Annotated in this window: 44 protein-coding genes and 2 pseudogenes (2 of these 46 only partly in view); 25 read left to right on the top strand and 21 right to left on the bottom strand. The window is 71.5% G+C overall.

Going from position 1 to position 57,671, the window contains the following annotated elements:
* The 5 genes from BKD26_RS08055 to BKD26_RS08075 form a co-directional block, all read left to right on the top strand.
* Positions 1-2,930, top strand: the 3' portion of a protein-coding gene (locus tag BKD26_RS08055) for a DNRLRE domain-containing protein (RefSeq protein WP_084897135.1). Its footprint begins 1,399 nt before the window's first position; the window shows 2,930 of its 4,329 coding nt (coding positions 1,400-4,329); its start codon lies off the left edge, out of view; it ends in the stop codon at positions 2,928-2,930.
* 26 nt (positions 2,931-2,956) lie between these two features.
* Positions 2,957-3,376 (top strand): hypothetical protein, encoded by a 420-nt coding sequence (locus BKD26_RS08060; protein WP_143662622.1) that lies wholly within the window; start codon positions 2,957-2,959, stop codon positions 3,374-3,376.
* A gap of 480 nt (positions 3,377-3,856) precedes the next feature.
* The gene (cutA, locus tag BKD26_RS08065; protein ID WP_084897137.1) at positions 3,857-4,174 is read left to right on the top strand and encodes a divalent-cation tolerance protein CutA; all 318 of its coding nucleotides are present in this window, start codon (positions 3,857-3,859) and stop codon (positions 4,172-4,174) included.
* Positions 4,175-4,235: 61 nt separating this feature from the next.
* The gene (locus BKD26_RS08070; RefSeq protein WP_179166460.1) at positions 4,236-4,685 is read left to right on the top strand and encodes a hypothetical protein; all 450 of its coding nucleotides are present in this window, start codon (positions 4,236-4,238) and stop codon (positions 4,683-4,685) included.
* A complete protein-coding gene (locus tag BKD26_RS08075; RefSeq protein WP_084897138.1) occupies positions 4,666-5,526 on the top strand; it encodes a hypothetical protein in 861 nt (286 codons plus the stop codon). The genes BKD26_RS08070 and BKD26_RS08075 overlap by 20 nt, the downstream gene beginning before the upstream one ends.
* A gap of 149 nt (positions 5,527-5,675) precedes the next feature.
* Here BKD26_RS08075 and BKD26_RS39725 read toward each other — a convergent pair whose 3' ends face one another.
* The 3 genes from BKD26_RS39725 to BKD26_RS08095 all read right to left on the bottom strand — a co-directional run bounded on the left by BKD26_RS39725 (position 5,676) and on the right by BKD26_RS08095 (position 8,035).
* Complete coding sequence (locus tag BKD26_RS39725) at positions 5,676-6,116, bottom strand: hypothetical protein (protein WP_143662623.1); 441 nt, start codon at positions 6,114-6,116, stop codon at positions 5,676-5,678.
* 194 nt (positions 6,117-6,310) lie between these two features.
* Complete coding sequence (locus BKD26_RS08090; RefSeq protein ID WP_179166461.1) at positions 6,311-7,276, bottom strand: amidase domain-containing protein; 966 nt, start codon at positions 7,274-7,276, stop codon at positions 6,311-6,313.
* Positions 7,277-7,618: 342 nt separating this feature from the next.
* The gene (locus BKD26_RS08095; RefSeq protein ID WP_084897142.1) at positions 7,619-8,035 is read right to left on the bottom strand and encodes a nuclear transport factor 2 family protein; all 417 of its coding nucleotides are present in this window, start codon (positions 8,033-8,035) and stop codon (positions 7,619-7,621) included.
* 75 nt (positions 8,036-8,110) lie between these two features.
* Between BKD26_RS08095 and BKD26_RS08100 the strand changes: the two genes are divergently transcribed.
* Entirely contained in the window at positions 8,111-9,061 is a 951-nt protein-coding gene (locus BKD26_RS08100) for a helix-turn-helix domain-containing protein (protein WP_084897143.1), read from the top strand.
* A 523-nt stretch (positions 9,062-9,584) separates the two neighbouring features.
* On the opposite strand, the gene BKD26_RS08110 is transcribed toward BKD26_RS08100, so the two are convergent.
* Positions 9,585-10,769: a winged helix DNA-binding domain-containing protein gene (locus BKD26_RS08110; protein ID WP_084897145.1), complete on the bottom strand. Its 1,185-nt coding sequence runs from the start codon at positions 10,767-10,769 to the stop codon at positions 9,585-9,587.
* A 16-nt stretch (positions 10,770-10,785) separates the two neighbouring features.
* Between BKD26_RS08110 and BKD26_RS08115 the strand changes: the two genes are divergently transcribed.
* A complete protein-coding gene (locus tag BKD26_RS08115; RefSeq protein ID WP_084897146.1) occupies positions 10,786-12,408 on the top strand; it encodes an alpha/beta fold hydrolase in 1,623 nt (540 codons plus the stop codon).
* 56 nt (positions 12,409-12,464) lie between these two features.
* Here BKD26_RS08115 and BKD26_RS08120 read toward each other — a convergent pair whose 3' ends face one another.
* Positions 12,465-12,740 (bottom strand): hypothetical protein, encoded by a 276-nt coding sequence (locus tag BKD26_RS08120; protein WP_084897147.1) that lies wholly within the window; start codon positions 12,738-12,740, stop codon positions 12,465-12,467.
* Between the two features lie 144 nt (positions 12,741-12,884).
* On the opposite strand from BKD26_RS08120, the gene BKD26_RS08125 reads away from it, so the two are divergent.
* Positions 12,885-13,247 (top strand): arsenate reductase family protein, encoded by a 363-nt coding sequence (locus BKD26_RS08125; RefSeq protein WP_084897148.1) that lies wholly within the window; start codon positions 12,885-12,887, stop codon positions 13,245-13,247.
* Between the two features lie 64 nt (positions 13,248-13,311).
* Here BKD26_RS08125 and BKD26_RS08130 read toward each other — a convergent pair.
* A pseudogene (locus BKD26_RS08130) lies at positions 13,312-14,161 on the bottom strand (alpha/beta hydrolase).
* An 80-nt stretch (positions 14,162-14,241) separates the two neighbouring features.
* Here BKD26_RS08130 and BKD26_RS08135 point away from each other — a divergent pair.
* Both BKD26_RS08135 and BKD26_RS08140 read left to right on the top strand, forming a co-directional pair.
* Positions 14,242-14,694: a MarR family transcriptional regulator gene (locus tag BKD26_RS08135; RefSeq protein WP_107417806.1), complete on the top strand. Its 453-nt coding sequence runs from the start codon at positions 14,242-14,244 to the stop codon at positions 14,692-14,694.
* A gap of 86 nt (positions 14,695-14,780) precedes the next feature.
* Positions 14,781-15,575, top strand: coding sequence for a hypothetical protein (locus BKD26_RS08140; RefSeq protein WP_084897149.1), 795 nt, complete (start codon positions 14,781-14,783; stop codon positions 15,573-15,575).
* A gap of 35 nt (positions 15,576-15,610) precedes the next feature.
* Here the strand turns inward: BKD26_RS08140 and BKD26_RS08145 are convergent, their stop codons facing one another.
* Positions 15,611-16,504 carry a Gfo/Idh/MocA family oxidoreductase gene (locus tag BKD26_RS08145; protein ID WP_084897383.1) on the bottom strand — a complete coding sequence of 298 codons (894 nt, stop codon included), beginning with the start codon at positions 16,502-16,504 and terminating at the stop codon, positions 15,611-15,613.
* Positions 16,505-16,710: 206 nt separating this feature from the next.
* On the opposite strand from BKD26_RS08145, the gene glnII reads away from it, so the two are divergent.
* The 3 genes from glnII (at position 16,711) to BKD26_RS08160 (ending at position 19,669) form a co-directional block, all read left to right on the top strand.
* On the top strand, positions 16,711-17,748 hold the full coding sequence (glnII, locus tag BKD26_RS08150; protein WP_084897150.1) for a glutamine synthetase: 1,038 nt from the start codon (positions 16,711-16,713) through the stop codon (positions 17,746-17,748).
* A gap of 105 nt (positions 17,749-17,853) precedes the next feature.
* Positions 17,854-18,777: a hypothetical protein gene (locus BKD26_RS08155; RefSeq protein ID WP_084897151.1), complete on the top strand. Its 924-nt coding sequence runs from the start codon at positions 17,854-17,856 to the stop codon at positions 18,775-18,777.
* Positions 18,778-19,078: 301 nt separating this feature from the next.
* Positions 19,079-19,669 (top strand): winged helix-turn-helix domain-containing protein, encoded by a 591-nt coding sequence (locus BKD26_RS08160; protein WP_084897152.1) that lies wholly within the window; start codon positions 19,079-19,081, stop codon positions 19,667-19,669.
* A 4-nt stretch (positions 19,670-19,673) separates the two neighbouring features.
* On the opposite strand, the gene BKD26_RS08165 is transcribed toward BKD26_RS08160, so the two are convergent.
* Positions 19,674-21,119, bottom strand: a complete 1,446-nt coding sequence (locus BKD26_RS08165) for a PepSY domain-containing protein (RefSeq protein WP_084897153.1) — start codon at positions 21,117-21,119, stop codon at positions 19,674-19,676.
* A 56-nt stretch (positions 21,120-21,175) separates the two neighbouring features.
* Positions 21,176-21,787, bottom strand: a complete 612-nt coding sequence (locus BKD26_RS08170) for a hypothetical protein (RefSeq protein WP_241518578.1) — start codon at positions 21,785-21,787, stop codon at positions 21,176-21,178.
* 216 nt (positions 21,788-22,003) lie between these two features.
* Here BKD26_RS08170 and BKD26_RS08175 point away from each other — a divergent pair, with 216 nt between their 5' ends.
* Together BKD26_RS08175 and BKD26_RS08180 are read left to right on the top strand one after the other, a co-directional pair.
* Positions 22,004-22,999 carry an NAD-dependent epimerase/dehydratase family protein gene (locus BKD26_RS08175; RefSeq protein ID WP_084897155.1) on the top strand — a complete coding sequence of 332 codons (996 nt, stop codon included), beginning with the start codon at positions 22,004-22,006 and terminating at the stop codon, positions 22,997-22,999.
* Between the two features lie 114 nt (positions 23,000-23,113).
* Complete coding sequence (locus tag BKD26_RS08180) at positions 23,114-24,616, top strand: DUF1996 domain-containing protein (RefSeq protein WP_084897156.1); 1,503 nt, start codon at positions 23,114-23,116, stop codon at positions 24,614-24,616.
* 76 nt (positions 24,617-24,692) lie between these two features.
* Here the strand turns inward: BKD26_RS08180 and BKD26_RS08185 are convergent, their stop codons facing one another.
* Positions 24,693-25,106: a hypothetical protein gene (locus BKD26_RS08185; RefSeq protein ID WP_241518589.1), complete on the bottom strand. Its 414-nt coding sequence runs from the start codon at positions 25,104-25,106 to the stop codon at positions 24,693-24,695.
* Between the two features lie 146 nt (positions 25,107-25,252).
* Between BKD26_RS08185 and BKD26_RS08190 the strand changes: the two genes are divergently transcribed.
* From BKD26_RS08190 to BKD26_RS08205, 4 genes are all read left to right on the top strand, one after another.
* A complete protein-coding gene (locus BKD26_RS08190) occupies positions 25,253-28,327 on the top strand; it encodes an alpha-N-acetylglucosaminidase (RefSeq protein ID WP_084897158.1) in 3,075 nt (1,024 codons plus the stop codon).
* Between the two features lie 30 nt (positions 28,328-28,357).
* Positions 28,358-30,280 (top strand): hypothetical protein, encoded by a 1,923-nt coding sequence (locus BKD26_RS08195; RefSeq protein ID WP_084897159.1) that lies wholly within the window; start codon positions 28,358-28,360, stop codon positions 30,278-30,280.
* 69 nt (positions 30,281-30,349) lie between these two features.
* Positions 30,350-31,234, top strand: coding sequence for a metal-dependent hydrolase (locus BKD26_RS08200; RefSeq protein WP_084897160.1), 885 nt, complete (start codon positions 30,350-30,352; stop codon positions 31,232-31,234).
* A gap of 3 nt (positions 31,235-31,237) precedes the next feature.
* Positions 31,238-32,287 carry a PDR/VanB family oxidoreductase gene (locus BKD26_RS08205; protein ID WP_084897161.1) on the top strand — a complete coding sequence of 350 codons (1,050 nt, stop codon included), beginning with the start codon at positions 31,238-31,240 and terminating at the stop codon, positions 32,285-32,287.
* A gap of 48 nt (positions 32,288-32,335) precedes the next feature.
* Here the strand turns inward: BKD26_RS08205 and BKD26_RS08210 are convergent, their stop codons facing one another.
* A complete protein-coding gene (locus BKD26_RS08210) occupies positions 32,336-32,629 on the bottom strand; it encodes a hypothetical protein (protein WP_084897162.1) in 294 nt (97 codons plus the stop codon).
* A 73-nt stretch (positions 32,630-32,702) separates the two neighbouring features.
* Between BKD26_RS08210 and BKD26_RS08215 the strand changes: the two genes are divergently transcribed.
* Positions 32,703-33,425, top strand: coding sequence for a TetR/AcrR family transcriptional regulator (locus BKD26_RS08215; RefSeq protein WP_084897163.1), 723 nt, complete (start codon positions 32,703-32,705; stop codon positions 33,423-33,425).
* On the opposite strand, the gene BKD26_RS08220 is transcribed toward BKD26_RS08215, so the two are convergent.
* Positions 33,410-33,994 (bottom strand): TetR/AcrR family transcriptional regulator, encoded by a 585-nt coding sequence (locus BKD26_RS08220; RefSeq protein ID WP_084897164.1) that lies wholly within the window; start codon positions 33,992-33,994, stop codon positions 33,410-33,412. The genes BKD26_RS08215 and BKD26_RS08220 overlap by 16 nt on opposite strands.
* Positions 33,995-34,064: 70 nt before the next feature.
* Between BKD26_RS08220 and BKD26_RS08225 the strand changes: the two genes are divergently transcribed.
* Complete coding sequence (locus tag BKD26_RS08225) at positions 34,065-35,180, top strand: agmatine deiminase family protein (RefSeq protein WP_084897384.1); 1,116 nt, start codon at positions 34,065-34,067, stop codon at positions 35,178-35,180.
* On the opposite strand, the gene BKD26_RS08230 is transcribed toward BKD26_RS08225, so the two are convergent.
* The 8 genes from BKD26_RS08230 to BKD26_RS08265 form a co-directional block, all read right to left on the bottom strand.
* A complete protein-coding gene (locus BKD26_RS08230) occupies positions 35,165-35,515 on the bottom strand; it encodes a 5-carboxymethyl-2-hydroxymuconate Delta-isomerase (protein WP_084897165.1) in 351 nt (116 codons plus the stop codon). The two genes, BKD26_RS08225 and BKD26_RS08230, sit on opposite strands and share 16 nt — an antisense overlap.
* 95 nt (positions 35,516-35,610) lie before the next feature.
* Positions 35,611-41,004, bottom strand: a complete 5,394-nt coding sequence (gene pulA / locus BKD26_RS08235; RefSeq protein ID WP_084897166.1) for a pullulanase-type alpha-1,6-glucosidase — start codon at positions 41,002-41,004, stop codon at positions 35,611-35,613.
* 413 nt (positions 41,005-41,417) lie between these two features.
* The gene (locus tag BKD26_RS08240) at positions 41,418-43,100 is read right to left on the bottom strand and encodes a carbohydrate-binding module family 20 domain-containing protein (protein WP_084897167.1); all 1,683 of its coding nucleotides are present in this window, start codon (positions 43,098-43,100) and stop codon (positions 41,418-41,420) included.
* 413 nt (positions 43,101-43,513) lie between these two features.
* Complete coding sequence (locus BKD26_RS08245) at positions 43,514-44,581, bottom strand: LacI family DNA-binding transcriptional regulator (protein ID WP_241518590.1); 1,068 nt, start codon at positions 44,579-44,581, stop codon at positions 43,514-43,516.
* A gap of 5 nt (positions 44,582-44,586) precedes the next feature.
* Positions 44,587-46,248 (bottom strand): glycoside hydrolase family 13 protein, encoded by a 1,662-nt coding sequence (locus tag BKD26_RS08250; protein ID WP_084897169.1) that lies wholly within the window; start codon positions 46,246-46,248, stop codon positions 44,587-44,589.
* Positions 46,249-46,339: 91 nt separating this feature from the next.
* The gene (locus BKD26_RS08255; protein ID WP_084897170.1) at positions 46,340-47,203 is read right to left on the bottom strand and encodes a carbohydrate ABC transporter permease; all 864 of its coding nucleotides are present in this window, start codon (positions 47,201-47,203) and stop codon (positions 46,340-46,342) included.
* Positions 47,197-48,222: a sugar ABC transporter permease gene (locus tag BKD26_RS08260; RefSeq protein ID WP_084897171.1), complete on the bottom strand. Its 1,026-nt coding sequence runs from the start codon at positions 48,220-48,222 to the stop codon at positions 47,197-47,199. The genes BKD26_RS08255 and BKD26_RS08260 overlap by 7 nt, the downstream gene beginning before the upstream one ends.
* A gap of 24 nt (positions 48,223-48,246) precedes the next feature.
* Positions 48,247-49,521, bottom strand: a complete 1,275-nt coding sequence (locus BKD26_RS08265; RefSeq protein WP_084897172.1) for an extracellular solute-binding protein — start codon at positions 49,519-49,521, stop codon at positions 48,247-48,249.
* A gap of 350 nt (positions 49,522-49,871) precedes the next feature.
* Here BKD26_RS08265 and BKD26_RS08270 point away from each other — a divergent pair.
* From BKD26_RS08270 to BKD26_RS08280, 3 genes and pseudogenes are all read left to right on the top strand, one after another.
* Positions 49,872-51,473: pseudogene (locus BKD26_RS08270) on the top strand (alpha-amylase family glycosyl hydrolase); the annotation flags it as partial.
* Positions 51,474-52,020: 547 nt separating this feature from the next.
* Positions 52,021-53,106 (top strand): LacI family DNA-binding transcriptional regulator, encoded by a 1,086-nt coding sequence (locus BKD26_RS08275; protein WP_084897173.1) that lies wholly within the window; start codon positions 52,021-52,023, stop codon positions 53,104-53,106.
* Between the two features lie 36 nt (positions 53,107-53,142).
* A complete protein-coding gene (locus tag BKD26_RS08280; RefSeq protein WP_084897174.1) occupies positions 53,143-54,042 on the top strand; it encodes a phosphatase PAP2 family protein in 900 nt (299 codons plus the stop codon).
* Here BKD26_RS08280 and BKD26_RS08285 read toward each other — a convergent pair.
* Positions 54,030-57,014 carry a bifunctional [glutamine synthetase] adenylyltransferase/[glutamine synthetase]-adenylyl-L-tyrosine phosphorylase gene (locus tag BKD26_RS08285; protein WP_084897175.1) on the bottom strand — a complete coding sequence of 995 codons (2,985 nt, stop codon included), beginning with the start codon at positions 57,012-57,014 and terminating at the stop codon, positions 54,030-54,032. The two genes, BKD26_RS08280 and BKD26_RS08285, sit on opposite strands and share 13 nt — an antisense overlap.
* Before the next feature lie 530 nt (positions 57,015-57,544).
* Between BKD26_RS08285 and BKD26_RS08290 the strand changes: the two genes are divergently transcribed.
* Positions 57,545-57,671, top strand: partial view of a PIG-L family deacetylase gene (locus BKD26_RS08290; protein WP_084897176.1) — the start only. The gene runs 1,880 nt beyond the window's last position; 127 of the gene's 2,007 nt are visible here — the first part of the coding sequence; its start codon is at positions 57,545-57,547; its stop codon lies off the right edge, out of view.

Genomic DNA, 57,671 nt, shown 5'->3' on the forward strand with positions numbered 1-57,671 from the left:
ACTCGCGCAACGCGGCGACCAACGTGCCGGTCCTGTCGGTGACGTACAACAACCCGCCCGCTGCGCCGGTGTCGACGGCGCTCTCGCCGTCCTCATACAACCCCTTCAACAAGCGCACCTACGCCACCTCGGTGACTCCCACGTTCTCGGCGAAGGCGGCGGATCCCGACGGTGGCACCGTACGGGCCCAGTTCGAGGTCACGCCCGATCCGGCGTTCAACGACGCCGGCACCTACATCTGGAGCGGCACCAGTGGCGCTGTCGCCTCCGGCTCCACCGCCATGCTGACGCTTCCGGCGGACAAGAAGCTCGGCGCGTTCGGTTACCGGGTCCGCTCGCGCGCCCACGACGGCTCCGTATACGGCCCCTGGAGCGACTACACCACCTTCCGGGTGAACACGGGCAGGCCCTCCGCACCGCAGATCGATTGCACCGGCGTCCCGCGCGACGCGTGGACCGAAACCAGCGGTGAGATCGGCTGCACCTTCACCACGACGTCCACCGACGGCCGCGGCTTCCTGTGGGGGCTGGACGACCCCAACACCCCGCAGCAGGTGAACGACCCCGCCGGCACCGGCGGCAAACCGCAGATTATCAAGATCACCCCCGCCAAGGGCTGGCACATCCTGCACGCACGCACCGTCGACTCCGCGGGTCTCCTCTCCGGCGTTACCGCCTACCAGTTCGGCATCGGCCCCAAGCCCGCCGTCCTGCCCGTCCCGGATGTTCCCAGCGCGCTGCAGGAAGGCGCCGAGGACACCCCCACCCCGATGCTGTCCGGCGTGCTGACCTCCGGCAACCGCCCGTACCTGCGCGGCGAGTTCGCCTTGTTCGACGGTTCGGGTGCGCCCCTGGCCGGCGTGCAACTGCCCCCGGCCTTCGAGGAGAACGGGGCGCGGGTCGCCACGGTGATCCCCGAGGGCACGCTCGTGCCCGGGCGCGCCTACCAGTGGGCGATGCGCGCCTGCGGTGACACGGCCTGCTCGGCGTGGACGCCCAACCGCACCTTCACCGCCAAGGCCGCGGCGATCGAGCCGGTCCCGCAGGTCCGCACCGTCGATATCACCGGCGCCGCGCTGCGCGACGCCACCGCGCCCGTCGGTGCCACCGACTGCGGTGACATCCCGTGCGCAGCCGTCGAGGACGGGACGCTGCGCGTCGGCACCCCTGGTGACACGGCCTGGCGCAGCTGGTTCAAGGCCGACCTGTCAGCCGTACCGCCCGGCGCCCGAGTCACCGACGCACGGCTCAAGCTGCACCGAGCCGACTGCGGAGCCGACGGCGACACCACCTGCACAGAGCCTGCCGCCACCCTGCGGGACCTTGCCGGCGCGTGGGACCCTTCCCTCAGCGGCCAGGCACTCGCCGCGGCGGCGAGCGAGGAGCCAATGCTAGCCGAGAACGAACTGCCGGCCGTGCTCGGCGACCTGAATTTGGCGGCGCTCGTCGCGGACTGGCTGTCCGGGACCGACAACCACGGCCTGAGCATCCAGCTCGGCGATGAGAAGACCGCGGCGCCGGGTGTGGTCTACCACTCCTCGCGCGCCACGGACCCGGCGCTGCGTCCGGTGCTGACGGTGTCCTACGTTCCCGCGAAGGCTCCTGGCATCCCGCAGAACGTCAAGGCCGTCCCAGCCGACAGCGGGGTGCTGGCCACCTGGAACCCGCCGACCGACCCCGGCGCCGCCACCGACGCCCTCACGTACACCGTGGTCGTCAACCGCGACGGTGCCGAGGTCGCCCGTACCACCACCCAGGGCACCCGTGCCGTCTTCACCGGTCTCACCAACGGTGCGGGCCACACCGTGACCGTCACCGCAGGCTCGGCACACGGCGCGTCGACGGCGGCGGTGTCTGCCGCGGTCCAGCCGGTCGCTGTCGCCGGACAGGAGAGTTACACCGAGGCGGTGCGCGACTACTTCTCCGCACGAGCCGGAGTCCTCAAGGGCACGTACACCACCAGCGAGCAGGCCGCCGCAAGCAGTCCGCACGGTGCCATGTTCCGGCATCTGCTGGAGCAGCAGATGCCCGAGCTCAACGACCGTCGCGGCGCGTACGCCCGTCACGGGCGCCGCTTCACCGAGATGACCACGACGTTCAACGACGTGCTCACCGGGCCCGGACCCGACGGCAGCGTGGTAGTGCGCGGCACCGTTGTCGAACACAGCGTGCTGACCAACACTGACGGTACTCAGGAGCCGGAGGAGGGGGAGTTGCCCGGCCGTTTCCTCTTCGCGGACGGCATTCTGCGCGTGGAGGCCGATGACGCCGCCGTGGAGGTCACCCTCCCCACGACGGACGATGCCGCACAGGCTGCCAGCGTGGCCCCGCCCGCGGAAACCAGTGTCGAGGAAGTCGTCGACGGCGAGGAAGCCCTGCCTATCGAGCTGGACGCCGACGGCATGCTCGTCGATGAGCCCGTGGCCGCCACGACGACGCAGGGGGTCGCGATGCGTGCAGCGCCTGACGCGAGCGGCACGGCGAGCTGGGCCAAGCGCAACGCCGGCATCGCGTGGGATTACGACACCGACTGCGCCAACTTCGTCTCCAAGGCATTGCACTGGGGCGGGAAGATGCAGCAGCGCAAGGGCGGCCGCAAGAACCCATCGCGCTGGTTCCGCAACAACATCGGCTGGTGGCGCGTGGACAGCTACACCTGGGCCGCTGCGGCGAACCTGCGTCAGCACCTGAAGAACTACCGCGGCGGTCGCGAGATCTCACGCTACGATGCCCGGCCAGGCGACGTGATTTTCGGCTACTACACCTCTTCCAAGAGGTGGAACCACACCGGTGTCGTCACCGCGGCCAAGGGAGGCAACATCAGCATCACCCAGCATGGCCGCAAGACCCACACCACCCTCAACCAGTGGTTCAAGGGCAACAAACACCTCAGCGCCATCAGCATCATCCGACCGGGGAAGCGCAGTTGAGCCGGGCGCGCCGATCGGTGTGGCTGGTGGGAGCACTCGTGCTGCTGCTCGGCGGCTGCGATGCACTGTCCACCGACAAGACCCCCGATCGTGTAAAGGACGGCACCGCCGAGCTCGACCTGACCGTCACCGGGCGCCCCACCCCTGGCAGCCTCGCCACCACCGAGCATGTCCTGGCCCGCCTCAAGGCCCGGGACGCCGATGGCCTGGCCGAGGTGGCAGGGGAGGACAGTGGCACCGAGGACGAAGCGAAGCGCTGGGTGGCCCGCTGGGGTGACGCCGCCCAGCGCCCCGCCACGGCGGACTTCGCCCTGGGTGAGCAGGAAGCATCCGTGGACGTCCGTTTCGCCGGTGAACGCTCCAGGTTGTCACTTCTGCTCATGCCGAAAGACGAGGAGACCCCTTACAACGACAGGTTCGTGGTCCTCTTCCAGAAGGACCGGTGAGGTGATGACCAAGGGTCCCACCAGACACACGGCTGATCACATAGGTCGCCGCTGCACCTGATCGTAACGATCAGGCGGCTCGTGGCTCACGCAAGCGCTCGGCTGGGACTTCCCAGCCGAGCGCTTGACATAGGGCCTGCTGAAGATGTCTCAGGCGGTCGTTGCGGCGTGCCGGTGGTCGCGGTCCGCGGTCCTGTCGGAGCGCCTCGGTCCCTGGCTGGTTCTGGAAGAGCGGCAGGGCCGGGCGACCTGGACTGAAGCCCTGGCAATAGGCTTTGACCTGCGAAAACTCTTCTCAGTAGTTCTCGCTGTCAACGCTTGCTTTCCGCCGCCTTGTGCACCCCGTCCAATCCTCTGACTTGGTGTCAGCAACGCTGCGAGGGCCGCTATCCCATAGTCGGGGTGGCGGCCCTCGCTGGTTCGTGGTCCACACCTGGTTCAAGAGCACCGGGCGGCGGACGGGGCGGGTACGTTGCCCTCATGGCTGACTTCCTGATCGTGATCACGACCGTGGACAACCAGGACGCCGCGCGGAAGCTGTCGCGCTCGGCGGTGGAGGCGAGTCTGGCCGCCTCCGGACAGGTGACCGGCCCCATCGAGACGACGTATCGGCACCTCGGCGCAGTCTCGGAGGGCACCGAATATCAGGTGATGTTCCGCACGACCGGCGACCGGCGCGAGGCGCTGGAGAAGCACCTGGTGGACAACCACCCCTACGACTCGCCGGAGGTCATCGCGTTCAACATCGACGCCGGCCGCGCCGACTACCTGGACTGGATCACCCGCGCCACCCGCTAGCCCTTCACACGCTCCAGCAGCGCGCGAGTTCGCCACCGCAGGCAGGATCAGCGGATACGGCGTGGCCACCTGGTCGGGATTCCAGCACGGGGCCTTCACTGTCCCCGAACTCCTGGGCCTGGCGAAGGAAGCCGCCGGATCGAGTGAAAATCACCTGCGGGCCATCCAGCAGCCGGTCAGCCTCGTTATGTCCCGGCCAATCGCTCTCGCCCTCGCCGGTCGGGGTCCCCTGGTCCATGCCCGTGCAGCGGGCCTGATCACCTTCGGCGCTGCACCCCTGCACGGTGGCGAGCTGGCCACCCTCGCCACACCCGAACTCGCCGAGTTCGTCCGCGCCGGAGCCTCACCGGCCGCCGCCTGCCTCCTCGCTGCAGCCTCCTGCCCAAACCTGGACGTGGTACTGGTGTCCGCCAGCACCGAACAGCACTGGAACGCCGCCAAGGACGCCATCGCTTCCCCGCTCGACCGGGGCCAGTTCAGAAAGGTCATCGATGTACTCGCCCAAGGATGAGACCACCAGGGCACGCATGGAGAATGCCCTGGCGCACGCCGCCGCCAGGCTCTCGACCACGACGACCGGAACACCGGCGTGGGGGTGGCTGGGCCGCACCATCGGCAGTCGTACCGGCGGCGGCCATTGGCTGCGCGTCCACTGCGGCGAGGCATCCAAGACCCCCGAACACCGCAACGAGGGCATCGCCGTCGCCGAGGAACGGGTCTCGGACAAGGTCTCCCGGCCCCGCCTGCACGAACTGCTCCGCTGGGAAGACGGCCTGTACGTCTTCGAGGCAGAACTGATCGACTACATCGCCCAGCCGGTCATCTCCCCGGAAACCCCCGACCTCACCAAGGACCCGGGACTGCCGGATTCCTGGTGGGCGACGCTGTGGGAGAGCCTGGACGCCCTCAGCACAGCAGAGCCGCCCCGCGAGACCATTCAACAGTCCTGGGCGGACCGGGTGTTCCCCGAGTTTCTCGGCATCCCCGCGCCGACCATCGCCGAACGCGTCACCGGCCATGCCGATCTCCAGTGGGCCAACCTCACCCACCACCCCCTCGTCATCCTGGACTGGGAACGCTGGGGCGCCGTCCCCGTCGGCTACGACCCGGGCATGCTCTACGTCAACAGCCTCCGCGTCCCCGCCGTCGCCGACCGCATCCGCGCCGAGTTCGCACACGTCCTCGACACCCCCGCCGGCCACATCGGCGAACAGATCGCCCTTGCCGAGATGCTTCAGGCCGTCGGCCGCGGCTGGTACACAGAGCTGGCTCCGCTGCTACGCAAGCGCGCGGAGGAACTGACCGGGGTACGCCCTCCATCGGCCAACCGTGAGCCGAGCCCGTCGACCTAGCCGTCGGCCCTCATGGCATGCACACCGCATAGCTGGGTCATGGGGCTGCCATGGGCCGACCCATGGCAACGAATGACCGGACCACCCTGGCGTTGGATCAACAGGGTGGTCCGGTGCACTCGACTGTGATCACTTACAGGCGTGTGACCCTACTTCGGGCGGTCGGTAGTGGCGGAGCTCTTGCCGTCCTGTCCGGCGCCTGGTGCGTGTCCCATGGCTACGACCCAGGTTCCGTTGTGGCGGGACATTTGCACGTAGGTGCTGAAGGGCTTGCCGTCGCGGTCGGTTGCGATGACCTGCGTACTGGCCACGTCGTCTCCGAACTCGTGAGACACCCGCACGTCCTTGAGCTTCAGGCCGCGTCCGCCGTCTGTGGCAATGACCTTCCGTGCGTCCTGCTCGGTTTCTTCGTAACCGGGCGGGCCGAGTTCTACGAGGGCTTCGACATCGCGGGCGTTGAGCGCCGCAACGTACGCTTCCGCCGTCTCACGTTCGCTCCGACCAGCCGAGGAGGGCTCCTCCTGGGCGCAGCCGACCAGCAGTGCGAAGACAAGCGTGGTGGCTAGCGCCAAAGGCTTTCGTAAGGTCATCCGTTTCCCTCACCAGTTGGTCATGTCCGGTGGGGTACCAGGTAGCACGCGGGTACTGCGCGAGAATGGTGCTCAGCTTCTTATTGTGCGTGCTGGGGGTGTGGTAGGTCAGGAACACCTCGTTCTTCGACCGCTTCGTAACGATCATGGTGTGGTCGAGGATGCCGTCGCGCTTCCAGTCTGCCTGGAGCTCGTCAGCCAGGGCGAGGTGCCAGACGTTCGTGAGGGCTGACGTTCGCTTGGAGTGCTTGATCGCGAACCAGTACCAGTTTTCCGCACCCGCCCAGGTGTAGCTCGTGGTCCACGTGAAGCTGCCGTAGAACCACTTGCGGTTGTCCTTTCCGGCTGGCTGCGCTGCCGGAGGTCTTCCCCCATCCGCCGGCGCGCATGGCCTGGGAGATGAAGTTGGTGCAGTCGTTGTCGTAGACGCGGTAGTCGGAGTTCGTGTTCTTCCAGTGCCGGTCGGCGTAGGCGGCCATCTTGCTGTAGTTGGCCGCCCGCGGTGTGGCTGTCACTCCGTCGGCAGGCGGCGGCGTCTGGGTAGCGGCTTCCTTGGGTCCTTCGTCCTCGGAGTCAGGCGCCGGTGCGTCGATCGGTTCAGTGATCTGTGTGGTCGGCGCCGGTCCGGTCGGGTCGACCTTCGCCTTGTCGTCCGCCAGAAGCCACCCGCCGTCTGCTGCCCGGGTGTAGGTCAGTGTGTGGGGCAGGGAGTACTCCTCGTATTCCGGCTCGTCGGGCTGCACGTCGGGGTAGTAGAGGCGGGTGTCCTCGGTAACCTCGACTGTGGCGGTGTCGCCCGCGACTGTGGTGCTGTCCACGGTGACGTCGACTTCGGCGCGCGTGTAGCCACCGTTGACCTCTTTCAGCACACGCCCCTGATCAGCCAGCGCCGCGAAGTCTTCCTCGATGACGCCTGCCAATTCGCCGGTGACGTTCTGGGGTGCGCTCAGAGCGCGACGCTGGACAGCGCCCGTCACGGTGACGGCGTCAGCTCGCTTCTGCAGGTACCTGTCGGCGGTCTCGGACAGTTGTGCAGTGTCCTGAGCTGTCGGCGTCGCCCGGACTTCCTCCGCGTGGGCAGCCGGTGCCACCGCTCCCGCCATGGCGATAGCTAAGGTGACGGCGCCCGCACGGCGACCAAATGCTGTGGTTCTGCTCAAAGCTCTTCCCCCTCGTGATCGCCTTGTCATGGGCGTGACTATCCGAGCGGTCGCCGGCATGTACACGCGCTCTCCGCGTCCCGGCTGAAACGAAACGGCACTTGGCGGGATGAAGCTGAGGAACGGGACACTCCACTGAAATGCCTGCGCCATGAGTGGCACGGGACCCGAATCGGGGAGGTGGGTTGTTAGTGGCCAGTTGGAATTCCCCACTGGCGGCCAGTTGGTGGGGAGATATCTGGCCGCCAGTGATCACTCAGCGTTGCGGCTGTCGATGATGGGCGGCCTGCTGGTCGTGCGCCGGGGTCGCCGAGGTGGGTCCACCGGCCGGATCGGGGACAACTACCGTGGTACTTCGCCGAAGACCATGCGGAGACCGCGGGCTGTGTCCGCGTACTCGCGGACCCGGTGGATCAGTCCGTTTCGGAGTTCGATGACGAAGCAGTGGTCGTTGCTGTAGTGGTTTCCGTTGGAGAGCGTCGCCGTCATGGCCGCCTCCACGGCCACCCGCTCGCCGTCGACGTGAACCCCGCGGAAGGCGACCGCGACGTCACGCGCGTACAAGCGGGGGAAGTCCTGGGCGAAGAAGCGAACGATTGCCTCCCTGCCCACCATGTGGTGGGTCGCCCCGAGCGCGACGGCGGTGGCGTTCCCAGGGGGCGACAGCCATTCGGCGTCCTCGGTGAGGACCGCGGAGATCCGGTCCGGGTCGTTACTGGCGAGCGCCTGGAAGGCGTTCTGGATGATGTCGTGGCTCATGGACCCACTGTCGCCTTCAGTGCGTGCCGGTGTATTGGACGAATGTTCCCGTCGGTACCCGCTTAGCATGGGGCGATGCGATCCACGCGATCCCGTGTGCGCGAGCGTGAGGCGGTGGCCAGGTGGGACGTTGCGAGGCCGCCACGGCCCAGCCGGACAGCCGGCGTCAGCCTGGCCGGATTCCGCGACCGCAACGCCGGCCCGGTCGACATGCGGGTGGTCCCGCACCCGGCCGTCACGCTGGTTCTAGACTTCGGTGACGGTCCGCTCGTCGTGGATACCGCCACGGGTCGGCAGCAGCTGACAAGCCTTGTCGCCGGGTTCACGCACGGCCCCCTTCACGTGCGGGGCGAGAGCATCGAGTGCGTGGAGGTGCGCTTGTCCCCGCTGGTCGCGTACGCGGTGCTGGGCACCTCCCCGGCGGAGCTGGAGCACGAGGTAGTGAGCCTCGACGACCTGTGGGGCCGGGGCGCATCGCGGATACGTGAGCAACTCGGCGAAGCCCGATCGTGGCAGGACCGTTTCGCCCTGACGGACGCCTTGCTCGCCCGCCGGGCGGAGACGGGGCCGTCCGTGGACCCCCAGGTGGCCTGGTCCTGGGACCGGATCGTCGGCAGCCGCGGCCGAGTCCGGATCGACGAACTGGCGGCCGAGGTCGGGTGGAGCCGCAAACGCCTGTGGTCCAGGTTCCGGGCGCAGATCGGTCTCCCGCCCAAGCGCGCCGCGAGGCTGGTCCGCTTCGACCATGCCGTCCACCGCCTGGCGGCGGGCGAGGACGTAGCTCGGATCGCGGCGGACAGCGGCTACGTCGACCAGTCCCACCTGCATCGCGACGTCCTGAAGTTCACCGGGATGACTCCGGCGACCGCGGCCCGCGAGCCAGGGCTGGCGGTGGACGACATCGCGTGGGCGGACACGGCGTCGGCGAGACGGACCGACACCCCGCCCCATGCGGTACGCACCGCTCGGCACGGGCGCGGAGATGGCGTCCACCCTGTGGAGCGCGATCCGCGTTCCCCTCACTGACTACCGTCCGTGAACTCCGGGACTGGCTGTACGTGGGGAATTCGAACTGGCCACTGTCAGTGGGTAAAGCCGCGGAAGCCGGTCACCCCCAGCACCGGCCCACGCCCACTGCGGCCCGTGTCCCTCGCTGGGGCGGCTCGTTGGTGAGAGTGCGTCGGTCCACGATGCCCGGCCCCCGTCTTCTGTTGCGCCCTGGTGGAGGCCGGTCTTCCGAAGCGTCGTCAGCCCCATGCGCTGCACCCCGCCCTTACCCCTCGGCCGGTGTCGTCGCCTGGGGCTGTCGGAGGCCGGGAGGCCGGAGCCGCCAGAGCAAGCGCCCTATGCCGACCGCGCGGACGCGGCAGTTCGCCCCGCTTCAGAGCAGAGCCCCGGCACGCCGTGCCGCACCGTTTCGGCGCGACCGGATCGCGTACGCCTGCTGGACTGCCGGGATGCGCCTGGCGGACAAGCGGCCGGTGACCGGTCCGCTCCGGCGGTGGGTGCGGCTGGAGGTCCCGGAGGGGTAGGCACGCGCGAAGCGGGGTCAGGCGGACAGTTCCCGTTCCAGGGGGGTGCGGAAGCGGGGGGTGACGCGGGTGCCGTTGAGCCAGGCGTGGAGGCGGGCCGCTTCGGTTTCGATGGCGGTGTGGGCCTCGCGGCCCGGGTCGGTGTCCGTGAGGAGGCGCCAGACCGGTTCGCCGCCGGGGCGCTGGGCCCAGCCGCCGATGATGCGGCCGTTCCGCCAGACGGTGGGGCCGATGTTGCCGCTGCGGTCGAAGAGGGCGGTGCGGTGGGCGGGGGTGAGGTACCAGTCGCGGGCCTGCCAGCCCATGGGGGTGGGGTCGAGGGCGGGAAGGAAGGCCGCCCAGGGAGCCGGGGGTTCGGTCGGGGAGGTGTCGTCGGGCAGGACGTGGCCGGTGGTGCCGTCGTCGAGGTCGACCGGGACGGCGTGCACGGCCTGGAGGGCTTTGCGTACGTCGGTGACCTTCCAGCCGGTCCACCACTTCAGGTCCGCCTCGGTCGCCGGGCCGTGGGAGGCCAGCCATGCGCGGGTGAGCGTGGCCCGGGCCTCGGCGGGCGGGAGGTCGGGGAGCGGGGGCGCGATCGCCCAGCGGAACTGGCTGGACGTCCAGGAGCCGAGCGGCCGGCCGCGGACGACGCGGGCCTCGGTACCGAGCAGACGCAGCAGCCGGGAGGAGACGGTCTGGCGCTGCTCGTAGCTGGTGCCGGGGGCGTACACGAACTGTTCGCGCAGCCGTGGTTCGTCCTGGGCCAGTTCGGTGGCGGTGGCCTCGCCGCGCCGTGCGAGGGCTTCGAGGGTCGACTTCTCGACATCCGCGAGCCATGCCTCGTCGAGGGTGCTGCCCGCCGTCACCTGCTTGATGAGGGTGGCACGCTCGCGGGCGGCGACGTCGTGGGTGGTGGAGGACTGCACGACGGGTGCGAGGGCGGTGGGCACGACGAAGAGCGTGTGGCGCATGCCGTGCATGCGGACGAGGGTGCGGTCCTCGTACAGGGCGCGTTCCATGGCGGCCACCGGGCCGGCCTGGTCGGTGAGGCGGGCACCGGCGGCGAGGTGGACGGTGGCGGGGTCGGTGCCGTGCAGGGCGGTGAGGGACATCGCCACCTGTTCGACGGTGGCCGCGCGGGCGGCCGGGGCGAGGTGGTGGCGTACCGCGAGGCGGGTGCGGCGCTCTTCGTCCGTCATACGGGGGCGGGGGCTGGACATGGCATAGAACCTACCCATGGACGCGATCACATGTGATGGGGAGCGGATCAGCCATACGGTGCGCGAGCCGCGCGATGCGGCGGTGGCGGTGACCGTGGTGCTGTTGCACGGGGCGGGGACCAGCAGTTCGGAGCGGCTCCTTCCGCTTCTTGGGGAGTTCACGGGACGGGGCTGCCGGGCGCTCGCCCTGGACTTCTCGGGGCACGGCGAAAGCAGCGGGGCGCTGCGCGAGTTGAGCCTGGAGCGGCGGTTCGTCCAGGGGCGGGCGGTGATCGACCGGGTGGTGCCGGAGGGCGACGAGCTGGTGCTGGTGGGCTTCAGCATGAGCGGCCAGACCGTCGCCGACCTGGTCGGTCACTACGGGCGGCGGGTGCGGGCGATCGGGCTGTGCGCGCCCGCCGTATACGCGGAGGAGGCGTGGCGGGTGCCGTTCGGGGACGGGCGGGGTGCGTTCACCGGCATCATCCGGCGGCCCGAGAGCTGGCGGACGTCCCGGGCGCTGGAGGCGTTCGCGGCGTACGAGGGTACGGCCGTGCTGGTCGTACCCGGCACGGATCATGTGATTCCGCCGGCCGTGACAGAGGCGGTCGAGGAGGCGCTCACCGTCCGGTCCCGGTACCGGCGGCTGGACCTGGAGCGGGCGGACCACCACCTGGCGCGGTGGCTGCGGTACGAGGCGGACGACCGGCGGCGGTTCGTCGACGCGGTGCTGGCGGAGCCCCGGACGTTCGACTGGGTGGCGAAGCAACTGCCGGACGGGGAACGGGTGCGGTCGGTGCACCGGCTGCGCGGTGGCGGCACGTCACAGATGCGCCTGCTGCGGACGGAGACGGAACGGGACCTCGTCCTGCGGTCGTTCGTCAAGCCGTTCTACCGGCGGCACGCACCGGGGCTGCTCACCCGGGAGGCGGAGGTGCTCGGCCTGCTGGCGGGTACGGATGTGCCGGCCGCGGAGTGCGTGGCCGTGGACGCCACGGCGGAGTTCTGCGACGCGCCCTCGCTGCTGATGACGCGTCTGCCCGGTGAGGTACGGGTCGACGAGGTGGACCTGGACGCGCGCGTCGAGCTGCTGGCGCGGCAGCTGATGGGCGTTCACGGTGTGACGGTGCCGCAGGGGGCGCGCCCGCGCCCGTACCAGGCGTGGACGGCGCCGGAGCGGGTGAGGCTGCCGGAGGGTACGGCCCGGCCGGAGCTGTGGGGGCGGGCGATGGAGGTGATCGGGCGGGAGGCACCGGCGTACGAAGGGTGCTTCCTGCACCGGGGCTTCCATCCGGGCAACGTCCTGTTCACGGGCGCCGGTGAGGGGCTGCGGCTGAGCGGTGTCGTCGACTGGGTGGAGACCTCCTGGGGGCCGGCGGATCTGGACGTGGCGCACTGCTCGACGGCGCTGGTGCTGCTGTACGGGGTGGAGTGCGGGCTGCGGTTCGCCGAGCGGTACGCCGCGCACGGCGGCGTACTGTCCGGGGACCCTCGGGCCCGGCTGTACTGGCGGCTCCTGGACGCGTTGGCGTTCGCCCCGTACGCGGACAAGGTGGCCCGGCCGTGGCGGGAGCTGGGCCGTACCGATCTGACGCCCCAGGTGCTGGCGGCGCGCCTGGAGGCGTACATCGGCGCCCTGTTCGGTGGGGCCGGGGTGTAGCCGTGCGGTCCCGTGCCCGCCGGTCACCCTTGTGGGCGGGCGGGCACGGGTGGTGCTCAGCGGCTGCTGTGGATCAGTGCCCGGACCATCCGGCACGTGATGTCGGACGGCGGGTGGACGCCAAGGCGCGCCGCCGTGCTCCGTATCGTCTCGTTGTCGGCCTTCGACGGGTGGTAGACGCCCGAGTCGAGCAGGGCGATCGCCAGCCGCATGGCCTTCAGGCGGCGGTTGTGGGACACGTACCACTCGCGGGGCCGACCCGCCGGCAGTGGCTTCTTCTTGAGGGGCTTCCAGGGTTCGAGGGACAGTGTCGTGAGTGCGGCAACGGCCATCGGCGACCTCCTGGTACGCGGTGTGGGGACCCTCCCCCGGGCCCTCACTAACTACCTCGATTTTACTGCCGCCCACTGACAATCGGCCCTGGCCAGCACGGCTCTGACCGGTCGTGGGAAGGGGAGGCGGGTACGGTGACGGGCATGGAGATCTGGATCAATCCCGCGTGTTCCAAGTGCCGTGGCGCTCTGAAGCTGCTCGACGAGGAAGGGGCGGACTACACCGTCCGCCGCTACCTGGAGGACGTGCCGTCCGCCGACGAGATCCGGGACGTGCTGACCCGCCTCGGCCTCGAACCGTGGGACATCACCCGCACCCAGGAGACGGCCGCGAAGGAGCTCGGGCTGAAGGGCTGGCCGCGCGAGGCCGGTTCGCGAGAGCGCTGGATCACGGCGCTGGTGGTGCACCCGAAGCTGATCCAGCGCCCGATCATCACCGCCGACGACGGCACGGCGGTCGTGGCCCGGACGGACGAGGCGGTACGGGACGCGCTCAGCCGGTCGTGACCCCGGGGTCGGGTCGGGGCCGGGGTCGGGGCCGGGCCGGGGCCGGATCAGGATCAGGATCGGGTCAGGACCGGGTCAGGAAGTCGGCGATACGGCGGTCCGTACCGGGTGGGGAGGCCAGCGGCAGCGCGTGGTGCGTGGCGCCGGTCAGGATCTCCGTCCGTACGGCGGGCAGGCCCCGGGCGGCCGCGGCGACCTTGCGGACGTCGTGGGCCCGGGACCTCTCGGCGAGCAGTACGAGGGTGGGCACCTCCAGGGCGCGCGCGCAGCGCGTCGGCGGACGGGCGGGGGCCGTTGACCGGTCTGGCGGCCGGGAAGTCGGCGGTGTGCGCGTCCAGCCGTAGCCAGGCCGGGTCGAGGGGCGCGCCGCGCGTCTCCCACTCCAGGAACGAGCGGTTGCGGGCCGGAGTGGGGCACAGCAGCATCGGCAGGGCGCGCAGCAGGTAGCAGGGGCTGAAGCCGGTGAAGCAGTTCGTCGGGTCCAGCAGGACGAGCCGGGTCACCCGGCGCGGGGAGCGCAGCGCGTAGTGGAGGCCGGTCCAGGCCCCGTACGAATGGCCGCACAGGGCGACGGAGCCGAGCCCGAGCGTGTCCAGGACCGCGTCGAGCCAGGCCATGAGGTCGGTGACGGTGCGGACCGGGCGGTCGCCGGGCCCGGCCACGCTGCGGCCCGGGTCACCGATGGTGTCGACGGCGTGTACGCGGTGCGTGCGGCCGAGTTCGGCGGTGGTGGCGTACCAGACGGTGGAGGTGGCGCCGCCGCCGTGGAGGAGGACGACGGGCGGGGCGTCCCGGGGGCCGTGGCTGTTGACGTGGGTGCTGCCGTAAGGGGTGGGGACGGTCGACTGTCCGGTCCCCTCGGGCCATTGGGCGAGGACGGCGTCGTAGGCCGCGAGGAACGCGTCGGTCACCATCGGTGCCTCCGGTCGATAAATCGTCTCGCTGAGCGATAATCTCGGTGAACGAGATGATACGCCGGAGGTGTCACGTGTCCATGGAGCTGTCGAAGGAGATGGAGATCTTCCATCTGCTGCGGGCCGTCACGGTGGAGTTCGGGCTGCGGCAGGCCGAGTTCGCCACCCGTCACGGCATGCACGCCACCGATGTACGGGCCCTGATCTGCCTGTTGGATGCCGAGCGGGCCGGTACGGACGCCACGGCGGGGTGGCTCGGCGCACAGCTCGGGCTCAACTCCGCCGGGACGACCGCGGTCATCGACCGCCTGGAGCGGCTCGGCCACATCGCACGCGTACGCGACGAACGCGACCGGCGGCGCGTGCTGCTCACCGTGGAGGACCGCGCCAAGGAGCTGGGCAGGGCGCACTTCAGGCCGTTGATCGACGGCACGGTGACGTTGCTGCGGGGCTTGGGGGAGGGCGAGGTGGACGCGGTGCGGCGGTTCCTGGGTGGCGTACGAAGTCTGCTGAGGGAAAAGGGAGTTGAGTAGAACCGGCTTGCTACTCGTACGTAGGGGCACACACGGAACCGATCCGGCCGCCGCTCCCCCGTACGGCCGGGGACAGGAGCCCCTACGTGTCACGCAAGAAGACGCTCAGCGGTAAGAAGAAGCTCGCCCTGCTCGTCGGCGCGGCCGCGATGGCCGGCGGCACGGCGATCGTGATGACCGGGACCAGCCAGGCGTCGGTGGCCTGCGGCGGCCTGGCCACGGCGCTGAGCAACAACGAGAAGTTCATCGCCGGTCAGCGGGCCAACCCGGACGCCCAGTCGGAGGCGCGGATCGCCAACCGGCAGGCGGTCATCGAGCAGATCAAGCGCCAGCAGGCCGCTGCCGGCTGCGAGGTCGGGCAGGGCGGTGCGCAGGACAGTGGCGCCGGTGACGCCCAGGCGGGCGGCGCTCAGGCGGGCGGCGCTCAGGCGGGCGGCCAGGCGCCGGGTGCCGGCGCGGGCAATGGCCAGGGCGCAGGCGCAGGCCAGGGCAATGGCCAGGGCGCCGGCAACGGGCAGGACAAGGGTCAGGGCAATGGGCAGGGCAATGGCCAGGGCTCGGGCAACGGTGCCGGTGATGCCACGGCCCAGCCGCCCGCCGGGCAGGGCGGCCAGCAGGGCGGTGGCGAGGCCGGCGAGGTGGTCTGCGCCGGGTCGACCGTGACCCTCTCGGGTGAGGGCGGCGCCCCTGCCGCCTCCAGCAACCAGTTTCCGCTCGGGACCCAGCTCAAGGTGACCAACCTGGACAACGACAAGTCGACGACCGTCGAGGTCACCTCCGTGTCCGGAAGCTGCGCCCTGCTCAACAACGCGGCGTTCGAGCAGGTCCGTGAGCCCGGCAAGTTCCTGATCCGCAAGGCCCGCATCGAGCGCGTCGGCTGACGGGCGGGCCGGAGCCCCCGGACAGGAGGCGCGGTTCAGTCGGCGAGCCGCGCCTCCGCCTCCGCCAGGATTTCCGTCACGCGCAGCCCGAACCGTACGTCGCAAGGATGCGCCTCCCCGCTCCGTACCGACCCCAGCAGCGCGTCCACCGCCGCCCCGAACGACCCGACCGCGTCCGCCCAGCCGGGCATCACCGCCCGCCCCTGCTCGCCGAAGAGCGCGATGCCCGCCTCCGAGGCCCGTACCGGGGCGCTCAGGCTCAGCGTCACCGTGCTGCCGGCGCCCGACACGTGCCGCAGCACCAGGTGCCGGGCATCCCCCGGGCCCGCGACGGCCGATGTGACCTCCGTCACATCTCCGAGCACGGGCAGGAGCACCGACAGCACATGTGGGCCCACGTCCCAGAGCCCGCCCTTCTCCCGGCGCCAGGGCGAGGCGGCGTACGCGCTCGTCGCCCCGCGCGAGAACAGCGCGCCCAGCCAGTGCGCCTGCGCCAGGTACCAGCCACCCAGCGCCGCCTGGTCCTCGATCCACGGGGCGGTGTCCGAGGCGAACCGGAGCGTGCAGAAGACGACGGACGCCACGCCCGCCTTGTCGGCGGCCTCCGCCACCTCGCGGGCGCCCGCCACACTCGTCGCGACCGGCTTGTCGAGCAGCAGATGGCACCCGGCCGCCGCGGCCCGTGCGGCGAGTGGGGCCTGCACGTCCGGCGGCAGGGCGAAGGCCACCGCGTCGCTCGCCGCCAGCAGCGCGTCCACGTCGTCGTACGCCCGTGTCCCGTGCGTGGCGGCGAGGGCTGCCGCCGCGTCGGGGCGCCTGCCCCACACCCCGCTGAACGACACGCCGGGGTGGGCGGCCAGGGCGGGGGCGTGCGTGCGGTCGGCCCAAGGGCCGGTACCGAGGAGTCCGATGCGCGGCGTGCTGTCCATGACCGCCAGTCTGCCCTCCGTCCTCCGTACGAGAATCATGAGCTCCGTATACGAAGCCGCCACTGCACGCGCACGCGCGCGCACAGCCGCTGCGGGAAACACGGGAAACCTGAGTAACACGGGGTTCACAAACGGGCAACGGTCGGGAAATCCCGTATTGCGAAGCTGCGCGACATACCGCTGCACCCGCAAAGGATGAGGCCCCCGTGACCACCATCAAGGCTGAGTACATCTGGATCGACGGCACCGAGCCGACCGCCAAGCTTCGCTCCAAGACGAAGATACTGGCCGGCTCCGCCGCCACCGGCGTCGCCGATCTGCCCATCTGGGGCTTCGACGGGTCCAGCACCAACCAGGCCGAGGGCCACGCCTCCGACCGCGTGCTGAAGCCGGTCTTCTCCTGCCCCGACCCGATCCGCGGCGGTGACAACGTCCTCGTCCTGTGCGAGGTCCTCAACACGGACATGACGCCGCACGAGTCCAACACGCGTGCCGCGCTGGCCGAGGTCGCGGAGAAGTTCGCCGCGCAGCAGCCGATCTTCGGCATCGAGCAGGAGTACACCTTCTTCAAGGGCTCCCGCCCGCTCGGCTTCCCCGAGGGCGGCTTCCCGGCCGCGCAGGGCGGCTACTACTGCGGTGTCGGCTCGGACGAGATCTTCGGCCGTGACGTCGTCGAGGCGCACCTGGAGAACTGCCTGAAGGCGGGCCTGGGCATCTCCGGCATCAACGCCGAGGTCATGCCGGGCCAGTGGGAGTTCCAGGTCGGCCCCCTGGCGCCGCTGGAGGTCTCGGACCAGCTGTGGGTCACGCGCTGGCTGCTCTACCGCACCGCCGAGGACTTCGACATCTCCGCCACCCTCGACCCCAAGCCGGTCAAGGGCGACTGGAACGGTGCCGGCGCGCACACCAACTTCTCCACCAAGGCGATGCGCGAGGGCTATGACGCGATCATCACCGCGTGCGAGGCGCTGGGCGAGGGCTCCAAGCCGATGGACCACGTCAAGAACTACGGCGCCGGTATCGACGACCGCCTGACCGGTCTGCACGAGACCGCCCCGTGGAACGAGTACAGCTACGGCGTCTCGGACCGTGGCGCTTCGGTCCGCATCCCGTGGCAGGTCGAGAAGGACGGCAAGGGCTACATCGAGGACCGCCGCCCGAACGCCAACGTCGACCCGTACACGGTGACCCGCCTGCTGGTGGACACCTGCTGCTCCGCGCTGGAGAAGGCCGGCCAGGTCTGATCCGGCACCCGGTTCACGGCCGAGGGCGCGCACCGATCACGGTGGGCGCCCTCCGGCGTTTTCGCTGCCGCCGTCACTGTCAGTGGCGTCTGCCAGAGTGGGCTCATGCTTGCGGTCAGGGTGGAGACGGAGAAGAACGGCGAGGAGTACGCCCGCGTTTCGGCGGAGCGGCTCGGGGAGCTGGTGCTGCGCATCGGCGCGGACGGGGACCGCTTCCTGGTGGTCCAGCGGATACCGGACGTGCCGGATGTCTTCGTCCAGGTGTGGCACGCGGACGGCGGCGGTTACCAGTTGGAGCACCGGGACGGGGCGCCCGAGCGGCACTTCATGGCGGAGTTGACCGACGCGGGGCGGGTCGCCGAGGTCATGGTGCGGTGGTCCCGGCACGAGGACGGCTGGGACGCCGGACTGCCCTGGCAGCTCATCCGTCTGCCGCTGCCCGAGCCGCTGCCCGAGCCGGTGCCGGAGCCGGCCGCGGAGATACGCAAGCAGGTCGAGGAGCATGTGCGCGAGCTCCTGGTGTGCGGGTACGCGAACCGGGCGCAGCTCGCCGAGGCCGCAGAGGAGTGGCTGGTCAGCGGGGACGAGCGACCGGTGTCGCCCGCGCAGGCACGGCAGTTGGTGGACCGGCTGTGGCGGGAGCGGCTGGAGGAGCAGGCCGGGTGGGAGGGGACGACGGACCCGGAGCGGGTCTCGCGGGCCTTCGCCGCGCTCGACGCGCGCGGAATCGTCGCCCGGGAGGACTTCACCTGTTGCCGCACGTGCGGGATGTCGGAGATAGGGGAGGAAGGGGACGGGAGTTCGCGCGGCTTCGTCTTCTTCCACACGCAGTGCACCGAGGGCGCGGCGGCCGGGCATGGCCTGTATCTGCTGTACGGAGGGTTCGACGGCTCCGAGGAGACCACGGCGGCCGTCGGGCGGGAGGTCGTCGCGGCCCTCGGCGAGGAGGGGTTGACGGTGGACTGGGACGGTTCGCCGGAGCGGGCGATGATCGTGACGGGGCTGGACTGGCGCAAGCGGCTGCCGTGACCGCCGTGACGCTTTGCCGCTGCGGTAGGTGCGGAGACGGGCGGGTGTCCCGCATCGGCATCTGATTCAATGGGGGCATGGCCAGCCTTCAGAACACCGCGACGGGTCGCAGCGACCTCCAGCCGTTCTGGCCGTCCCGTCAGCACCACGACTTCGACCGGGTGTGTTGCCGCGCGACGAACGCGTCGGCCCTCTAACGCCTTTCGGCACCCTGCTTCTCCAGCCCGGCTGCCCGGACAGGCCTTCGGCCCACGCGCATGACGTACTCCCCGTCCCTTCGCGCGAAAGAGCTGACCTCATCATGGCCAACACCCGTACCCTCTCCGCCGTTCCCGCCACCGCGACCGCCACCGCCACCGCGACGTCCGTGAGCAACCGGCACCGGCTGCGCGCCGTCGACGAGCGCGACCACCCCGTACGTCTCCCGGGCGGCGTCGATGTCGCCGAGTTCCTGCCGCCGGGTGCCACCTGGGTGCCCGCGCCGCCGCACACCGTGCCCTCGCTGCCTGGGCAGCCGCCGATGGTCGGCTACCTGGTCCTCGTACCGGCCGAGCAGCACGTGCCCGTACCCGGACCGGCCGGTGCTCCAGGCGAAGGGCCCGACGGGCCCGACGGGCCGGTGTCGATCGACGGCGCCCGGCGCATCGCTCGGGTGGCCGGGCGCCCGCTGGACCTGACGTACCTGGAGTTCGAGTTGCTGGCGCACCTGGTCGCGCACCCCCACCGGGTGCACACCCGCGACCACTTGGTGACCACCGTGTGGGGGTACGGGCACGTGGGCGACGGGCGGACGGTCGACGTCCATGTCGCCCGGCTGCGGCGCAAGCTGGGCGCCGAGCACCGCCACACGATCCAGACCGTGCGGCGGGTCGGCTACAAGTACACGCCCTGAACCGCTAGGCGGCGGCGCCGCGGGACCGCGCCCGTGCCCGTGCCAGCAGGCCCAGGGTCACGTCCACCGCGAGGAACACCAGCAGGCTGATGCCGAGCATGGGCACGAACCAGCCCACCAGCGCCGTCGCGGCGGCCAGCGGAAGGAGCAGCGTGGCAGGCACCTTGCGCCAGGCACCGCGCGGCATGGGCCGGCCCGCGCTCAGCTTCCGCTCCTTCGTCGGCCTGCGCAGCCACCACATCCGGTAGCCCCAGACGATGAGGAGGATCAGCGCGACCATGAGGGCGGCGAGCACGAGCTGGTTGGCGAGCCCGAAGAGGACGCCCATGTGGGCGTCGATACCGAAGCGGGTCAGCTTGGCGAGGACGGGGTAGTCCGCGAACCGCAGTTCGTCGATGACCGCGCCGTCGGCCGGGTCGACCGCCACCGAGTCCAGGTGGACGGGGAACTGGGTGTCGGTCTCCTTGACGACGTACCCCTTGCCCTCGGCCGGGAGGGTGACGGCGATCTTCCCGGCCACGCCGGCGCCGCGGGCGGCCTCGACCGCCTTGTCGATGCCGACGTCGGGGCCCTTGGGGGCGGGGGCGGTGTGGTGGGCCGTGCCATGGCCCTCGTGTCCGGTGCCGCCGCCGGGGGCCGCGCCGTCGAGGGTGGCGGAGACGGTGGGCGTGGCGCCGCCGAGCTGCGACTGTACGGCGTCGATGTTCTCGCCCGCGTACCGGGACCAGGTCAGGCCGGTGGCGGAGAGGATGACGAGGCCGGTCACGGCCCACAGGCCGACCGAACCGTGCCAGGAGAGGGTGCGGCGGCGGGACTTGGGGCCGCGCTCGGGGAGGATCAGGGCGCGCCTGGCGGTGCGCTTGCGGCCGATCCACAGGGCCAGGCCGCCGAGGGCGACGACCCACATCCAGCTGGCGGCCATTTCGCTGTAGTTGCGGCCGAGCTCGCCGAGCTGGAGGTTCGCGTGGAACTCGGAGAGCCAGGTACGCAGCGGGAGCGCGCCCGAACTGCCGTAGCTGGGCAGGTCGCCCCGTATCTCGGCGGTGTACGGGTCGACGAAGACGGCGAGCGACTTGCCCTCCTCGACGGTCGGGCTGCTCATGAGTACGCGGGTGGTGGCGCCGTCCTCCGAGGAGGGCCAGACGGCGGTCACGGTGCCGTCCGGGTGAGCCTCGCGGGCCGCGTCGACCTGCTCGGAGAGCGGGAGGACCCGCTCGCCGGCCGGGACCTGGAGCTCATGGCGGAAGAGGACCTTCTCCGCCTGGAAGGAGAGGGCGTACAGCAGTCCGCTGGTGGCGGCGACGAGGAGGAGGGGGGCTATCAGGAGCCCCGCGTAGAAGTGGACGCGGAGGAAGAGGGGCCGCAGGGCTCTCCACGTCGACCGGCCTTCGGTGGGCGAAGGGGCGGTTTCGGCGGGCGGCTGGGCCGTCGTGCGGTCGTCAATGGCCATGACTGTCCTAGGAGTCGGCGTTGGCTGCATGTCTGCAGGGGGAAGCGGCCCCCAGGTCAGACGTGCGTCGCTCCGGGGACCGTGGCGCGGGGGACGAGGGGCGTGGGCGGGCCGCGCCGCGAGAGGGTGTGCGCGAGGACGACGCCGTGGTGGCGGCGGAGGGTACGGGTCCGGGGGCGCGGCGGCCGTGGGGCGTCGGGCAGGCGTACGGCGGCGAGCAGCAGACGCAGCGGGGTGAAGGCGAGGGCGCCGACGGCGCGGGCGAGGCGGAAGAAGGCGGCCTCGCCACGGGCCAGCCAGAACGCGCACGCGGCGGCGGCGAGCAGGTGGACGCCGACCATGCCGGCGGAGGCGCCGCCGACGAGCCCGGCGAGGAGCTCGGCCACGCCGCCGGATCCGGCGGGTACGCCCGACATGGTGGCCCCGTGGGCCATGCCCGGCATCGCGTCCGGCGCCGGCCCGGCCGTCATGCCCGCCGCCGTACCGGCCCCGTGGCTGTGGTGCCCGCCACTGCCCATGAACGTCACGTGCAGCACGCTCTGCAGGGCGAGGAGTCCCGTACCGATGAAGGCGGGCCCTCGGCGGCGGCCCGCGGCGAGCCAGGCGAGGCCGCCGGTGACGCCGAGTGCGACGAGCAGCGAGCCCGGCGGAACATGATGCGCAGACATGGACGAATGCCCCATCGCCGCCAATGTCACGCACACCGCCGCGAAAAGTGCGGCACGCAAGGCGCGCATCGGCGACCGGGCATTCGTCATCGTCGGCTCATGCTGCCATCCCGGCGGCGAGGACGGGAGACCGGCCGTCGCCGGGAATCCTCCGGCAGGTTCTTCTGGCAGCAGAACCACTGTTCGGGGACGTGGTGCGCGAGGCAGGCTCGGATCATGAAACTTCTGATGCTGGGTGGTACGGAGTTCGCCGGGCGCGCCGTCGTGGAGGCCGCGCCGGCCCGCGGCTGGGAGGTGACGGTCTTCCACCGGGGCCGCCACGAGCCGCCGGCCGGTGTGGTGTCGCTGCTGGGCGACCGGACCGCGCCGGACGGGCTCGCGGCGCTCGCCGAGGGGCGGTGGGACGTGGTCGTCGACACCTGGTCGTCGGACCCCACCGCGGTACGGGACGCCGCGCGGCTGCTCGCCGGCCGGGTCGGCCGCTATGTGTACGTCTCCAGTCGCAGCGTCCACGCGTGGCCCCCGGCGGCGGGGCTGGCCGAGGACGGCCCGTTGGTGGAGTCGTCACCGGATGCGACGGGCGTGCCCTACGCGGAGGCCAAACGGGGCGGGGAGCTGGCGGCGCTGGCCGCCTTCGGCGAGGAGCGGGTGCTGCTGGGCCGCGCCGGGCTGATCATCGGCCCGGGGGAGAACGTCGGCCGCCTCCCGTGGTGGCTGAACCGGATCGCCCGCGGCGGCCCGGTGCTCGCCCCGGGCCCGCGCGACCTGCCCCTGCAGTACATCGACGTCCGTGACATGGCCGAGTGGCTGCTGGACGCGGCGGAGGCCGGGCTGGCCGGCCCCTACAATCTGGTGAGCCGGCCGGGCCACACCACCATGGGCGAGCTGCTGGACGCCTGTGTGCGCGCCACCGGCTCGGACGCCGAGCTGCGGTGGACGGACCCGGAGGCGGTCCTCGGGGCGGGCATCGAGCCCTGGTCGGGGCTGCCGATCTGGATCCCGCCGGGTGAGTCGTACGACGCGATGCACGGCGGCGACGTGTCCAAGGCGCTCGCGGCGGGCCTGCGGTGCCGCCCGGCGGCCGAGACGGTCGCGGACACCTGGGCGTGGCTCAGCGGGCTGGGCGGCGTGGCGCCGCAGCGGGCGGACCGCCCGGAGCTGGGCGTCACGCCCGAGCAGGAGGCGAAAGCGCTCGGCACGGCCTGGGAGTAGCGGTTCGCCCGCTTTGCGGACGTAGATTTCTACGAAATCACCAGCGCGCTGAACGACCCCTGAATCACGCCCGTATGGAACGGAGCGGTTCACCCCGCCCAGGATTGGAGTTCCATGCGACGCACACGAAAACGCTCGACACTGGCCAACCGGGCGATCGCCGCCTCGGCTGCCCTGATACTGGGCGGCGGCGGGTTGATCGCGGCCAATGTCTACGCTTCCGCCGGCGAGGGCTGGTCGGGCTGGTCCGGCTCGTCACCGCAGCAGCAGAAGCCCTTGAACGCCGGACAGCAGATGTCCACCATCGACTGCCCCGAAGTCGCCAACGGCCTTCGGGACGTGCCTCAGCAGGCGCGCGCCGAGGTGGACCGGGAACTGGCGACGATGGACACCCAGATCACCGAGGCGTACCAGCGGTTCGCCGATCAGAAGGAACAGATCCAGCAGGATCCGGCCTTTGCCCAGAATGCCATTCTCAATCCGCTGAAGGACAAACGGGTCGCCGCGATCGGCCGGATCGTGATCGCCATCGACCGCGTCGCACAGCGCCCGAACGGGCTGGAAAGCCTGGCGCCGTGCACGCTGCGCGCGGACGACGCCAACCAGGTGAAGGACCAGGACGGCGGCGACCAGAACGGAGACGGCCAGGACCAGGACCAGGGGCAGAACCAGGACCAGGACCAAGGGCAGGACCAGGGCCAGGGCCAGGGGCAAGGTCAGGGGCAGGCGGGCAACGGGCCCGTGGCGGCCGACTTCGTCGACATCCAGAACGTCCAGCCCAACGTCCGCAACCCTCGCCAGTTGCGCGGCGCCTCGCGAGGCACCTTCACCACCGATTGCGGGCGTAACGAGAACGGCAAGTTCAACCCGGACAATGTCATCGTCGCGCCCGGTGTGAGCAATGGCGCCCACCATATGCACGACTACGTGGGCAACCAGGCCAACGACGCCTTCGCCAGTGACGACGATCTCGCCAACGGGCAGACCACCTGCCGTAACCAGGGGGACAGGTCCACGTACTTCTGGCCGGTGCTGCGCCTGCAGAACGGCCAGAACGAGAACGACGCCAACGCGGACGGCGGCGGCAACGACCAGAACGTCGGCGAAATCCTCACTCCCAGCCAGGTCACGATGAATTTCGTCGGCAGCCCGGTCTCCCGGGTCACGGCCATGCCGAAGTTCCTGCGCATCATCACCGGTGACGCCAAGGCGTTCACCAACGGTGACGCGAACGCCAATGCTTCGTGGAGCTGCACCGGTTTCGAGGACCGGCAGCTGAAGGACAAGTATCCGATCTGTCCCCAGGGCAGCCAGGTCGTACGGACATTCACATTCCAGAGTTGCTGGGACGGCCAGAACACCGACAGCGCCAACCACCGCACCCATGTCGCCTTCGCCGACGGGAACGGCCGCTGCCCCAACGGTTTCCAGGCCATTCCCCAGCTCGTCCAGCGCATTGTCTACGACGTTCCGCAGGGGACCGTGTTCGCCGTGGACTCGTTCCCCGAACAGCTCCACAAGCCGATCACCGACCACGGAGACTTCATCAACGTCTTCAACAACCGGCTGATGCAGCAGATGGTGAACTGTATCAACGGCGGACGGCGCTGCGCCTGATCACCATCTGACCTCACCGACGAACCCTCCGGGGCCGGATCACCTTCTGTGATCCGGCCCCTTACGCTGTCCCGGCTCAGCTCCCGTGGTGGCCCGAGTGGCCCTTCTGAGTCCCCTCGCCGCCCTCGCCGCTCCCCGAGTGGTGCGACGCGCCGGTCTCCACCGCACCGCCGAGCCGGCCCTGCAGCGCCGTGACGACCTTCTCCTCGCCGACGGCCACCCACTTGCGGCCGACCAGGTACGCGCCGCCGTAGTCGTTCGCCTCGTTGATCCACTCGCGCTGGCCGCGGTCGGTGGCGAAGGTGGCCAGCACGTATCTGCCGTCGTCCGTCTCGCAGTTGGCCTGGCGGATCTCCTTCGCGTCCGTCTGTATGTTCGGCTCGCAGGAGACCTTCACCGCCAGCTGCTCCAGGGTGCCCGTCGCCGTCTCCGGGGCGGTGTCGGGCTCGCCCGCGTCGCACGCCGCCGCGGCGGGCAGAGCCAGGGCCATCAGGGCGGCCGTCACCAACGCCAAACGAGTTCGCTCCGTACGCATCTGGCCATCGTGCCGGTTCGCACCCCTGCTCCGAGGGCGAACCCCGAGTAACGTGCGACACGTCCGCACCTGATGTGCCGTCAGCATCATGGAGGAGCGCCGTGACCGACCTGTCGAGACGCACGCTGCTGGGAACCGCCGGGGCGATCGGCGTGGGCGCCGGTCCCGCCGGAGCGGCGCAGCCGTCCGCCCTCTCGAAGGAGAACCGCATGGGCCCGGCCCGCGCCGCCCTGGAACGGCTCCTGCCCGGCCACGCGGACCAGTTCACGCTCCACCAACTCCGGGGCGGGCGGGAACGGTTCCGCGTCACGGGCGCCACCGGCCGTGTCGAGGTCGCCGCCACCGGCCCCGCCACGGCGCTCACCGGCGTGCACTGGTACCTGAAGTACGGGTGCGGGGCGCACCTCTCCTGGTCCGGCTCCCAGCTGAACCTCCCGTCCCGCCTCCCCGCGCCCCGCACGCCGCTCGCGCACGAGGCCACCGTCCCGCACCGGTTCGCGTTCAACGACACGCACGACGGCTACACCGCCCCGTACGCCGACTGGGCGCGCTGGGAGCGGCTGATCGACGTCCTCGCCCTGCACGGCTGCAACGAGGTCCTCGTCACCGCCGGACAGGAGGCCGTCTACCACCGCCTCCTCCAGGACTTCGGGTACACGGACGCCGAGGCCCGCGCCTGGCTCCCCGCGCCCTCCCACCAGCCCTGGTGGCTGCTCCAGAACATGAGCGCGTACGGCGGCCCCCTCAGCCCCGAGCTGCTCGCCCGCCGCACCGCCCTGGCCCGCCGCATCGCCGACCGGCTGCGCGAGCTCGGCATGCGCCCGGTGCTGCCCGGCTATTTCGGCACCGTCCCCGACGGCTTCGCCGACCGCAACCCCGGCGCCCGCACCATCCCGCAGGGCGTCTGGGCGGGCCTGAAGCGCCCCGACTGGCTCGACCCGCGCACCGGCGCCTTCGCGCGCGTGGCGGAGGCCTTCTACCGCCACCAGGCCGCCCTCTTCGGCGACGTACGCCACTTCAAGATGGACCTGCTCCACGAGGGCGGCTCGGCCGGCGACGTCCCCGTACCCGAGGCCGCCCGCGCGGTGGAGGCCGCCCTCCACAAGGCCCGCCCGGGCGCCACCTGGGTCATCCTCGGCTGGCAGGCCAACCCGCGCCGCGACCTGCTCGACGCCCTCGACAAGAGCCGGCTCCTGATCGTCGACGGGCTGTCCGACCTGGAGACCGTCACCGACCGCGAGAAGGACTGGGGCGGCGCCCCGTACGCCTTCGGCACCATCCCCAACTTCGGCGGCCGCACCACCATCGGTGCCAAGACCCACATGTGGACCGACCGGTTCACGGCCTGGCGCGACAAGCCCGGCTCCGCCCTCGCCGGGACGGCCTACATGCCGGAGGCCGCGGAGCGGGACCCGGCCGCCCTGGAGCTGTTCTCCGAGCTGGCCTGGCGGGCCGAGCCCGTCGACCGGACCCGCTGGTTCGAGGAGTACGCCGACCTGCGCTACGGCGGCCGGGACGCACGCGCGCGTGAGGCCTTCGCGGTGCTGCGGGACACCGCGTACCGGATCACCAGCCGCGACGGCCGCCCCCACGACTCCATCTTCGCGGCCCGGCCCAGCCTCACCGCCAACTCGGGCACCCACTACGCCACCCACTCCCCCGCCTTCGACCCCGCCGGCTTCGACAAGGCGTTCGCCGCGCTCCTCGGCGTACGGGAGCCACTGCGCCGCTCCGACGCGTACCGTTACGACCTCACCGACCTCGGCCGCCAGGTCCTGGCCAATCGCTCCTGGAATCTGATCGGTCAGCTGAAAGCCGCGTTCACACGCAAAGACCTGGACACCTTCCGTGCCCTGTCCCGGCTGTGGCTGAAGCTGATGCGGCTGAGCGACGACATGACCGGCTCCCACCACGCCTTCCTCCTCGGCCCCTGGCTCGCGGACGCCCGCCGCGAGGGCCTGGAGCGCACCGCCCGCGTCCTCGTCACCACCTGGGCCGACCGCCCCACAGCCGACGCGGGCCGGCTCGCCAACTACGCCAACCGCGACTGGTCCGGCCTGATCGCCGACTTCCACCTCCCCCACTGGCAGGCGTATCTGGACGAACTGGAGGACGCCCTCGCGCAGCACCGCGCGCCCAGGGCCTTCGACTGGTACGCGATCGAGGAGCCCTGGACGTACGAGACGAAGACCTACCCCCTCCGGCCGCTCCACGATCCGTACCGGACGGCCAGGCGTGTGTACGAGACCCTCGCCCGCGCCCCCTTCCAGGGCGCCGTCACGGTCTCCAGCACCCCCGAGGCACTGCCCCCGGGCGCCGCCGCCGAAGTGACCGCCGCCTTCCGGAACCTCAACGGCCTCCGCGCCACCGGCCCCGTCGCCTTCACGCTCGTCGGCTTCGGCGACCAGCCGCCGCTGACGCTCCCGTCCGTCCCGGCGGCCGGCACCGGCACCGTCTCCTGGGGCGTCTCCGCCCCCGCCGGCCCCCTCGCCACCCCGGTCGAACCGCTTCCCTACGAGCTGCGCGCCACGTACGGCCCCCAGGGCGAGGCCCCGGTCACCGCCGTCCACCAGGGCGACCTGTACGTGGCCGGGCCCCTGGACCGGGCATGGCGTACGTACGGCAACAATGGAGCCGTCTTCGGCCAGATCCGGGACCGGTACGCCATCAACGGCGGCGGACAGGACCTGTGGAAGGCCACCGCCGAGTTCGGCGCCCTCTACAAGGAGGGTGCTCTCAAAGACGGCACAACCCTGACCGTACGGGTCGACTCGCAGGACGTGACGGGCGCCTGGGCGCGTGCCGGGATCGTCGTACGCGACTCCCTGGCGACGCCCGGAGCGCCGGGCTTCCTCAACCTGGCGGTGACCCCGGCCAACGGTGTCGTCCTCTCTTACGACACGACCGGCGACGGCACGCTGGACACGTACCAGCGGATCACCGGGATCAAGGCGCCGGTCCAGTTGCGCCTGTCCCGCGCGGGGGACGTTTTCACCGGGTCCTGCTCGACGGACGGCGGCGCCACATGGCGTACGGTCGCCACGGTCCGGGTACCGGGCGCGGCGGCCGTCCAGGACGCGGGGCTGTTCATGACGGCCATGAACGGTGGCAACGCGGCGCGAGGGACGGCCGTGTTCAGCGGCGTGACCGGCTGGGGGGACACGGCCGGCAGGTGACCATCCCTGGATTCGCTCGTTCTGCTGAACGTGAGCACCCAGGAACTCGCCACCCCCTGCCCCGTCGACGTCGACCAGGCCGAGGCGGCCCTCGTCGAGCACTACCCACGGCTCGTACGCATCGCCTATCTGGTGCTGCCGCCCGCCCTCGGCCGCAACCGCCGCGTGCTGACCGCGCACTCCGTCGTCCAGCGCTCGCTGCCGCGCCGCCGCACCACGGGCGACGACGGCGCGATGCCGGGGCAGCGGCGCCCCGAGGACGCGGTCGACCCGGGGTACGCGTACGTGCGTGTCCGGGTCCTGCGCCAGGCCCTGGAGGCGGGGCTGCCGCTGAAGCGGAAGGCGTGGCCGAAGCGGGCGCAGTTGCCGCCGCTGCTGCCCCAGGTGTGGGGGCTCAGGCTGTTCCCGCGCGCGGGCGGCGCGGACGAACTGGCGCTGGACCAGCGGCTGTCGGCGCTGTCCGGGCCGGCCCGCGCCGCCTATGTGCTGCGCGGGCTGGAGCGGCAGGGCGACGCCGAGGTGCGGCGGGTGCTGGCGGCGGCCGGGGTCGAGGACCCGAAGGCCGCGCTGGCCGAGGCGGACTCGATCGGGACGATGCACGCGCTGCTGGAATCGCCCGAGTTCGACCCGTGCTCGTTGCAGGCCCGTCCCACGGACCTGATGCGGCGGCGCCAGCACGGCAAGGCGGCGCTGGCGGCGCTCGCGGCCGCCGTGGTGTGCGGGGCGCTGCTCGGGCTGCCGGGTGGCGGCTGGGGCGCGGACGGGGCGGCCGCCCCGTCGTACGCGCGCAATCCGGTGTCCGAGGCGGCCCTGGACCCGGTCAATCTGCGGCGCGTCGCCCCCGCCGCGTGGCAGCGCTCGGCGCGTACGGACTTCTCGGTGTGGCCCGCCCGGGGCGGTCTCGTCGACGACCGGGCGCTGCTGCGGCGGGCGCTCGCGGTGTGGGCGCGGCCCGGCGCCACGGTGCAGGCCTCGGCGACGCCCGGTACGCCGCCTGGGCCGCCGATGGGGCCGCCGCAGCTGCTGTTCGCCGGGGAGGTGGACCAGGCCCGGGTGGTGCTGTTCCACGACGGGCTGCGGGCGGTGCGGTACGCGGAGCCGAAGGACGGGACGGCCGGGGCGGTGCTGGACTTCGCCCGGACGGACGGCGCGGACACGGCCTCGGCGGCCGCCCTGGTGGTGGGGCGGACCCATGCCAATGTGCGCTATCTGACGGCGCCATGGGTACGGGAGGTGTCGGCGCGCGATCTGCTGCAGCCCCTGGCCGGGGCGCGTCCGGTGGAGCGGGACGCGCACGGGGTGACAGGTCCGCTGCTCAGCCCGGTGGCGCCGAGCCAGTGCCGGGAGTGGGACGTGCTGGAGGTGCGGGACGGCTCGGCGACGCGGACGCTGACGGACCTCGGGGAGCTCGCCCCGGCCCGGCTGACGTCGGGCCCGCCGTCCACACCCGCCGATCTGGCGGGCGCGGGCGTCACGGCACGTGCGGAGTGGGCGCGGACGGCCTGCCTGCTGCCCATGGTGCGCGCCAAGGGCGTCCGGTCGGTCAACTCCTGGCGATTCGCCGAGCAGGAGCTCCCGAACGCCACCGGTACGGCCGCCTGGCTGTGCACGCGCGCGGAGACCTGGCGCGGTACGGGTGGCATGGCTCTGGCGCAGTTCCAGGCGCCGCCCGCGCGGGCCGGTGCGGTCGTGGCGAAGGCGGAGGAGTCGCCGGCGTGCGGGGCCCGGGAGCCGCGCGTCCTGGCGGGCGGGCTGTGGCAGGCCCCGGGCGGGCAGTGGTACATGCTGGCGGCCGGCAGCCCGCAGGTGACGTCGGTCGCCGTGTCCGGCGGGGTGACGGGCGGCGGGGACGGCGGCCGGCTCCTCGCGGTACCGGTGCCGGGCAAGCCGGGCAAGCAGGTCGAACTGACCGGGCGGCTGGAGGACGGCACGAAGATCAGTTCCCTGCGGTAGGCCGCGTGCGGTGAATATCCGGGTGCACGGCCCTATTGCCAACGGCGTACCCGTCAGTACATTGACGCCATGTCTAATACGCAGCCGGCGGCGATAGGGTCGGAGCGGATCGAGCTCAAGGCCCGCAAGGTCTCCTTCGACTGGGAGGAGACCCCGCTCCACTGGGTTCCCGGCGACCCGTTCACCGCCCACACCATCAATGTGCTGCACCTGCTGCTCCCGGCCGGAGAGCGCTGGTTCATCCACGTCTACCGGCAGGTGCTGCCCTACATCCGGGACGACCGGCTGCGCGAGGACGTCATCGGGTTCATCGGGCAGGAGGCGATGCACTCCCAGGCCCACGACGACGTCCTGCCGCACCTGAAGAAGCTCGGGCTCGACCCGACCCCGTACACCGCGCAGGTCGACTGGCTCTTCGAGAAGCTCCTCGGTGACAGGACGCTGCCGCCCGGCAGGGCCCGGCGGTGGTGGCTGATGGAGCGGGTGGCGCTGATCGCGGCGATCGAGCACTACACGGCGTTCCTGGGGAACTGGGTGCTCAACGCCGAGGAGCTGGACCGGCGCGGCGCCGATCCGATGATGCTGGACCTGCTGCGCTGGCACGGCGCGGAGGAGGTCGAGCACCGGTCGGTCGCCTTCGAGCTGTTCATGCACGTCGACGGCGGCTACCGCAGGCGCGTACGGACGTGGGCGACGGCGTTCTCGGCGCTGGTGTTCCTGTGGCAGCGCGGCGCCCGGTTCTTCATGGAGAACGACCCGTCGCTGCCGGCCGGCAAGGCGTCGGTGAAGGACTTCGTCACGCGCGGCCGGCAGGGCGTACTGCCGTCGACGCCGGACATGCTGCGGTCCATCCCCCGCTATCTGAGCCGCGCCTACCACCCCTCCCAGGAGGGCAGTACGGCCCAGGCGGTCGCCTACCTCGCCTCGTCCCCGGCCGCCAACGGAGGTCACTGAGCCATGCCACGCGCGCGTACCGTCGTCCTCACCGCCACAGCGGCCCTCCTCGTCAGGCGGGCCATGCGCCGCCGCATCCAGTCGTCCCCGCTGTGGCCGCTGCCGGCTTTGGAGGAGCCGATATCGGGGCAGAGCCGCCGCTCGTCCACCGCCCGCCGCCACGTCCTGGTCACCGAGCGGACCACACCCGCCGAGGGGGTGGTCCAACTGCGCCTGGAAGGCACGGGGCTGCCGCCCTGGGAGCCGGGCGCGCACCTGGACCTGGTGCTGCCGTCGGGGCTGGTGCGGCAGTACTCGCTGTGCGGCGACCCGGCCGAGAGCGACACGTACACCGTCGCCACGCGGCTCATCGAGGACGGGCGGGGCGGCTCGCGGGAGGTGCACGAACAGCTCCACGAGGGCACCGAGATCGAGATCCGGGGGCCGCGCAACCGCTTCCCGCTCGTCGACTCCCCGGCGTACGTGTTCGTCGCGGGCGGTATCGGCATCACGCCGGTGCTGCCGATGCTGCGCGCGGTGCGGGCGGCGGGGGCCGACTGGCGGCTGCTGTACTGCGGGCGCAGCCGGGCGACGATGCCGTTCCTGGACGAGGTGGAGAAACTGGAGAACGCCACTGTCGTGGCCGAGGACGAGGCGGGGCTGCCGGACCTCGCCTTCCTCGCCGACGTACCGGCCGAGGCGGCCGTCTACTGCTGCGGGCCGGACGGGCTGATGGACGCGGCGGCCGAGCGGCTGCCGGAGGGGCGCCAGTTGCACCTGGAGCGGTTCACGGCGACGGCCTCCGCCCCGGGCGGCGCCTTCGAGGTGGAGCTGCGCCGCTCCGGGCGTACGGTCGCGGTGGCGGCGGACCAGTCGGTGCTGGCGGCGGTGCGGGCGGAGGTGCCGCATGTGTCGTACTCGTGCGAGCAGGGCTTCTGCGGTACGTGCCAGCAGCGCGTCGTGGAGGGCGAGGTCGACCACCGGGACGAGTTGCTGACGGACGACGAACGGCACGACACGATGCTGATCTGCGTCTCGCGCTGCCGCGGCGAACGGCTCGTGCTGGATCTGTGAACCCTTGCCCATGCGGGCCACGGCCTTCTCGCAGCCGTAGAACGGCCATTACGGCAGCAGCAGCCAGTCGGCGGCCAGGGCGGCGAGGAGGCCGGCGCCGAGGAGCCAGGTGCCCAGGCGGGTGCGGCCGTTGCGGCTGAGTTCGATGACGACGCCGCACAGGATCATGGCCAGTCCGTAGACGCCGACCACGAGGACGGAGGTGCGGCTGGCCAGCCGGAGCACCAGGACGACCGCCATCGTCACCAGCACGACGGACGCCACGGCGATCCGCAGGCGCCGGGCCTGGCGCGGCGTGAGGCCGGTGCGCGGTGCCGGGGTTTCGGGGTCGGAGATGGTCATGACCGGCAGCGTAGCGAACTGTGTATCGGCCACTGTTCGAAGGGCTGTCGGTGGCGAACGTTAGGCTGTTCGCATGACGAGCGGGGCGCGGCGCAGGATGGGCGTCGAGGAGCGCAGGCAGCAGCTGATCGGGGTCGCGCTGGAGCTGTTCAGCCACCGCTCCCCCGACGAGGTGTCGATCGACGAGATCGCTGCCGCCGCGGGCATATCCCGGCCGCTGGTCTACCACTACTTCCCGGGCAAGCAGAGCCTGTACGAGGCGGCGCTGCGGAGGGCGGCGGACGAGCTGGCCGGCCGGTTCGTCGAGCCGCGCCAAGGCCCGCTGGGGGCGCGGCTGCTGCGCGTGATGGGGCGGTTCTTCGACTTCGTGGAGGAGCACGGGCCGGGGTTCTCGGCGCTGATGCGCGGCGGCCCGGCGGTGGGCTCCTCGAGGACGAACGCGATGATCGACGAGGTGCGGCAGGCCGCGTACGAGCAGATCCTGGCCCATCTCGGTGTCACGGATCCGCCCGCCCGCCTGGAGCTGGTCGTCCGGTCGTGGGTGTCGCTCGCCGAGTCGACGGCGCTGCTGTGGCTGGACGGGCGCCGCATACCGCGCGCGGAGCTGGAGTTGCAGCTGGTGCACGACTTCGCGGCGCTGGCGGCGGTGAGCGCGGCGTACGACGACGAGATGGCGGCGCTGCTGCTGCACATGCTCGCCGAGGAGCCGGCCGACGGGCCGTTCGGCGAGCTGGTCGACCGACTGGGTGCGCTGCTGCCCAAGGTGCCCGCGGTGTCGGCTCAGCCCGCCCTGTAGGCGCCCAGTTCCGCGACGAGGGCGCCGCGCAGCAGGTCACGGGCGCGGTCGAGGGTCAGGGAGCCGCTGAGCCAGCGTTTGCTGAGCCCTTCGACGAGGGCGGTGAGGCGTTCGGCCGCGTCGTCCGGCGACACCTCGGGCGGGACACTGCCGCCGTGCTGGGCGCGGCGGATGAGGTCGCCGGCGTAGTCGGTCCAGCGGTCCGTGGTGGTGCGGAGCTGGTCGCGCAGGTCGGGCTGGAAGACGGCGGTGGAGCGCAGTTCACCCCAGGCGGTGCTGTTCTCGACGATGGCCGGGGTGTCCTGGAGCTCCAGCAGCAGCATCTCTTCGAGGTGGCCGCGCGGGTCGGTGTCGGGGTTCGCGGTGGGGTCGGTGTAGCGCTCGGCCCGGGTGTTGATGAACTCCAGGGTGTGGGCCAGCACACCGGCCCGGTCCCGGAAGTGGTAGTAGAGCAGCGAGGTGGACACCCCCGCCTCCTCGGCGAGCTCTTCCACCCGCAGGCCCCGGATGCCGCGCTGGGCGATGACGCGGGCGGCGGCTTCCAGGATGGCGGTACGGCGATCGGACATGGGACCAATGCTACCGTGATTCCTGACTGAAATTTCAGTCAGGATTGTCCCGACAGTGAAGGGCAGCACCATGAAGGGACCGAACCGCCGCACGCTGCTGAGGTCCGGGGCGGCGGTGGCACTGGCCGCGACGACCGCCGCGGTGACGGCCTGCGAGCCCGGGAAGGAAGGGGCCGGGCGGCGCATGCCGTCAGAGGCTCAGCGGCATGCCCGGACGTTCATGGCCTGGCCACCCACGGACTCGGAGTGGGCGGACTGGGCGGGCGATGTCCAGGGCGACATCGCCCGGATCGCCCGGACGATAGCCGGGTTCGAACCGGTGGTGCTGCTGGCCGCGCCCGCCGAGGTGAAGGCGGCACGGCGGGCCTGCGGATCGGGCGTGGAGGTGATCCCGGTCGCCGTGGACGACCTGTGGGTGCGCGACACCGGGCCGACGTTCGTCACCGGACCGAAGGGCCTCGCGGGCATCGACTTCCACTTCAACGGCTGGGGCGGCAAGCAGGACCACCGGCGCGACGAAAAGGTGGCCCGTACCGTCCTGACCCGCGAAGGAGTGCCCCGCGTCGACGCGCCGATCACCGCCGAGGGCGGCTCGCTGGAGGTCGACGGCCACGGGACGCTGATGGTCACCGAGAGCTCGCTGGTCAACCCCAACCGCAACCCGGGCCGGTCACGCGACGAGATCGAGAAGGCCCTCAAGGAGCTGCTCGGGGTCACCACCGTGATCTGGTTCACGGGCGTACGGGGGCAGGACATCACCGACTGCCACGTCGACGCCCTGGCCCGCTTCACCGACGACGGCGCCGTCCTGCTCAGCCGCCCGCACCCGGCGGGCGGGGCGGACGTCTGGAGCCGCGCGTACGACCAGGCCCGTGCCGTACTGGAGACGGCGACCGACGCCCGGGGCCGGAAGCCGGAGATCGTCGACCTGCCCGAGCCCGACCCGGCCGCGCTCGGCCGCCGCGGCCCGGACTTCCTCGGCTCGTACGCCAACTACTACGTCGTCAACGACGCCGTGATCGTCCCGCGCTTCGGCGACCGGACGGCGGACCGGAACGCGGTGTCGATCATCGGTGAGCTGCACCCCGGCCGGAAGGTGGTCCCGGTGCAGATCGACACCGTCGCCGAGGGCGGCGGCGGCATCCACTGCGCCACCCAGCAGCAGCCGGATCAGCTCGAAACGTAGGAAGAGTCGAGGTCCTCCACCTCCGCGGAGATGTGCAGCACGCGCCCCTCGACGGGCTTGACGTACTCCGGTACGAGCGCGAGCACGGCTTCCGTCAGCCGCGCCTTGACCTCGTCGGTGCGCCCGGCCAGCAGGCCGATGCCGACGTGGACCAGGGCGTCGTCGGCCGTTCCGTCGCCGATCACGGTGTCCTCGGCCCGGCGCGTACGGGTCTTGCAGGCGGCGAGCCGCGCGCCGGCCGTCTCGACGACGAGGGGGTGCAGGGCGAGCGCGAAGCCCCGGCGGTCGAAGTCCTCCTCGAGGGAGGCGGAGTAGTCGACGGTGATCTGCGGCATGGGTATCGCTCCTGGTCGTGACGCTGTCCCGGCCACGATAGAGCGAGGCGCCACGGTCCGGAACAGGTGTCCGAACCGTGGCGCCTCACCGGTCCCTACCGCTGGGTGAACACCGCCACCGTGCGGGCCGGCACCGTGAAGGTGCCGGTCGCCGCCTCGTAGGAGGACGTCTTGACCGTGGCGTCCGAGCCGTCGGCCTGGACCGGGTGGAGGCCGTAGCCCTTGCCGGACAGGGCGGGGACGGTCTGGGCCTGCTCCTTGGGAGTGGCGTTGAAGACCACCACCAGGTCACGGATACGCATGGTGATCACGCCCGGGGTCTCGTCCTCGCCGGAGAGCGGGAAGGACAGCGCGGCCTGGACCTCGTCGGCCGTGGACAGGCTGAAGGCCTTCTCCGTCGTACGCAGCTTCAGCAGGTCCCGGTAGGCGGCGGAGGCGCCGGTGATCTGCGGGCAGCCGACCGTCAGGGACGGGGACGACAGCAGCGGCTTGCCGAACGACCACTTGTCCTTGTTGTCGGCCGCCGGCGGCAGGCCGCGCCCGAAGCCGTTGCCGGCCCGGCAGTCCCAGTTGAGGACGTTGAACCAGTCGCCACTGTCGTACGAGTTACGGTCCAGCGACTTGGACCTCAGGAGGTCCGAGCCCGCCTGGGAGAGCGCCGGGCCCTGGGAGAGCGCGGCGGTCGAGAGGGCGAGGACCTGCATCCTGGCCCGGTCGTCCGGGGACGTGGCCGCCGGGAGCTTGAAGGCGAGCGCGTCGTACAGGGTCTCGTTGTCGTGGGCGTCCGCGTAGGCGAGGGCGTCGCCGGGGGCGGCGGCGTAGCCGGCGGGGGCGCCGTTGTAGTCGACCTCCGAGCCCTTGACCTTCCGTCCGGAGGTATCGGTGAAGGCGTAGGAGGCGAGGTTGCCGGACAGGCCGACCTTGATCAGGTCCTGGTAGTGCAGGAGCCGGGCCTTCTGCTCGGCCGGAGTGCCGTTCGCCTTCGACGTGTTCGGGTCGGTGAACAGGCCGGAGGCGAAGCCCTGGACGCCGGGGTCGGCGTCGAAGGGGCCGCCGCCGCGTACGGCGTCACGGGCCCGGTCGGAGAAGGTCGCGATGCCGGTGCCGGCCATGTTCTCCTGGGTGGCCTGGACGAAGCGGGCGTCGTCGGCGATCTCGCCGAAGTTCCAGCCCTCCCCGTACAGGATGATCTTCTTGCCGTCGACGCCGTCCCGCTCCAGGGTGAGCGCGTCGAGGGCCTTCCTCACCTCCAGCATGTTGGCCTTGGGGTGGTGTCCCATGAGGTCGAAGCGGAAGCCGTCGACCTTGTACTCCTTCGCCCAGGTGACGACCGAGTCGACGACGAGCTTGCCCATCATCGTGTTCTCGGGCGCGGTGTTGGCACAGCAGGTGGAGGTGGCGACGGTGCCGTCGGCGAGCAGCCGCTGGTAGTAGCCGGGCACGATCTTGTCGAGGACCGATTTGTCGGCCTGCCCACTCGCCACGGTGTGGTTGTAGACCACGTCCATGACCGTGCGCAGCCCTGCCTCGTTCAGCCCCTGCACCATCTGCCGGAACTCGACCGTGCGGCGTGTGCCGTCCGGGTCGGAGGCGTAGGAGCCTTCGGGGACGGTGTAGTGCAGCGGGTCGTAGCCCCAGTTGAACGCGTCCTTGGCGGCGGCCTTGGACACACACGCCTGCTGCTCGTCGGAGTCGGGCGCGTACGCCTTCAGATCGCAGTCAGGAGCGGCCTGGTCGGACTTCTTCTCGGGGATGGTGCCGATGTCGAAGACGGGCAGCAGGTGCACGTACGAGGTGCCGCTGCTCGCCAGCGACTTCAGGTGCTTCATGCCGTCCGACGTGGTGTCGGTGAAGGCGAGGTAACCGCCCGGGTGCTTCGACGTACGGTCCGCGACCGAGAAGTCGCGGACGTGCAGCTCCTGGATCTGAGCGTCCCGCAGGGGCGTGGCGGCGGGCTTCTTCAGGGAGGCCCAGCCCTTGGGCGCGAGCGCCGGGTCGGTGAGGTCGGTGACCAGGCTGCGGGCGGAATCGGCGGTGAGGGCGGTGGAGTAGGGGTCGGTGACCTCGTTCGTGACGACCTTCCGGACGCTGGGCGCCCAGACCTTCACCTCGTACCGGTACGGCTTGTTCCGCCAGCTCTTGTTGCCGGTGACCGACCAGACGCCGGTGACCGCGTCGCGCTTCATCGCCACGCGCCGGCCGTCGAGTTCCAGGGCGACGCTCTGGGCGGTGGGCGCCCAGACCGACAGGGTGGGCGTGCCCTTGCGGAAGACCGGGCCGAGCGCCTTCTGCCGGGCGTTCGTACCGTACAGGTCGTCCAGTACGCCCGGGATCTGCACGCCGGTGGCGGAGACGAGCGCCCCGTTGGCGGCGTGCTGGGTGGCCACCAGCTGCCCGCGCAGGGCGTCACGCACCCGGTCGCGGTCGCGCGGGTCGATCGTGTACGCGGTGTACGTCGCGAGGTGCGGGAACTTCTCCTTCTGCGCGTCGGTGAGCGCGGCCTTGTTCAGCCGCAGCCAGCGGGCGTCACCGCCCTGCGTCAGGGCCCCGTCCTTGACGGCGATGGAGCCGGTGGGCGAGGAGAGCAGCTGGCTGGAGGCGGCGGCGGGGCTGCCGTTCCAGGCTACGGTCGTCTCGTCGATCCAGATCGCGGTGGCCTTGGCGAGGTCGAGCGCGGCGCCGCCGCCCTTGGGCTGCGGCAGCAGGTGCTTCTCGCGGCCGTTCAGCAGCCACACCTCGTGGCCGGTGGCCTTCAGGTCGAGGGACTGGTCGCCGGGCAGGTCCTTCTCGTCGCCCTTGTGGAGGATGTAGCTGAGCGACGTGGCCCCGGCGGCGAGCGGCACCTCGAAGACGGCCCCGTACGCGTCGGTGCGTGCAGGCGTCAGCGGTTTGGCCCAATCCGTCGGCTGCGCGGCGCCGGTCCACACGTGCAGGCCCCAGCCGTCGTAGTTCCCGTCGGCGCGGCGGTAGTGCAGGAGGGCCTTGGAGGTGTCCTGCGGCGGGTAGGCACCGGCCGGGGGCTGGGTGAGGGCGGTCTCCTTGCCCTGCTCGACCCACACCTCGCCGGTCTTGGACAGGTCGATGGTGCGGTCGGTGGAGACGTCCTTGTTGCCGTCCTTGTCGATGACGAGGTAGCCGACGCTGGACGCGCCCGGCTTCAGCTTGACCCAGGCGAAGGCGCCGTAGGCGTCGCGGCCCGTGAAGGCGTGGCCGTTCGGCCAGGTCGTGCCCTCGCCGTCGGCGATGTCGCCCCAGGCGTAGAGGCGCCAGTCGGTGTAGTCGCCGTCGGCGCGCCTGTAGTGGACGAGCGCGTAGTCCCGCTGGGTGGCGGTGGGCACCGGCTCGGCGGGGGCGCGGCCCGCGACCGTCTCGGCGAGATCGCCCGCGGTGCGGCCCTTGCTGTCGACGACCACGGCCTTGTAGCGCAGGGCCGTGCCCTCGGGGGCGGTGACGGTGTGGGTGACCTTGTAGGGGGCGTGGTCGGCGGAGCCGAGGACCTGCCACTTCCCGGTGCCCTGCTGGGCGGCGAAGACGACGCGGTTCAGCCCGCCGCCGTCGACATCCGCCGCGATCTCGACGGTGCCGGTGGCTCCGGCGGCCGGGGCCTTGAGGTCGATGGTGGGAGCGGTGGCGGGGGCCGGGACGGGCTTGCCGGCCCTGAGGACGACGGCGGAGAGAGCGGGGACGGTCAGCTTCAGTGTCCGTCCGCCGGTGACGGTGCCGGTGCCTCCGTACACGTACCGGAAAGCCGTGTCCGGGGAGTCGGTGGCGAGCTCCACGCTCTTCGGGGCGGTGGCGTTGTTGACGGCGACGACGTACTCGGTGCGCGTCTTGGCGTCCGTACGGGAGAAGGCGTACACGCCCTGGCCGGTGTCGGCGTGGCGCTCGGTCTGGACGCCGTCGCGGAGGGCCGGGTGGGCCTTGGTGAGCTTCGACAGGGCGGCGATGGACCGGTAGAGGGGGTGACCGGCGTCGTACGCGTCGGTGGCGTGCGTGCGGTCGGTGCCGAGCTGGTCGTCGTCGAGGTAGTCGGCCGTCTTCGAGGCGAACAGGGTCTGGCGGGCGTCCTTGTCGCCGCCCGCTCCGGTGAAGCCCTGCTCGTCGCCGTAGTAGACGACCGGGTTGCCGCGCGTCAGGAACATCAGCTCGTTGGCGAGCCGGTAGCGGTCGAGCAGTTCCTCGTCACCCGCCCCGGCGTTGTCCTGCTTCAGGAAGGTGCCGAAACGCCCCATGTCGTGGTTGCCGAGGAAGGACACCGACTCGTAGGCGTTGGCCTTGTCGGTGGTGTAGCGGTAGTCCTGCGCGAACAGCTCGGAGAGCTTGGCGGCGGGGCCGGCCTGGGAGGCGTACCGGCGCGCGGCGTCCTGGAACGGGAAGTCGAGGGTGGCGTCGAGCCGGCCCCGGGTGACGTACGGGGCGGTGACGGCCGGGTCGGCGGAGTACACCTCGCCGAACATGAAGAAGTCGTCACGGCCGCGCTTGGCGGCGTACGCGTCCAGGGCGGTGGCCCACTGCGTCCAGAACTCGGTGTTGACGTGCTTGACCGTGTCGATGCGGAAGCCGTCGATGTCGAAGTCGCGCACCCAGCGCTGGTAGATCTTCTCCATGCCCTCGACGACCTCGGGGCGCTCGGTCCACAGGTCGTCCAGGCCCGCGAAGTCCCCGTGCGTGGAGGACTCTCCGGCGAACGTCGAATCGCCCCGGTTGTGGTACATCGCCGGGTCGTTGAGCCAGGAGGGGACCTTGAGGTTCTTCTTGGTGTCCGGGACGACCGGCGTACGCGGGAAGGAGTCGCGGTCCGTCTTCGGGAACGGCCTGCTGCCGTCGGCGTAGTCGGCGTCGTCGAACGGGACCCCGTCCTTGGTGAGGTACGGGAAGGCGCCCTTGGAGAGGTAGTCGTAGGACTTCTCCTCGTAGTCGACGACGTCGGCGGTGTGGTTGGTGATGACGTCGAAGAAGACCTTCATGCCCTTGGCGTGGGCCTTGTCGATGAGCTTCTCGAGGTCGGCGTTGGTGCCGAAGTGGGGGTCGACCTGGGTGAAGTCGGTGATCCAGTAGCCGTGGTAGCCGGCGCTCGCGTTCTTCCCCTCGCCCTGCACGGGCTGGTTCTTGAAGATCGGCGCCATCCAGATGGCGGTGGTGCCGAGGCCCTTGATGTAGTCGAGCTTCTCGGTGAGCCCCTTGAGGTCGCCGCCCTGGTAGAAGCCCTTGTCGGTGGCGTCGTACCCGGTTTCCAGCCGGGAGCCGGTCAGCCCGCCGCGGTCGTTCTTCGGGTCGCCGTTGGCGAACCGGTCGGGCAGCACGAAGTAGAACTGCTCGCGGGTCAGGTCGTGACGGGCGGGCTCGGCGGCGAGCGCCTTGTCGGAGGGCGGGGCGGGCGGTTGGGGCGCGGCGGTCGCCGTCGCCGGGAGGGCGGGTATGAGGCCCGCGCCGAGGGCGGTGACGAGAGCGGTGACGGCGCTGCGCCGCCGCCGTCTGGTGTGGAACAAGGGTTCTCCTTAACGAGTTTCGGTGCACGGGGGCTCCGCGCCGCCTGGGCCACAGTCGGTCGGGGGGTTCCGCCCCGTACCCCTTCGGTGCCACCGGCCTCAGACGGGCGACGGCCGGGGTGGGGCCGTGCAGGGTCGTCCCCGCAGAGGTTGGCGGCGCAGGTTGGGCTCCCTTTCGCGTACCCAAGGCCGCCGGCCTCGAGGAGACGAGCCCGGAGGGGCCACGCCCCACCCCCACCGGGGGAAGCCGCCCCGGGGCGAACCGGGAAGGGGCGCCGCCCCGGGAGGAGCCGCCGCAAGGGCACCGCCCCGTCCCGTTGTGCCCACCCGTTCCGCCCTGCGGAACGACTGCCCACAACGGGGGGCGGGGGTGGCGGGGGCGGCTGCCCACGAGGGACCCGGGCCCGGCGGTGTCAGGTGCGGAAGGTGTCGTTCAGGGGGACCTTCCCCGAGGGCGGGACCGTGGCTGTGCGGTTGGCGCCCGACTCCCAGGTGACGTTTCCGGCGGCGTCCTTGCGGAGGTACTTGTACTCGAAGGCCGTTCCGGCCGGGAGGGTCACGTCGAGCTTCCAGACGGGGTACGTGGCCGGGTCGAGCTTCAGCGCGCCGCCCGGGTTCCAGTTGCCGAGGGCGGACTGGTTTCCGGTGACGTAGATATTCTCGCCGTACACGGTGCTGGCGTTGACCGCGAAGGACGCGCCCGAGCCGACGGCGACGCACGTGCGCGCCCCGGCGTGCAGCGCGACGGCCGTGCCCGCGCCGAGCGTGGCCGTGAACTGCCCGGAGCCGTTGACCGTGACGGGCCGGTTGTTCTGGACGTCGCAGTAGTCACCGGCGGGCAGCGACGTCTGGAACGTACGGGTGAGGGTGGACGTCTCGTGGTTGATGGCCACGTACGCCTTGGTGCCGCGCCCGAAGGCGATGGCGTCGCCGCCGTTGTCCCACCAGTTCGTGACACCCTGACCGCGGGCCACGTTCCGGAGGGCGACCATGGAGGCGATCTCGCGCCAGGCGTGCTGGCACTTCCAGCCGTCGCTGTAGCAGGCGCTCACGTTCCCGCCTCCCGGCGGGCCGGCGTCCTTGTCGGTCCACTCGTACCCGGAGTGGACGTCCGGGGAGCCGTACGGCCAGGCCAGCATGAAGACGTTGGCCAGCGTGTAGGCGGAACCGTTCTTGTAGTTGAGCGTGTCGCCGCCGCGCTCGGTGTCGTGGTTGTCGACGAAGACGGCGGACTTGCCGGACTCCATGTGGCCCCAGGCCTCGCCGAAGTTCTTCAGGTACGCGAGGTTCTCGCCGAGGAAGACGCGCTTGAGGTCGCGGGCGTAGCGGAACTCCTGGACGTCACCGTTGCCGAGGTACTCGCTGGGCGAGACGGCCTCTCCGGCGCCGTATATCGCCTCCTGCTTCCAGTACACGCCCGGGTTGGTGAGCTTGGCCTTGATGGCGGCCAGGTCGGCGGCCGGCATGTGCTTGGCGGCGTCGATGCGGAAGCCGTCGACGCCGAGCGACAGCAGGTCGTTCATATAGCCGGCGATCCTGGTGCGGACGTACTCCTCACCGGTGTCCAGGTCGGCGAGGCCGACGAGTTCGCAGTTCTGTACGTTGGCCCGGTCCTGGTAGTTGGTGATCTGGGCCGTGCAGTCGTCGAAGTCGGGCGCGGAGTACAGGCCGGGGTAGCCGTACTTGGTGTACGACGAGCCGCCGGTGCCGGTGCCGTTTCCGGCCGCCATGTGGTTGATGACGGTGTCGACGACGACCTTGACGCCCGCTCCGTGGCAGGTGTTCACCATGGACTGGAAGGCGGCGCGGTCACCGAGACGGCCGGCGATCCTGTAGCTGACGGGCTGGTACGAGGTCCACCACTGGCCGCCCTGGATGTGTTCCTGCGGCGGGGAGACCTGGACGTATCCGTACCCGGCCGGGCCGAGGGTGTCGGTGCACGCCTTGGCGACGGAGGCGAAGGTCCACTCGAACATCACGGCGGTGACGTCCTTGTCGCCGGGCGGGACCGCCGCGGCGGGCGTGGGGGGCGCCGTGACGGCCACAGCGGCTCCCGCCACGAGGGCGAGTGCAGCGGCCACGGTCTTTCTGGCCATGTTTCCTCCTGGGGAATGGGAGGTGCGGAATGCGACGGTGCAGCCTCGTACGGCAACGCGCCATGCCCGCAAGGCCGTGGTGAATCTTCTTGCTGCAAGAAAGCAGCAACAGTTTTCGGTCGAGACCGTACGAGCCCTTGGGGATGCGGTCAACCCCTTGGACACACGCGGTTCACGTGAGGGAAATCCGCCGGATCCGCGACTGCAAGACCTTTCGCAAGCACTTGCAGTGGTGTTACGTTCAACGACGACTCCGGTCCGGTCGGCCGAGGGTCCCCGTACCCCGGGGCTCCACGCGCCCGGCCGGCCGGGCCGGTCACGCATGGACCGGTCATGAGCCGGGAGGCCCGGGGCCGAAGAAGACCCCGCCGCGCCCGATCACGGGCAGGCCCCGGGCCCTCTCACCCGTTCCCCTACGGCCTACGGCCTGCGGTGGAACCCCGTACCACCAGCTCCGGCTGGAAGACGAACTCCGTCCGCTGCACCGGATTGCCGTCGATCTCCTCCAGCAGCGCGTCCACCGCCGCCGTCGCCATCGCCTGCACCGGCTGGCGCACCGTCGTCAGCGGCGGGTCCGTGAACGCGATCAGCGGCGAGTCGTCGAAGCCGACCACCGACACGTCCGACGGCACGTCCAGGCCCCGCCCGCGCACCGCCCGTATCGCGCCGAGCGCCATCAGGTCGCTGGCGCAGACGATCCCCGTACAGCCCTGGTCCAGCAGCGCCCCGGCCGCCGCGTGCCCGCCCTCGACCCCGAACAGGGTCTGCTGGACGCGCAGTTCCGCCTCCTCCTCGCTCACCCCGAGCAGGGCGCGCAGCGCCGCCGTGAACCCCTCCGCCTTCCGCCGCGACGGGACGTACCGGGTCGGGCCGATGGCCAGCCCGATGCGCTCATGGCCCAGCTCGACGAGGTGCCGTACCGCCATGCGGGCGGCCGAGCGGTCGTCGGGCGAGACGAAATGGGCGTCGATGTGCTCGTTGAAGCCGTTGATGAGGACGAACGGCACGCCCCGGCCCGCCAGTTTCACGTACCGGGCCGGGTCGGCGCTGGTGTCGGCGTGCAGCCCGGACAGGAACACGATGCCGGTGACGCCGCGCTCCTCCAGCTGCTCGACCAGCTCGTCCTCGGTGGCGCCGCCCGGCATCTGGGTGCACAGCACGGGCGTGTAGCCGTGCCCGGCCAGCACCTGCTCGATGACCTGCGCGAACGCGGGGAAGATGGGGTTGGTCAGCTCGGGGATGACGAGGCCCACCAGGCCGGCGCTGCGCCGCTTGAGCCGTACGGGCCGTTCGTAGCCGAGCACGTCGAGGGCGGCGAGCACCCGCGTCCGCGTCCCGCCCGCGACGCCCGCCTTGCCGTTGAGGACCCGGCTGACCGTCGCCTCGCTGACACCGGCCTGCGCCGCGATGTCCGCGAGCCGCGGGGCGCCCCCTCCTCGGTCGCCCCGCGGCTCGGTCCGCGCGTCGCCGCGCGGCGTCAGGATGGTCACCCCGCCCACCAGACGGTGGTGTCGGCGGGCAACTCGGCCGTGCCGTCCACGCTGACGCGCACCCGCTCGCTGGCGAGCAGCATCCGGCCGGGCACCGCTATCCGCACCGCCCGCCCCGTGGTGTTGGCGTGGCACACGAAGGCGCCCCGCCGGAACGCCAGCACGCCCTCGGGCGCGTCCAGCCACTCCACCGCGTCGCCCGCGCCCAGCTCCGGCTGCTCGCGGCGCACCGCCAGCGCGCTGCGGTACAGCTCCAGGGTCGAGCCCGGGTCGCCGGTCTGGGCCTCGACGCTCAGGTCCCCCCAGGTGGCCGGCTGCGGCAGCCAGCTGCCGCCGCTGCCGAACCCGTACGAGGAGCCCTGCACCGTCCACGGGATCGGCACCCGGCAGCCGTCGCGGAACCCGTCCTGGCCGGTCGCCCGGAAGAACGACGGGTCCTGGCGCACCTCGTCGGGCAGGTCCGTGACGTCCGGCAGGCCGAGCTCCTCGCCCTGGTAGACGTACGCCGAGCCGGGCAGCGCCAGCATCAGCAGCGTGGCCGCCCGCGCCCGGCGCAGCCCGAGCGCGCGGTCGCCGGGGGTACGCAGCTGGGTGCCGAGCCCTGCCGGGTTGGCGAACCGGGTGGCGTGCCGGGTCACGTCGTGGTTGGACAGCACCCATGTGGTGGGGGCGCCCACGGGGCGCATCGCGGCGAGCGAGGCGTCGATGACCCCGCGCAGCTCGGCGGCGTCCCAGTAGGTGCCGAGGTACTGGAAGTTGAACGCCTGGTGCATCTCGTCGGGGCGTACGTAGCCGGCGGTGCGCTCCACCGTGGGCGTCCAGGCCTCGGCGACGAGGACGCGTTCGCCGTCGTACTCCTGAAGGACCTTGCGCCAGCTGCGGTAGATCTCGTGGACGCCGTCCTGGTCGAAGAACGGCATGACGTCGTTCCCGAGCAGCTTGAGCTGGTCGTGGGCGCCGATGTCGGGCAGGCCGGCCGCCTTGACGAGGCCGTGGGCGACGTCGACGCGGAAGCCGTCGACGCCCATGTCGAGCCAGAAGCGCAGGATGGAGCGGAACTCGTCGCGTACGGCGGGGTGTTCCCAGTTGAAGTCGGGCTGCTCGGGCGCGAACAGGTGCAGGTACCACTCGCCGTCCTCGACCCGCGTCCAGGCCGGACCGCCGAAGATGGACTCCCAGTCGTTCGGCGGGAGCTCGCCGTCGGCGCCCTTGCCCTCCCGGAAGTGGTACCGCTCACGCAGCGGCGACCCGGGTCCCTCGCGCAGCGCGCGCTGGAACCACTCGTGCTGGTCGGATGAGTGGTTGGGCACCAGGTCCACGATGATGCGCAGCCCCAGCTCGTGGGCCTCGCGGATCAGCGCGTCGGCGTCGAGGAGGTTGCCGAACATGGGGTCGATGGCGCGGTAGTCGGCGACGTCGTACCCGGCGTCGGCCTGCGGCGAGGCGTAGAAGGGGCTCAGCCAGACGGCGTCGACGCCGAGGTCCCTCAGGTACGGCAGCCGGCTGCGGATGCCTTCCAGGTCGCCCATGCCGTCGCCGTTGCCGTCGGCGAAGCTGCGCGGATAGACCTGGTAGATCACCGCGTCTCTCCACCAGCCCGTGTGCGTGCCGGTGGTGCCGGTTGCGGGGGCGGCGGGGGCAGCGAGGTGCTGGGTCATGTCTTCCCTGGAGTGGAGGAGTGGAAGCGGCCACCGGCCCGGGAACAGGCCGGACCGGCGCCGCGGACCGGAATACGAGGGTGTGGCTGTCCTACGACTTCGTGGCGCCGGCCGTCAGGCCGGAGACCAGGTGGCGCTGGACGAGGCCGAAGACGACCGCGGCGGGGGCCGCGATCAGGACGGCCGCGGCGGTCAGTGAGCCCCAGTCGGCCGTGTACTGGTTGACGAAGGTCTGCAGACCGCCCGCGAGGGTGAGGTTCTCCTCGCCGGTCATGAACGCGGAGGCGTACGCGACCTCGCCCCAGCCGGTGATGAACGTGTAGAAAGCCGTCACCGCGAGCCCCGGCTTGGCCAGCGGCATGATCAGGCGCCAGAACGTGCCGAAGGGGGTGAGCCCGTCGACGCGCCCCGCCTCGTCGATCTCGGCCGGGATGCCGTCGAAGTAGCCCTTCATCATCCAGGCGCAGAACGGCACGGCCACGGTGAGGTACGTGATGATCAGGCCGACCGGCTGGTTCAGCATGCCCAGCGACGCCAGCAGGTTGTACAGCGGCACGATCAGCACCGCGACCGGGAACATCTGGGTGATCAGCAGCAGCCACATCAGGGGCCGCAGCCCCGGGAAGCGGAAGCGGCTGACCGCGTAGCCGGTGGTGGCGGAGATGAAGACCCCGATGACGGTGGTGATGCCGACGACGACCAGCGAGTTGCCGAGCCAGGCCAGGAACTGCGTGTCGCCCAGCACGTGGCTGTAGTTGCCGACGGTGAAGTTCTTGACGACCGACGTGTCGAAGGCGTCGGTCTTCGGCTTGAACGACGTGATCACCAGCCACAGCGGCGGGAAGACGGCCACGAGCGCGGCGACGAGCAGCGTCAGGTGCAGCCCCACGGACGCCAGCGGCGAACGCTCGCCCCTGGGCCGGACCTTACGGGTGTGGGTGTCGGTGCTCACCACATGTCTCCCTGCTTGCGGAGCGCGCGGCGGTAGGCCACCGCGAAGAGCGACAGGAGCGCCAGGATCAGCACGCCCCAGGCGGCCGATCCCGCGAAGTCGCGCGGGCTGACGACGAACGAGAGCTTGTAGGCGTACGTCACGAGGATCTCGGTGGCGTCGCCCGGTCCGCCCCGGGTGAGCAGGAAGATCACCGGGAACATGTTGAAGGTCCAGATGGAGCTGAGCAGGATCACCGTGCCGGAGACCGGCCGCAGCCCGGGCAGCGTGATGTGGCGGAACCGCTGCCACGCGGTCGCGCCGTCCATCTCCGCGGCCTCGTACAGCTCACCGGGGATGGACTGCAGGCCGCCCAGCATGGCGACGAGCATGAAGGGCACGCCGAGCCAGACGTTGACGGCGATGACGGAGACCTTGGCCCAGGTGGGGTCGTTCAGCCACGAGATGGCGTCGATACCGCCGCCCGCGAGGAGCTTGTTGAACAGGCCGCTGCGCTCGTTGAACAGCAGCCGCCAGGTGAAGACGGAGACGAAGGCCGGGACGGCCCACGGCAGGACCAGGGCCATGCGGTAGAAAGCGCGGCCCTTGATCTTGCGGTTGAGCATGTTGGCCAGGACGAGGCCGAGGGTGAAGGACAGGGCGACACAGCTGACGGTCCACACCACGGTCCAGCCGAGCCGGTCCCAGAAGACGCTGTCGGTGAGGACGGCCTTGTAGTTGTCGAGACCGACGAACTCGTACGTCGCGGGGATGTGGTTGACGCCGATCGTGCGCTCGACGTTGGCCTCGTTGGCGTCCGTCAGCGACAGGTAGATGCCGCGCACCAGCGGGTAGCCGATGATCACGCCGATCACGGTCACCACCGGAGCGACCATGCTCCAGGCGTACCAGTGGGTGCTCAGCGCTCTGCGCAGCCGGCCGGGACCGGGAGTTCCCGGGGTGTTGTCAGTGCGGCGGCCGCGGCCGCGGGCGCTGTGCGCGCCCGCGGCCTTCGCCACCGACTGGCTGGTCTCGACAGCCATTGGTCGGTCAGCCCTTCCCACTGCTTACTTGTAGTCCTTGAGCATCTTGCGGTAGGCGTCGCCCGTCTCCTGGGCGGCCTTCTCCGGCGTGGTCTTGCCGCCCAGGACGTTGGCCATCTGGAGGCGGATCGGCTCGAAGAGGGCGTTGCCCTGCGGGATCCACGGCCGCTCGACGGCCTTGTCGACGGCCGGCTTGAAGAACTGGACCATCTCGTTGCCGGCGACACTCGGCTGGGCGTACACCGAGGTGCGGGTGGGCAGCAGGCTGAGCTTCTCGGTGGTCTGCTGCTGCACCTTGGCCGAGCTCATGTACTTGGCGAACTCGTAGGACGCGTCGAGGTTCTTGGACCCGGCGTAGACGGAGAGGTTCCAGCCGCCCTGCGGGGAGCCCTGCCCGGCGCTGCCGGCCGGGACGGGCGCGATGCCCAGGTTCTTCGGGTCCTTGAACTCGGCGCCGGCGCGCGAGTCGGCGATGGCCCACGGGCCGTTGAGCATCATCGCGACCTTGCCGGACTTGAACGCGTTCTGCATGTTGTTCCAGCCGTCGGAGGCGTCGGTGATCGCCGCCTTCGAGTCGACCAGGTCCTTGATGGTCTTGTACGCGCCGACGCCGGCCGGGTCGTCGATGGTGACCTTCTTGGCGTCGGCGTCGACCAGGTCGCCGCCCTCGCCGTACAGGAAGGACAGGAACCAGTACGGGTCGTCACCGCGGAGGTACAGGCCGCTCTTGCCGGGCCACTTCTTGCTGATCTTCGCCGACACGTCCTTGAGCGCCGTGAGGGTCGTCGGGACCTCGACACCGGCGTCCTTGAGCATCTTCTTGTTGTAGAAGAGCGCCATGGTGTCGATGACCTGCGGGACCGCGTACGTCTTGTCGTCGAACTTGGTGCTCGCGGCGGCCTGCGGCAGCCAGTCGCCCTGGTTCTCGATGGCGCGGGTGCCGTCCAGCGGGGCGAGGTAGCCGAGGCTGGCGAAGTCGGCGACCCAGGCGACCTCGGTACGCATCACGTCGGGGGCGCCGGAGTTGCCGCCCGCCGCGTTCTTGAACTTGGCGTTGGCCTCGCCGAAGGGAACGTTGACGTACTTGACCTTCACCTTGGGGTGCAGCTTGGTGAAGCCCTCGGCCAGGGACTGGTACGTCGCCTTCTCGGCCTCGTTAGAGGTGTCCCAGAAGGTGACGGTGCCGGACAGCTCGCCAGAGCTGCTGGACCCGCCCTGCTCGCCGCTGTCGCCTCCGCACGCCGCCGTCGTCAGACCGAGGGCCGCGACCAGCGCGGTGGCCGCTATGCCACGCCGCATGTGAACTCCTTCAACTGATCCCGGGAAGACGAAGGCGGATCACATGACTGGATCTCGTGCCTCCTGCAGACCGCTCCCTCGCGGCGCGCCGGGTTGCCAGGAACGTAACAGGGATGAAAACGCGCCGAAAGACCTTGCGGCAATTTTCTGCAAGGCGGGCTGATCGTTACATCCGCGTGTCCCTACAGTTGCCGACGGATCGCTTGACAGGCGTGGCGAGGCGGGGTTGCGCGGGCCGGGAAGGCTCTGCAAGCCTTTTCGTAAGGCCTTGCAGGAGCGTTTCATTACCGCTCTCACCTCGTTAGACGCAACGACGCCCCCATCCCGGCCCACCGAGAGGGACACCGCACATGGCCCATGAGCTGACCTCGCCCGTCCAGGCGCCGGAGGACCTGCGCCGTGCAAGCTCTTCCAGCGACCGCCCGGGGTGGTGGCGCGAGGCCGTCATCTACCAGGTGTACGTCCGGTCCTTCGCCGACAGCGACGGCGACGGTATCGGTGACCTGCGCGGGGCCCGCGAGCGGCTCCCCCACCTGGCGCGGCTCGGGGCGGACGCGGTGTGGCTCACGCCCTTCTACGCCTCGCCGCAGGCGGACGGCGGGTACGACGTGGCCGACTACCGCGCCGTCGACCCGGTCTTCGGGGACCTCGCGGACGCGGACGACCTGGTGCGCACGGCCCACGAGCTGGGGCTGCGGGTGATCGTCGACATCGTCCCGAACCACACGTCCGACCGGCATCCGTGGTTCCAGGAGGCGCTCGCCGGCGACCCGGCCTGCCGCGACCGCTACCTCTTCCACCCCGGCAAGGGGCCGGACGGTTCCCTGCCGCCCAACGACTGGGAGTCGGTCTTCGGCGGCCCCGCCTGGACCCGTACGCCCGACGGCGCCTGGTACCTGCACCTGTTCGCCCCCGAGCAGCCTGACCTGAACTGGGAGAACGAGGAGGTCAGGGCCGAGTTCGAGTCCGTGATGCGGTTCTGGCTCGACCTCGGGGTCGACGGCTTCCGCGTCGACGTCGCGCACGGCATGGTCAAGGCGCCCGGGATGCCGGACATCGGGCACGGCGAGCAGGCCCGGCTGATCGGCGCACAGCAGCTGCCCTTCTTCGACCAGGACGGCGTCCACGAGATCCACCGCGCGTGGCGGCGGCTCCTCGACACGTACGAGGGCGAGCGCATCGCCGTCGCCGAGGCGTGGGCGCCGTCGGCGGAGCGGCTCGCGCTGTACGTACGCCCCGACGAGCTGCACCAGGCGTTCAACTTCCAGTTCCTGAACTGCCCGTGGGACGCGGCCGCGCTGCGGCGGGTCATCGACGACTCGCTGCGGGCCACCACGTCGGTGGGCGCGCCGACCACATGGGTGCTGTCCAACCACGACGTGGTCCGCCACCCCACCCGGTACGGGGAGGGCGCCGCCGGGCTGCGGCGGGCGCGGGCGGCCGCGCTGCTGATGCTGGCGCTGCCCGGCTCGGCGTACGTCTACCAGGGCGAGGAGCTCGGGCTGCCCGAGGTCACGGAACTGCCCGACGAGGCCCGCCAGGACCCCGCCTTCCAGCGCGGCGAGGGCCAGGACGGGCTGCGCGACGGGTGCCGGGTGCCGATCCCGTGGACGGTGGAGGGACCTTCGTACGGCTTCGGCCCCGGCGGCAGCTGGCTCCCGCAGCCGTCGTCGTGGGCCGGCCTGTCGGTCGAGGCCCAGACCGGTGACCCTGACTCGACGCTGGAGCTGTACCGCGGCGCGCTCGCCATGCGCCGCGGCCACCCGGCGCTGGGCGCGGGCGACGCGGTGGAGTGGCTGCCCTCGCCCGACGGCGTCCTGGCCTTCCGCCGCCGCGCCAAGGGCCCGGGCACCGGCCCCTGGCAGGGCGACCTGATCTGCACGCTCAACCTCACGGACCACCCGGTCCCCCTCCGCGCCCCGGGCAGCCGGGTACTCCTGTCGAGCTCGCCGACCGGCGACGGAAGCGGCCACGCCCCGGGGGCAGGCCCCGACGGGCCGCCGGTCCTGGGCGGACCGGCGGCCGTCGGGCAAGCGGCCATCCCCCAGCCCGGCGGCACGGACGGCCCGGCCGACGGCCCCGCCCCAGCCCCCGGCGCCGGCGCGGCCCCCCGGGCGGGGGCCGGCGAGCACGGCGGCGGCCCCGCCCCGGTGGTCGGCGGCACCGGCCGGGGCGCCGTACATGGTGACGGCGGCGGTCCCGCCCCAGCCCCCGGCGCCGGCGCGGACGGTCATAGCGCCACGTACAGCGGGGTCCCGGGGGTCGGCTCCCCGGCAGGTGACGGTCCCGCGGCGGGGGCCGGCGGCGACGGCGGCGGGCGTTGCGGCGCGAGCGGCGGCCGTCCGGTCGGGATCGCCACCCCCGGGGTCAAAGTGCCGCCGCCCGCAAGGGAGTTGGCGGCCGAGGCGGGACACGGCGACGATGGGCACACCGTCCTCCTCGCCGCCGAGTCCTGCGTTTGGTGGGCAAGCTGACGTGCGGCCGGTACAGTCGCATCCCATGACCGCGCGGCTAGCCGACATCGCAGCCCAGGCGGGGGTCAGCGAAGCCACAGTCAGCCGCGTGCTCAACGGCAAGCCCGGTGTGGCCGCGGCCACCCGCCAGTCCGTGCTGGCCGCGCTCGACGTACTCGGCTACGAGCGTCCCGTACGGCTGCGCCAGCGCAGTGCCGGACTGGTCGGGCTGATAACCCCCGAGCTGGACAACCCCATCTTCCCGGCCCTGGCCCAGGTCATCGGCCAGGCCCTGACGCGCCAGGGCTACACCCCCGTCCTCGCCACCCAGACCCCCGGCGGCTCCACCGAGGACGAGCTCACCGAAATGCTCGTCGAGCGGGGCGTGTCCGGCATCATCTTCGTCTCCGGACTGCACGCCGACACCACCGCCGACATGACGCGCTACGACCAGCTGCGCGGCAAGGGCGTCCCGTACGTCCTCATCAACGGATTCTCCCCCAAAGTGCAGGCGCCGTTCGTCTCCCCCGACGACCGGGCCGCGATGCAGCTCGCCGTGACCCACCTCGCCTCGCTCGGACACACCCGGATCGGCCTCGCGGTCGGCCCGAAGCGGTTCGTGCCCGTGCTGCGCAAGATCGAGGGCTTCCGGCTGGGCATGCAGGCGCGGCTCGGGCTGGCGCCGGCGCAGTGCGAGGAGCTCATCCAGCACTCGCTCTACACCCTGGAGGGCGGCCAGGCCGCCGCGACCGCGCTGATCGAACGGGGCTGCACCGCGGTCGTCTGCGCCAGCGACATGATGGCACTGGGTGCCATCCGCGCCGCCCGCCAGAAGGGGCTGCACGTCCCGGGGGACGTCTCCGTCGTCGGGTTCGACGACTCTCCCCTCATAGCGTTCACGGACCCCCCGCTGACCACCATCCGCCAGCCCGTGCAGGCGATGGGGCAGGCGGCGGTACGGGCCCTGCTGGAGGAGATCGGCGGTACCCCCGCCCCGCACAGCGAGTTCGTCTTCATGCCCGAGCTGGTCGTTCGCGGTTCAACCGCCTCCGGCCCCCATGGTCAGCGGTCCACCGAAAGGCCATCCTCCGAAAGGCGTAGCGATGGCAATGAGGACCAGACTGACGGATGATCGACCGAGTAGACCTATCTGGCAGACTCTTGGCCCATGGGTGACACGACTGTGAGGACACTGGAAGGCCGTGAGGCCCCGGCACCACCGGTGGATTCACCCATCGAACAGGGTCCGGCCCGCGAGGCGGACAGCCGGACCGTATGGCAGCGGATGCGCGCCCCGCGCCGCCCCCGCATCTGGTTCGAGATCCTGCTGATCGCGGTCAGTTACTGGACGTACTCGCTGATCCGCAACGCCGTGCCGGAGCAGAAGGCCGAGGCGCTGCGCAACGCCGACTGGATCTGGCGGGCGGAGCAGTCCCTCGGCATCGCCGTCGAGAAGACGGTCAACCACGCCGTGGACTCCGTGACGTGGCTGATCGTGGGCATGAACTACTACTACGCCACGCTGCACTTCATCGTCACCATCGGTGTCCTGGTGTGGCTGTACCGGTGGCACCCGGGGCGGTACGCCGCCACCCGCCTGGTGCTGTTCTCCACCACCGGCATCGCCCTGCTCGGCTACTACCTGTACCCGCTGGCGCCGCCCCGTCTGATGACGTCCGAGAAGTTCATCGACACCGTGTTGGTTCACCACACCTGGGGCTCGATGGCGTCGGGCGACCTGAAGAACATGTCCAACCAGTACGCCGCGATGCCGTCCATGCACATCGGGTGGTCTCTGTGGTGCGGCCTGACCGTCTTCGCCCTGGCCAAGGCCCCCTGGGGCAGGATCCTCGGCCTGCTCTACCCGGCCGCGACCCTCGTCGTCATCGTCGCGACCGCCAACCACTTCTGGCTGGACGCGGTGGGCGGCCTGATCTGCCTGGGCTTCGGCTACACCCTGGCGTACGCCTGGTACGGCAGCGTGCCGCACCGGCTGCCCCGCCAGGTGGCACCCCGGGCCGTCACCCCGGCCCTGGCCAACCGCGTCCCGGGCCCTCAGGCGCCGTAGAACAGCTCCTCCACCACCGCCCGCGCCCGGCGCGTCGTACGGCGGTAGTCCTCGACCATCTCGCCGACGTGCCCCGGCCCGTACCCGAGGTACCGGCCGACCGCGGCGAGCTCCCGCGCGTCGGACGGGAAGGTGTCCCCGGCCCGTCCGCGCACCAGCATCACGCCGTTGCGCACGCGGGTCGCCAGGACCCACGCCTCGTCGAGGATCTGGGCCTCCTGCCCGTCGATCAGCCCCGCGTCGCGGGCCGCGGCCAGCGCCCGGCGGGTGCGGGTGGTGCGCAGGCCCGGCACCGCGTGGCCGTGGCGCATCTGCAACAGCTGCACGGTCCACTCCACGTCCGACAGGCCGCCGCGCCCCAGTTTGGTGTGCAGCGCCGGATCGGCGCCACGCGGCAGCCGCTCCGTCTCCATACGGGCCTTCAGGCGCCGGATCTCACGTACGGCGGCCTCGTCCAGGCCCCGCTCCGGGTAGCGCAGCGGATCGACGAGCTCGACGAAACGGCGGCCGAGGTCCGGGTCGCCGGCCATCGACTCGGCCCGCAGCAACGCCTGGCTCTCCCAGCCCAGCGACCAGCGGCGGTAGTACGCCGCGTACGACTTGAGGGTGCGCACCAGGGGCCCGCTCTTCCCCTCGGGGCGCAGGTCCGCGTCGATGAGCAGCGGCGGGTCGGCCGTCGGCAGCTGGAGCAGCCGCCGCATCTCGGCGACCACCGCGTTGGCGGCCTGCGCCGCCTCCTGCTCGTCGACGCCCTCGCGCGGCTCGTGTACGAACAGCACGTCCGCGTCCGACCCGTAACCCAGCTCGTGGCCGCCGAACCGGCCCATGCCGATGACGGCGAACCGGGTGGGCAGCGTGTCGCCCCACTGCTCGCGCACGGCGGCCCGCAGGGCGCCCGCGATGGTCGCCGCGTTCAGGTCGGTCACCGCCTGGCCGACGCGGTCCACGAGGGCGCCGGGATCGGCCTCGGCGGGGCTGTCCTCGGTGCCGTACGAGCCGATGATGTCGGCGGCGGCGGTACGGAACAGCTCCCGGCGCCGTACGCCACGGACCACGGCGACCGCCAGCTCGGCGTCCTCCGCGCGGCCGACCGCCGCGAGGATCTCCGGCTCCAGATGCTCACGGCCGCGCGGCTGGAGCCCCTCGGGGGCGCCGAGGATGGCCACCGCCTCGGGGGCGCGCAGCAGCAGGTCGGGGGCGAGGCGCCCGGCCGACAGGACCCTGGCGAGGTTCTCGGCCGCCGCGCCCTCGTCGCGCAGCAGCCGCAGATACCAGGGCGTCTTCCCCAGCGCGTCCGAGACCTTGCGGAACCCCAGCAGCCCGGCGTCCGGGTCCGCCGAGTCCGCGAACCAGCCCAGCAGCACCGGCAGCAGCGTCCGCTGGATCGCCGCCTTCCGGGTCACCCCGGACGACAGCGCCTCCAGGTGCCGCAGGGCGGCCGCCGGATCGGCGTATCCGAGCGCCTCCAGCCGCTGCCCGGCGGCCTTGGCGCTCAGCCGCGTCTCCCCCGGCGTGAGCTGGGCGACCGCGTCCAGCAGTGGCCGGTAGAACAGCTTCTCGTGCAGCCGCCGCACCACCGCCGCGTGGCGCCGCCACTCCCGGTTCAGCTCGGCGACCGGATCGGTACGCAGCCCCAGGGACCGCCCCAGCCGCCGCAGATCCTCCTCGCCCTCCGGCACCAGATGCGTCCGCCGCAGCCGGAAGAGCTGGATGCGGTGCTCCATGGCCCGCAGGAAGCGGTACGCCTCGTCCATCTGCGCCGCGTCGGCCCGCCCCACGTAGCCGCCCGCCGCCAGCGCCTTCAGCGCCTCCAGAGTGCTCCCGCTGTGCAGCGTGGCGTCACTGCGGCCATGCACCAACTGCAGTAGCTGCACGGCGAATTCGACGTCCCTGAGCCCGCCCGGGCCCAGCTTCAGCTCACGGTCCACCTGCGCGACCGGAATGGTCTCCACCACCCGGCGGCGCATCTTCTGTACGTCGGCGACGAAGTTCTCCCGCTCGGCGGCCTGCCACACCAGCGGTGAGACGGCGTCGATGTACGCGGCGCCCAGCTCCGGGTCCCCGGCCACCGCGCGAGCCTTGAGCAGGGCCTGGAACTCCCAGGTCTTGGCCCAGCGCTGGTAGTAGGCGAGGTGGCTGGACAAGGTGCGTACGAGGGGCCCGTTCCTGCCCTCGGGGCGCAGATTGGCGTCGACCGGCCAGATCGTCCCCTCCACCGTCTGCTCCGAACAGATGCGCATCAGGTGCGAGGCCAGCCGGGTCGCGGCGCGCAGCGCCTTGCCCTCGTCGGCGCCGTCGGCGGGCTCGCCCACGAAGATCACGTCGACGTCCGACACGTAATTCAGCTCGTTGCCGCCGCACTTGCCCATCGCGATGACGGCGAGCCGGCACATGGCGGCGTCCTCCGGAGCGGCCGCGCTCGCTATGGCGAGGGCCTTGCTGAGGGTGGCCGTGGCGAGGTCGGCCAGCTCGGCGGCGGTCTCGGCGATGTCGGTGGTGCCGCACACATCCCGGGCCGCTATGGCCAGCAGGCAGCGGCGGTAGGCGATGCGCAGCGACACGGGATCGGTCGCCCCGGCCAGTCCGCGCTCGAAGTCGGCGACGCCCGGGTGCAGGTCGGTCGACTCGTACGTGACCAGCGCCTCCCAGTCACGTGGGTGCCGGGCCAGGTGGTCCGCCAGCGCCTCGGAGGCGCCGAGCACGCCCAGCAGCCGGTCGCGCAGCGGCTTGGCGCTCAGGACGGTGCCCAGCAGATGCCGGCCGTCCCCGCCCTGCGCCTCGGCGAGCCGGACGAGCCCGCGCAGCGCGAGGTCGGGATCGGCGGTGGCGCCGAGCGCGTCGAGGAGGACCGGGTCGCCGCGCACGGCGGACAGCACGGGCAGGTCGAGGAGCCGCTCGGCGGCGGACGGGTCGGTGAAGCCGTGCCGCAGCAGTCGGGTGAAGGTACTGCTCCTGCGCCCCGGCCCGCTCATGCGCCCACTCCCTCCGACGTGGTCGGCTCCACGCCCCGAGCCTATCGGGGATCGTGTCCTGGGCCGGACGCCGTCCCAGCGGGGCGCGCGGGGTCAGGTCTGGGCCGGACGCCATCCCGGCAGGGCGCGCGGGGTCAGGTCTGGGCCGGACGCCATCCCGGCAGGGCGCGCGTGGTCAGGTCTGGGCCGGACGCCATCCCGGCAGGGCGCGCGGGGTCGGCCATGCGCGTACGCGCGCCGTTGAGGTCCGCTCCGTGGGCCGTGTCCTGGGCTCTCCTTCGCAAGCTCAGTCGTTTTACGCACGACCCACTGCGCGTCCCCCTTCGGGGCGGGCCCAGGCCCCGGCACCGCGCCATCGACGTGAGCCCACCGCCGCCCGCGCGGGCAGCGGGCAGCGGGCAGCGAGCAGCGAGCAGCGGGCAGCGGGCAGCGTGAGGCAGCGCACACCACGGCCTATGAACCGGATGGCGGCAAAGCCCCTCTTCTCTCCCGGTTCGCCCACTCCACCCGCGTAACGGAAGCCGCCGCCCATGCCTCGCCCCGCCCTGTCCTCCTTCCGCCGTGGCCTGTTCATGGCCGCGCCGATCGCCGTGCTGGTCGGCATCACGGGCGGGACGCTGGCGCTCACCGCCGGGTCGTCGGACGCGTCGGACGTGC

Source organism: Streptomyces sp. CB03238 (assembly GCF_002099185.1).
GTDB lineage: Bacteria > Actinomycetota > Actinomycetes > Streptomycetales > Streptomycetaceae > Streptomyces.

Excerpts from the sequence above, each read along its gene's own strand:
- cutA (WP_084897137.1), top strand. The coding sequence starts at position 3,857 with ATGGCTGACTTCCTGATCGTGATCACGACCGTGGACAACCAGGACGCC.
- BKD26_RS08075 (WP_084897138.1), top strand. The coding sequence starts at position 4,666 with ATGTACTCGCCCAAGGATGAGACCACCAGGGCACGCATGGAGAATGCC.
- BKD26_RS39725 (WP_143662623.1), bottom strand. The coding sequence starts at position 6,116 with ATGACCTTACGAAAGCCTTTGGCGCTAGCCACCACGCTTGTCTTCGCA.
- BKD26_RS08095 (WP_084897142.1), bottom strand. The coding sequence starts at position 8,035 with ATGAGCCACGACATCATCCAGAACGCCTTCCAGGCGCTCGCCAGTAAC.
- BKD26_RS08100 (WP_084897143.1), top strand. The coding sequence starts at position 8,111 with ATGCGATCCACGCGATCCCGTGTGCGCGAGCGTGAGGCGGTGGCCAGG.
- BKD26_RS08110 (WP_084897145.1), bottom strand. The coding sequence starts at position 10,769 with ATGTCCAGCCCCCGCCCCCGTATGACGGACGAAGAGCGCCGCACCCGC.
- BKD26_RS08115 (WP_084897146.1), top strand. The coding sequence starts at position 10,786 with ATGGACGCGATCACATGTGATGGGGAGCGGATCAGCCATACGGTGCGC.
- BKD26_RS08120 (WP_084897147.1), bottom strand. The coding sequence starts at position 12,740 with ATGGCCGTTGCCGCACTCACGACACTGTCCCTCGAACCCTGGAAGCCC.
- BKD26_RS08125 (WP_084897148.1), top strand. The coding sequence starts at position 12,885 with ATGGAGATCTGGATCAATCCCGCGTGTTCCAAGTGCCGTGGCGCTCTG.
- BKD26_RS08135 (WP_107417806.1), top strand. The coding sequence starts at position 14,242 with ATGGAGCTGTCGAAGGAGATGGAGATCTTCCATCTGCTGCGGGCCGTC.
- BKD26_RS08145 (WP_084897383.1), bottom strand. The coding sequence starts at position 16,504 with ATGGACAGCACGCCGCGCATCGGACTCCTCGGTACCGGCCCTTGGGCC.
- BKD26_RS08155 (WP_084897151.1), top strand. The coding sequence starts at position 17,854 with ATGCTTGCGGTCAGGGTGGAGACGGAGAAGAACGGCGAGGAGTACGCC.
- BKD26_RS08160 (WP_084897152.1), top strand. The coding sequence starts at position 19,079 with ATGGCCAACACCCGTACCCTCTCCGCCGTTCCCGCCACCGCGACCGCC.
- BKD26_RS08165 (WP_084897153.1), bottom strand. The coding sequence starts at position 21,119 with ATGGCCATTGACGACCGCACGACGGCCCAGCCGCCCGCCGAAACCGCC.
- BKD26_RS08170 (WP_241518578.1), bottom strand. The coding sequence starts at position 21,787 with ATGTCTGCGCATCATGTTCCGCCGGGCTCGCTGCTCGTCGCACTCGGC.
- BKD26_RS08175 (WP_084897155.1), top strand. The coding sequence starts at position 22,004 with ATGAAACTTCTGATGCTGGGTGGTACGGAGTTCGCCGGGCGCGCCGTC.
- BKD26_RS08180 (WP_084897156.1), top strand. The coding sequence starts at position 23,114 with ATGCGACGCACACGAAAACGCTCGACACTGGCCAACCGGGCGATCGCC.
- BKD26_RS08185 (WP_241518589.1), bottom strand. The coding sequence starts at position 25,106 with ATGGCCCTGGCTCTGCCCGCCGCGGCGGCGTGCGACGCGGGCGAGCCC.
- BKD26_RS08200 (WP_084897160.1), top strand. The coding sequence starts at position 30,350 with ATGTCTAATACGCAGCCGGCGGCGATAGGGTCGGAGCGGATCGAGCTC.
- BKD26_RS08205 (WP_084897161.1), top strand. The coding sequence starts at position 31,238 with ATGCCACGCGCGCGTACCGTCGTCCTCACCGCCACAGCGGCCCTCCTC.
- BKD26_RS08210 (WP_084897162.1), bottom strand. The coding sequence starts at position 32,629 with ATGACCATCTCCGACCCCGAAACCCCGGCACCGCGCACCGGCCTCACG.
- BKD26_RS08215 (WP_084897163.1), top strand. The coding sequence starts at position 32,703 with ATGACGAGCGGGGCGCGGCGCAGGATGGGCGTCGAGGAGCGCAGGCAG.
- BKD26_RS08220 (WP_084897164.1), bottom strand. The coding sequence starts at position 33,994 with ATGTCCGATCGCCGTACCGCCATCCTGGAAGCCGCCGCCCGCGTCATC.
- BKD26_RS08225 (WP_084897384.1), top strand. The coding sequence starts at position 34,065 with ATGAAGGGACCGAACCGCCGCACGCTGCTGAGGTCCGGGGCGGCGGTG.
- BKD26_RS08230 (WP_084897165.1), bottom strand. The coding sequence starts at position 35,515 with ATGCCGCAGATCACCGTCGACTACTCCGCCTCCCTCGAGGAGGACTTC.
- BKD26_RS08240 (WP_084897167.1), bottom strand. The coding sequence starts at position 43,100 with ATGGCCAGAAAGACCGTGGCCGCTGCACTCGCCCTCGTGGCGGGAGCC.
- BKD26_RS08250 (WP_084897169.1), bottom strand. The coding sequence starts at position 46,248 with ATGACCCAGCACCTCGCTGCCCCCGCCGCCCCCGCAACCGGCACCACC.
- BKD26_RS08260 (WP_084897171.1), bottom strand. The coding sequence starts at position 48,222 with ATGGCTGTCGAGACCAGCCAGTCGGTGGCGAAGGCCGCGGGCGCGCAC.
- BKD26_RS08265 (WP_084897172.1), bottom strand. The coding sequence starts at position 49,521 with ATGCGGCGTGGCATAGCGGCCACCGCGCTGGTCGCGGCCCTCGGTCTG.
- BKD26_RS08275 (WP_084897173.1), top strand. The coding sequence starts at position 52,021 with ATGACCGCGCGGCTAGCCGACATCGCAGCCCAGGCGGGGGTCAGCGAA.
- BKD26_RS08280 (WP_084897174.1), top strand. The coding sequence starts at position 53,143 with ATGGGTGACACGACTGTGAGGACACTGGAAGGCCGTGAGGCCCCGGCA.
- BKD26_RS08285 (WP_084897175.1), bottom strand. The coding sequence starts at position 57,014 with ATGAGCGGGCCGGGGCGCAGGAGCAGTACCTTCACCCGACTGCTGCGG.